This window comes from Pseudomonas kairouanensis, assembly GCF_004682055.1.
Classification (GTDB): domain Bacteria; phylum Pseudomonadota; class Gammaproteobacteria; order Pseudomonadales; family Pseudomonadaceae; genus Aquipseudomonas; species Aquipseudomonas kairouanensis.
The window spans coordinates 1-53115 of sequence record NZ_QUZU01000040.1 but is presented as its reverse complement, the minus strand read 5'-3'; the positions used below and the strand labels follow the sequence as shown (position 1 = coordinate 53115).

The following is a 53115-nucleotide window of genomic DNA, read 5'->3' as shown; positions in this document are numbered from 1 at the left end:
TAGGGTTGTGGTCGGAGTGTTTGAACGCACGCCATCAATTCAAGTGCATGAACTCAAGTGATTGAAAGGATATCGCCATGCTGGACTGGAAAAACCGTGCAGGCAGTGCCAAAGGCCCCGCCCCTGAGCCCAAGTCGGCCAACCGCAGCTACGTTCGCAACCTGCTGATGAGCAAGGCCTTGCTCAGTCTGGTGGGCCTGTACCTGGTGGTCACCGGCGCCCTGGGTTGGTATTGGAGCGAAGAACCGGCGCTGTTCCCGGTCCAGCAAAACGCGCAGATCGCCGCTGAAAAAGACGGCAAGCAGATGGTGGTGGGCTTCACCACCGTCGAAACCCTCAAGACCGTAGTGGGCACCCTGCTGAACAAGCCGGGTGGCTACATTTCCAACGACCGCTTCCCACCGGGCCTGTGGATGGACAACATGCCAAGCTGGGAATACGGCGTGCTGGTTCAGGTGCGTGACCTGACCCGTGCCCTGCGCAAAGACTTCGCCCGTTCCCAGTCGCAGTCGGCTGAAGACGCTGACTTGGCCAAGGCCGAGCCGCGCTTCAACTTCGACAACAAGAGCTGGGTGCTGCCGTCCAGTGAGTCGGAATACCAGGAGGGCATCAACTCCCTGAGCCGCTACGAAGCACGCCTGTCCGACCCGAACCAGCGCGGCGCGCTGTTCTATGCCCGCGCCGACAACCTGAATAACTGGCTGGGCGATGTCGCGACCCGCCTGGGTTCGTTGTCGCAGCGCCTGTCGGCCAGCGTAGGCCGGGTCAAGCTCAACACCGCACTGAAAACCGAAGCCCTGGCGCCGGGTGAAGTGCCGCAGGTCGATGAAGAAGTGGTGGAAACCCCATGGATGCAGATCGACAACGTGTTCTACGAAGCCCGTGGCCAGGCGTGGGCGTTGTCCCACCTGCTGCGCGCCATTGAAGTCGACTTTGCCGACGTACTGGCCAAAAAGAACGCCACGGTCAGCGTGCGCCAGATCATTCGTGAACTGGAAGCGTCGCAAGAGCCGGTGTGGAGCCCGATGATTCTTAACGGCAGTGGCTTCGGTGTACTGGCGAACCATTCGCTGGTAATGGCCAACTATATTTCCCGGGCCAACGCTGCAGTGATCGACTTGCGTCAGCTCCTCAACCAGGGTTGATGATGGATGCCACTCAAAAAGAGGCCGCCCACCGTGCGGCCTCTGATGCCGAGCTGATCTGCTGGGTTGACGAGCAGGACAACCTGCTTGGCGCCCTGGTGAGGTCTGACCTGCGCCAGCGCGGCCTGATTGGCCGTTGCACCTTTATCTTCCTGTTCAATTCCAAGGGCGAGTTGTGTGTACACCGACGCACCCTGAGCAAAGCCATGTACCCCGGTTTCTGGGACACGGCAGCTGGGGGCATGGTGGCGGCGGGGGAAAGTTATGCCGTTTCGGCAGCCCGCGAACTGGAAGAAGAACTCGGCGTGGGCGGCGTGGAATTGGTCGAACATGACCACTTCTACTTCGAGGACGGCGACAGCCGGCTCTGGTGCACGTCCTACTCCGCCGTGTGGGACGGGCCGCTGCGTTTGCAGCCCGAAGAGGTCATGGAAGCTCGCTTTCTGTCTGTCGAAAATGTCCTACAGGAAGCTGAACAAAAGCCCTACTGCCCGGATGCCCAGGAGGGCTTGCGCCGCTATCTGGCCTCACGTCGCTAAAGCTGCACAAATTGGCGCCATTTGGCCCTTAGCAAGTCGGCTTTTTGCCGTTACACTGCGCGACTTTTCACCCGAGCCGTCCTGTCTTTACTGTAGAGCGAGCTTGCTCGCGAAAAGCTCACGAGCGCCGCGGTCATCCTGAATGCCCGCGTCATCGTTGACGATCTTCGCGGGCAAGCTCGCTCCTACAAAGAGGGGCAGGGCGGTTCGGTAGCGCTGCCCCTGCCTGAGTGGGGCTTCGCGGTCGGTGTTCCCCTTGGCGGGCGCCGATCAGTCTTTGTCCTCCCAAGAGGATTGCCGGTGGCCAAAAAAGCCGCATCCTTCGCCGCCCTTGGTGGTCTGGTATTTTCCACCGACGCAGGTCGACACTGCCCGGACTGTCGTCAGCCCGTGGATTCGTGTACCTGCAAACAAACCCTGATCCCCGAAGGCGACGGTATTGCCCGCGTGCGACGCGAGAGCAAAGGCCGTGGCGGCAAGACGGTGACCACCATCACCGGCGTGCCGTTGGCCGAGGATGCCCTGAAGGAACTGGCCACCACGCTGAAAAAGCGCTGTGGCACCGGTGGCGCGTTGAAAGACGGCGTCATCGAGATCCAGGGCGATCATGTCGAGTTGCTGTTGGCCGAGCTGATCAAGCTTGGGTACAAGGCCAAGAAGTCCGGCGGCTGAAAAGCCTCTTCCCGACCTGTGTCTAAACTCTGTCCTGCGCGTGGGGTCCTACCTTGCACGCAGGCAAATCGTCATTTTCATTCTTTAGACTGCGCCAGCCTCTGACAGGGGCGGTGTTTTCGACTTCATTTATAGGGGACTTCGATGTCCGTACGACGCACACGCAAAGACGATGGCAGCCAATGGACAGTTGCGGACAGCCGCAGTGTTTACGGGATTCGCCATTGGGGGGCCGGGTATTTCGCGATCAATGAAGCCGGTCGCGTTGAAGTCCGTCCGAACGGTCCGAACAGCACGCCCGTCGACCTGTACGAGCAAGTTGACGAGTTGCGCAAAAGCGGCCTGTCCTTGCCGTTGCTGGTGCGCTTCCCCGACATTCTGCAAGACCGTGTACGCCAGCTGACCGGCGCCTTCGATGCGAACATCGAGCGCCTGGAATACCAGAGCAAGTACACCGCGCTGTACCCGATCAAGGTGAACCAGCAGGAAGCGGTGATCGAGAACATCATCGCCACCCAGAACGTCTCCATCGGCCTGGAAGCCGGCTCCAAGCCTGAGCTGCTGGCCGTGCTGGCCCTGGCGCCGAAGGGCGGCACCATCGTGTGCAACGGTTACAAGGACCGTGAGTTCATCCGCCTGGCGCTGATGGGTCAAAAGCTTGGTCACAACGTGTTCATCGTGATCGAGAAAGAATCCGAAGTGGAACTGGTGATCGAAGAGGCCGCCAGCCTCAAGGTCAAGCCACAGGTCGGCCTGCGCGTGCGCCTGTCGTCCCTGGCATCGAGCAAGTGGGCAGACACCGGCGGCGAAAAATCCAAATTCGGTTTGTCGGCGGCGCAGCTGCTGTCGGTGGTCGAGCGCTTCCGCGCCGCTGGCCTGGACCAGGGCATCCGCCTGCTGCACTTTCATATGGGCTCGCAGATCGCCAACCTGGCCGACTACCAGCACGGGTTCAAGGAGGCCATTCGTTACTACGGCGAACTGCGCAACCTGGGCCTGCCGGTGGACCACATCGACGTGGGCGGCGGCCTGGGTGTTGACTACGATGGTACCCACTCGCGCAACGCCAGCTCCATCAACTACGACATGGACGACTACGCCGGTGTGGTGGTGGGCATGCTCAAGGAATTCTGCGACGCCCAGAGCCTGCCGCACCCGAACATCTTCTCCGAAAGCGGCCGTTCCCTCACCGCGCACCACGCCATGCTGGTGGTGCAGGTCACTGACGTCGAGAAACACAACGACGAAATCCCAGTGATCGAAAACAAGGAAAGCCTGCCCGAAACCGTGCAATGGCTGGTGGACCTGCTGGGCCCGACCGACATCGAGATGGTCACCGAAACCTACTGGCGCGCCACCCACTACATGAGCGACGTGGCCACCCAGTACGCCGACGGCAAGCTGACCCTGGCCGAAAAAGCCCTGGCCGAGCAATGCTACTTCGCCGTGTGCCGCCGCCTGCACAACTCGTTGAAAGCCCGCCAGCGCTCGCACCGCCAGGTGCTGGACGAACTCAACGACAAGCTGGCCGACAAGTACATCTGCAACTTCTCGGTGTTCCAGAGCCTGCCCGACACCTGGGCCATCGGCCAGGTATTGCCGATTTTGCCGCTGCATCGCCTCGACGAAGAACCGCTGCGCCGTGCCGTGCTGCAAGACCTGACCTGCGATTCCGACGGCAAGATCAAGCAATACGTCGACGAGCAGTCTATCGAGACCAGCCTGCCGGTACATGCCTTGAACGAAGGTGAGGACTACTTGCTGGGTATTTTCCTGGTGGGTGCCTACCAAGAGATCCTGGGCGACATGCACAACCTGTTTGGTGACACCGACTCGGTGAACATCTACCAGCGTGATGACGGTTCGGTGTACAGCGCCGGGATCGAGACCCACGACACCATCGAAGACATGCTGCGCTACGTGCACTTGTCGCCGGAGGAGTTGATGACGCACTACCGTGACAAGTGCGCGAGCGCGAAGATCAGTGCTGCGGAGCGTACGCAGTTCCTGGATGCGTTGCGATTGGGGCTGACGCGGTCTTCGTACCTGTCTTCATAATCTGAGTTGACATAAATCTAATGTGGGAGGGGGCTTGCCCCCGATAGCGATGTATCAGTAACAGATTAGTTGCCTGACACACCGCCATCGGGGGCAAGCCCCCTCCCACATTTGGATCACCTTTACACATGAGGGCTTAGCGATGTCGAGCAGGTTCTTACAAGCCTTCACCCTGGCACTCACTGCATTCCTCGCGGCCTGCTCACCCATCAACGTGATCAACGCCCTAACACCCTCCAGCACCTTCAGCAAAACTTCAGGCCTCGCCTACGGCACTGACCCCCGCCAGACACTCGATATCTACCGCCCCGCGCCCGCTATCCCCAACGCCCCCGTGGTGGTGTTTTTCTACGGCGGCAGCTGGAACTCAGGCTCCAAGGACGACTACGGCTTTGTCGGCGAAGCCCTGGCCTCACGGGGCATCGTCGTGGTAATCGCGGACTACCGGCTCTACCCGCAAGTGCGGTACCCCGCTTTTCTCCAGGACGGCGCCCAAGCGGTGGCCTGGACGCATCAGCATATTGCCCAATACGGCGCCGACCCCAGGCAGCTTTATGTGATGGGCCACAGCTCCGGCGCCTATAACGCCTCGATGTTGGCGCTGGATGCGCGTTGGTTGAATGCAGTGGGTTTATCGCCGTCGATCTTCAAAGGCTGGATCGGCCTGGCCGGGCCCTATGACTTCCTGCCGATTGAAAACCCGGATGTAAAACCGGTGTTCTTCTTCCCCGACTCGCCGCCCGACTCCCAGCCGATCAACCATGTCAGCCGTGATGCACCGCCAACCCTGTTGATCGCCTCGACAGGCGACAAGCTGGTCAACCCCACGCGCAATACTGGTGGGCTGGCCGAGCAATTACGGGCAGCAGATGTACCCGTTGAAACGTTCTACTTCAGCAAGACCAACCACCAGACCTTGGTGGCGGCGATCTCAAAACCATTGCGCTGGCTGGCGCCGGTCCTGGACCGCGTCACCGCATTTATCCAAGCCACTGGTCCTGCCGATTCAAACGCCACGCAATCGCCCACAAAGTAAGGCTGCGCAAGGCCATGAACAGCAGGAAGGTGATCCACAGGCCGTGGTTGCCCAAGCCCTGCAACGCCCAGGCGATCGGCAGCGTCAGCAGCACGGTGAGCAGCATGCCGTTGCGCATTTCCCGCGCGCGGGTGGCGCCGATGAACAGGCCGTCCAGCAAGTAGCTCCACACCGCAATCAATGGCAGCACAGCCAGGTAAGGCAGGTAGATGTCAGCGGTTTCGCGCACGCTGGGGATGTCGGTTTGCATGGCGATAAACAGGTGCCCGCCGAGGGTGAACAACAGGGCGAAGCCGACGCTGGCAATCAACGACCAGCCGCCGGCCACCACCAGTGAGCGGCGCAGGGCATGGCGGTCATGGGCGCCGATTGCATGGCCGCACAGGGCTTCGACCGCGTGGGCCAGGCCGTCCAGCGCGTGGGCCGTGAGCAGCAGGCCGTTGAGCAACAACGCATTGGCCGCCACGGTGGCGTCGCCCAGGCGTGCGCCTTGCACGGTGATCATGAAGAACACCGATTGCAGCGCCAGGCTGCGGATAAAGATGTCGCGGTTCACGGCCAGCAGCGGACGCCAGTTGTGCCACAGCTTCAGCGCCGCCCAGGCGATATGGCCGGGGTAGGCGCGCAGGGCTTTTTGCGTCATGGCCAGGCCGAGCAGGGCGCCGGTCCATTCGGCGATCACCGAGGCGCGCGCCGAACCCACCACCCCCCAATCCAGCCCAAGTACAAACCATAGGTTCAGGGCGATGTTCACCAGGTTGGTGGTCAGCAGGATCGCCAGCGGCGCACGGGCGTTTTGCGTGCCGAGGAACCAACCCACCAGCGCATAGCTGGCGAGGGCGGCGGGCAGGCCGAACAGGCGGGTGTGGAAAAAGTTCTGGGTCAGCTGATTGAGTTCGGGTGAAGGTTGCATCCATTCCAGCGCCAGGTGGCTGAACGGAATGCCGACCGTGCCCAGCAGCAGGGCCAGCCCTAGCGCCAGCAGCAAGCCTTGTAGCAGGATTTGCCGCAGTGCCGCCCCGTCATTGCGCCCGGCCGCCTGGGCGGCGAACCCGGTGGTGCCCATGCGCAGGAAACCCATGGCCCAGGCCAGGAAGGTATAGAGACTGGCGCCGACGGCCACGGCGCCCAACTGGTGGGCGTGGGGCAGGTGGCCAATGACCATGCTGTCGACCAGGGCTACCAGCGGCACCGAGATGTTCGACAGGATCATCGGCGCAGCTAACGCCCAGACGTTGCGATGCGTGGGGCGGTGGCGCCAGTCGGTGAGCAGGGATTTCATGAAGGCTCCTTGGAGGAGCAGCATTGTAACCGGCCCTCAGCAACACTAAAGGACCAATGTGGGAGGGGGCTTGCTCCCGATGGCGGTGGGTCAGTCAAATGAGTATTGGCTGACCCACCGCCATCGGGAGCAAGCCCCCTCCCACATTTACCTGTGTTTTCACATGTTGATCTTCAGTGGTTGTGGGATTTTGCTTGGCTTGCAGTCCTATCCAGAACCAAACCACCCTCCGTCGGTCAATGTGACCAGCACCACATCGGCCCCACTCAGGCTGATATATAGTTCATCCCTCGGCCCCTCCCATTACGAGTGCCCCATGCTTAACAAAGGACTGTTCCTGGCCTGTGCGCTGGCCCTGCTGAGCGCCTGCGATTCCTCCGATAAACCCACAGCACCGCCTGCGCCCACCGTGGCGCCAGCGGCAAAACCGGCCAAAGCGGTAGTGGACGTGGCGGCATTGAAGCAACGCTACGCCGGGCGTGAGTTAAGCGTGGTGGACGTGTCCGAAGTGCAGCTCGACGGGGCCAGCACGCTCTCTGTGAGCTTTTCCATCCCGTTGGACCCCGATCAGAAGTTCGCCGACAAGCTCCACCTGGTGGACAGCAAATCCGGCAAGGTCGATGGCGCCTGGGAACTCTCCGATAACTTGATGGAATTGCGCCTGCGCCACCTGGAGCCACAGCGCAAACTCGTACTCACCGTCGATGCCGGGGTGAAGGCGGTCAACGACAACACCCTCGCCGCCGAGTACAGCGCCCGCCTGGAAACCCGCGACCTGCAAGCCACCGTCGGCTTCGCCAGCCGTGGCACCCTGCTGCCGACCCGACTCGCTGAAGGCTTGCCGGTGATCGCGCTGAATGTGGACAAGATCGACGTCGAGTTCTTCCGCATCAAACCCGAGTCCCTGCCTACCTTCCTGGCGCAGTGGGGGCGCAACACCAGCCTGCAAAGTTACGAATCCCGCGAACTGCTGCCCCTGGCTGACCTGGTCTACGGCGGCCGTTTCGACCTGAACCCGGCGCGCAATACCCGCGAAACCCTGTTGCTGCCCATCGCTGGTCTCAAGCAACTGCAGCAGCCGGGCGTGTACCTGGCGGTGATGCGGGCGTCGGGCACCTACAACTATTCCCAACCGGCCACGCTGTTCACCTTGAGCGATATTGGCCTGTCGGTGCACCGCTACGCCAATCGCCTGGATGTGTTTACCCAGGCGCTGGAAGGAGGCAAGGCCTTGGACGGTGTTGACCTCGAAGTGCTCGACGCCGAAGGCCGCGTAGTCGGCCAGGGCAAGACCGAAAAGGGCGGTCACGCCGAGTTGCCATTGCCGAAAAAGGCCCAGGTGTTGCTGGCCAAGCAGGGCGAGCAGACCAGCCTGTTGCGCCTGGACAGCGCCGCGCTGGACCTGGCCGAATTCGATATCGGCGGCCAACCGTCCCATCCCTTGCAGTTTTTTGTGTTCGGTCCGCGCGACCTGTACCGCCCTGGCGAAACCGTGCTGCTCAACGCCTTGCTGCGGGACAAGGATGGCAACGCCGTCAAACCCCAACCGGTGAGCGTCGAAGTGCGCCGCCCGGATGAACAGGTGAGCCGCAAATTCGTGTGGGATGCCGACGCTTCCGGCCTCTATCAATATCAACTGCAACTGGCCGGCGAAGCCCCGACCGGGCGTTGGCAACTGGTGTTCGACCTGGGCGACGGCAAGCCGCAGCTGTATGAATTTCTCGTCGAAGACTTCCTGCCCGAGCGTCTGGCGCTGGAACTCAAGGGCAGCGACACGGCCTTGAGCCCGGCGGACAATCCGGTGATCCACGTCAACGGTCGTTACCTCTACGGCGCGCCGGCATCCGGCAACCGCGTCAGTGGTCAGGTCTATGTGCGGCCATTGCGCGAAGCGGTCAAATCCTTGCCCGGCTACCAGTTCGGCTCCATCACCGAAGAAGAACTGAGCCAGGATTTCGAACTGGACGAAAGCGTCCTCGACGCCAAGGGCCAGGAAGAACTGACCCTGGAAAGCAAATGGGCCGACGCTAAGTCGCCGCTGCAACTGATTGTGCAAGCCAGCCTGCAAGAGTCGGGCGGGCGGCCGATCACCCGGCGCCTGGTACAACCGATCTGGCCAGCCGAGCAACTGCCGGGCCTGCGCGGGTTGTTTGACGGCAAGGAAACCAATGGCGATGGCCCGGCGGAATTCGAAGTGCTGCTGGCCAACCAGGAGGGCCAGAAGCTTGCCGCGCAAAACCTCAAGGTGCGCCTGGTGCGCGAGCGCCGTGACTACTACTGGAACTACTCCGAGAACGATGGCTGGAGTTACCACTTCAACGAGAAATTTCTCAATCTCGACGAGCAGACCCTCAACATCAAGGCCGGTGACACCGCCAAGGTCAGCTTCCAGGTGGAATGGGGCCCTTACCGCGTGGAGGTTGAAGACCCACAGACCGGGCTGGTGAGCAGTCTGCGTTTCTGGGCGGGCTACCAGGCCCAGGACAATACCGAGGGCGGCGCCGTACGCCCCGACCAGGTCAAGCTGGCGCTGGATAAACCGGCGTATGGCGATGGCGATACCGCCAACGTCACCGTCACCCCGCCTGCCGCCGGTAAAGGTTACTTGTTGGTGGAATCCGCCGAAGGCCCGTTGTGGTGGCAGGAAATCGACGTGCCCGCCGAAGGCAAAAGCTTCGCCGTGAAACTCGACCCGAAATGGTCGCGCCATGATTTGTACGTGAGCGCCCTGGTGATCCGTCCTGGTGAACGCAAAGCCAACATCACGCCTAAACGAGCGGTGGGCCTTCTGCACCTGCCGTTGGATCGCACACAGCGCAAACTCGGCCTGACCCTCACCGCACCGGAAAAAATGCGCCCCAAACAACCGCTCACAGTGAAAGTCGCCGCTAAAAATGCCGATGGCAGCGTGCCCAAGCAGGTGCATGTGTTGGTGGCGGCGGTGGACGTGGGCATCCTGAACATCACCGAATACCCTACGCCCGACCCGTACTCCAGTTTGTTTGGCCGCAAGGCCTACGGCGTGGACCAGTTCGACATCTACGGCCAGTTGATCGAAGCCGGGCAAGGCCGCCTGGCCAGCCTGGCGTTTGGTGGCGATGCGGCGCTGGCCAAGGGCGGTAAGCGCCCGGATACCAGCGTGACCATCGTCGCCCTGCAAAGCGCGCCGGTGACCTTGAATGAGCAGGGCGAAGGCGAAGTCAGCGTCGATATTCCCGACTTCAACGGCGAACTGCGCCTGATGGCCCAGGCCTGGAGCGATGACCGCTACGGCATGGCCGAAGCCAAGACGGTGATTGCCGCACCGCTGATCGCCGAGCTGTCGGCGCCGCGCTTTTTGGCCGGTGGCGACCAGACCACCTTGGCGCTGGACCTGTCCAACCTGTCGGGCAAGGCGCAGACACTCGACGTGCAGTTGAGTGCCGAAGGGCAGTTGGAGTTGGCCAGCAATGCCGCGCAAACCGTCGCGCTCACACAAGGCCAGCGCACCACCCTGCGTATCCCGGTCAAAGCCTGGGGCGGGCTGGGGCAGGGCAAGGTCAAGGTCACGGTGAACGGCCTCGACCTGCCGGGTGAGCACCTGCCGCCGTTCAGTCGCGAATGGACGTTGGGCGTGCGCCCGGCCTATCCGGCGCTGCTCAAGCATTACCGCGCCGTGCTCAAGGACCAACCGTGGAGCCTGCCAGCGGGTGCGCTGGATCAGTTCGATGCCTCGGGGCGCGAAGCGCTGCTGAGCCTGTCGAGCCGACCGCCGTTGAACCTCGGCGCGCAGATCAGCGCGCTCAAGGCGTACCCCTATGGCTGCCTGGAGCAGACCGCCAGTGGCCTGTACCCGTCGCTGTATGCCGATGATGCGTTGCTCAAGCGCCTGTCGATCAAGGGCGAGTCGGATGCCGAGCGCAAGCGCAAGATCGAAATCGGCATCGAGCGCCTGCTGGGCATGCAGCGCTACAACGGCAGCTTTGGCTTATGGGGCGCCGATGGCGAAGAGGAATATTGGCTGACGGCTTACGTCACCGACTTCTTGTTGCGCGCCCGCGACCAGGGTTTTGCGGTGCCGCCCGAGGCCCTGAAAAAGGCCAGCGAACGTTTGTTGCGCTATGTGCAGGAACGCAACCTGATCGAAGTCGACTACAGCGACAACGCCGACCACACCCGCTTTGCCGTACAGGCTTACGCCGGCATGGTGTTGGCGCGCAGCCAGCAGGCGCCGTTGGGCGCATTGCGCAGCATCTTCGAACGCCGCAGCGAAGCACGCTCCGGTTTGCCGCTGGTGCAACTGGCCATTGCCTTGCAGAAGATGGGCGATCAACCCCGTGCCGATCAGGCGTTGCTCGCAGGCCTTGCTGCACAGCGCAATGCCAATGAATGGCTGGCCGACTACGGCAGCCCGCTGCGCGACCAGGCGATGATCCTGGCGTTGCTCGAAGAGAACGACCTGGCCAAGGGCAAGCGTGAGGAACGCTTGTTTACCTTGTCGGATCAATTGGCGGCCAGCCCGTACCTGTCGACCCAGGAGCGTAATTCACTGTTCCTGGCAGGTCGCCTGGGGTTCGCCAAGCCGGATTCGAACTGGCAAGTGACGCTCACCGGCAGTGGCGGTGTGCAAGAACTGAATAACCAACAGTCAACGCTGGAACTGGAAGGCAAGTTGCTGTCCAGCGACCTCAACCTGAGCAATCAGGGCGAAGCGCCGGTGTACCAGCAACTGACGATATCGGGTTATCCACAAGTGCCGCCGACTGCGGGTGGGGATAACTTGAGTATCCGCCGCGAATACCTGGGCATGAACGGTCAGCCGTTGAACCTGCGCAACCTCAACAGCGGTGATCTGGTGCTGGTGCATCTGGCGGTGAGCGCCAAGCAGCGCGTGCCGGATGCCCTGGTGGTGGACCTGCTGCCTGCGGGCCTTGAACTGGAAAACCAGAACCTGGCACAAAGCGCGGCGAGTCTGGAAAACGCCAGCAGCCAGGTGAAGGAATGGCGCGAGTCGATGCAGAACGCCTCGCTCAAGCATCAGGAGTTCCGTGATGACCGCTATGTGGCGGCGCTGAACCTGGATGGCTATGGCACCACGCACCTGCTGTACTTGGCGCGTGCGGTGACACCGGGTACGTATCGGGTGCCGCCACCGCAGGTGGAGTCGATGTATCGGCCGAACTGGCAGGCGGTGGGCGAAACCCCGGCAGATCTGGTGATCAAAGGTCGCTGATCTCTTAACTTGAAATACAGGCCAAATGTGGGAGCGGGCTTGCTCGCGAAAGCGGTGTATCAGTATCAGATGTGCTGACTGACACTCCGCTTTCGCGAGCAAGCCCGCTCCCACAGGGGACTGAGGTTGTCTGGGGGCTTAGTGCACAACCCAACTCAGCAGCCACAGCCCCAGCATCAACCAGATCACCCCGATGATGATCGATGCCCGCATAAATGCTCGCACCGCCGAATACAGAAACAACAAGCCAACGATCAGGGTGACGATGCTGATGATCGAGGTGTCCATGCCCAGTGCACGGGACATGCCCTCGACAAAATCACCACCTGCACTGGACAGCAGATTGAACAGCCCGCTGAAGAACTCGACGATGTAATGGATGATGGAGCCGAGTGCATGACCCAGCCATCCGAAAAAATCTACTTGCATAGGTGCGTCCTGTTTGAAGGTGGGCGTATCTGTGAGTTTGGTTGTGATTGCTGGCGGCTAGTTCCCTACAAGCATAGAGGTTTGCCCGTTTGAGTTTGCGATTTATCAAGAGTGACGGATGTACTCGGTCCAATGTGGGAGCGGGCTTGCTCGCGAAAGCGGTGGGTCAGTGACATCTCTGTTGCCTGACCCACCGCCATCGGGAGCAAGTCGAATCGTCGCACCGCCCCTCCCACATTTACTGCGCTGGGCCTTGGGGCTCGCGGTGTTAGTGTTGGCACTGCTATGGCTCGCCGACCGCATCTGGCCTCTGCCGCTGCCTCAAGACGACCTGGCCCGCGTCGTACTCGCCGAAGATGGCACCCCCTTGTGGCGGTTCGCCGATGCCAACGGCGTGTGGCGCTACCCGGTACAAACCAATGAAGTCTCACCGTACTACCTCGACGCGCTGCTCACCTACGAAGACCGCTGGTTCTATCAGCACCCCGGCGTAAACCCGTTGGCGCTGGCGCGTGCGACGTGGCAGAACCTCACCGGCGCACGGGTGGTGTCCGGCGGCAGCACCTTGTCGATGCAGGTGGCGCGCCTGCTGGACCCCCATTCACGCACCTTCCACGGCAAGCTGCGACAACTGTGGCGCACCGCGCAGTTGGAATGGCACCTGTCCAAGGACGAAATCCTTAACCTTTACCTCAACCGCGCGCCGTTCGGTGGCACCTTGCAGGGTGTCGCCGCCGCGAGTTGGGCGTATCTGGGTAAGTCCCCGGCCCAACTGACCCACGCCGAGGCCGCGTTGCTCGCCGTACTGCCCCAGGCCCCCAGCCGCCTGCGCCCGGACCGTCACCCACAACGCGCCCAGCAAGCCCGCGACAAGGTGCTGCGCCGCCTCGCCGAATTCCAGGTATGGCCACAAAGCGCCGTGGATGAAGCCCTGGAAGAACCGCTGTTGCTCGCCCCGCGCCTGGAACCGAGCCTGGCACCGTTGCTGGCCCGTCGGCTGAACCGCCCCGACAGCCCGCCGCTGATCCGCACCACCCTGGACGCCACCTTGCAACGCCGCCTCGAAGACCTGCTGCTGGGCTGGCGCGCACGCCTGCCGGAGTACACCTCGGCCGCGATCCTGGTAGTGGAGGAAGACACCATGGCCGTGCGCGCCTACCTGGGCTCGGTGGACATCAACGATGCCAAGCGCTTTGGCCATGTGGACATGATCAGCGCGCTGCGCTCGCCCGGCTCCACCTTGAAGCCATTCCTGTACGGCATGGCCCTGGACGAGGGGCTGATCCACTCCGAGTCCCTGTTGCAGGATGTGCCACGGCGTTACGGCGATTACCGGCCGGGCAATTTCTCCATGGGCTTTACCGGCGCAGTGCCGGCCAGCACCGCGCTGTCCAGCTCACTGAACCTGCCGGCCGTGCAATTGCTGGAAGCCTACGGGCCCAAGCGCTTCGCGGCGCAGATGCGTATCGGCGGCGTGCCCCTGGCATTGCCTGCGTTGGCCGAACCCAATCTGGCGCTGATCCTCGGCGGCGCGGGCAGCCGCCTGGAAGACCTGGTGAGCGGCTACAGCGCCTTCGCCCGCGACGGCAAAAGCGCGACGATTCGCTTGCAGCCAGGCGATGTGCTCCGCGAGCGCCCAATGCTGTCACCCGGCGCCGCCTGGATTGTGCGGCGTATTCTCAGCGGCCAGGCACGCCCCGACCGCGACCCGCGCGCCGAACTGGTACAGCGCCCGGTATTGGCCTGGAAAACCGGCACCAGCTACGGTTTTCGCGATGCCTGGGCAATTGGCGTGGGGCCGCGTTATTTGATTGGCGTATGGATTGGCCGCCCGGATGGAACACCCGTGCCGGGGCAGTTCGGCCTGGCCTCGGCAGCGCCGCTGATGTTGCAGGTGCACGATGTGCTCACCAACCGTGACAGCCAGCGCGGCATCAGCGCACGGGTATTGCCGGTGCCCGCCAATGTCGGTGTGGCGGCGATCTGTTGGCCCCTGGGCCAGCCCATGAGCCGCACCGATCCCAATTGCCGTCGCCAACGCTTCGCCTGGACGCTGGACAACACCACGCCGCCGACCTTGCAGGCGCTGGACCAACCGTTGAGCGTGGGGTTGATGGAGAGCGTGTGGGTTAACGCCAAGGGGTTGCGGGTGGATGCGCGTTGCCCCGGCGCACAAGCGAAAAACGTCGTCCTGTGGCCCGCGCCGCTGGAGCCGTGGTTGCCCAGGGCCGAGCGGCGTGAAGCGCGCATCCCGGCGTCCGACCCGGATTGCCCGCCACCGGCGCTGGCGGCGGCGTCACCGCTGTCGATTGTGGGCGTGCGCGAGGGCGACCAACTGCGCTTGCCCGCCGCGAGCCAGCAGGCATTGCGCCTGAAGCTATCCGCGTTGGGCGGCAGTGGCAGGCGATGGTGGTTTCTCAATGGGGCGCCGCTGGGGGACAGTGCGAATCAGGACTTTATCAATGCCAGTTTTGAAAGGTTGGGGCGCTATCAGTTGAGTGTGCTCGATGAGGCTGGGCAGACGGCCAGGCTTGAGTTCAGTGTTGTGGACTAACCCCACTGTAGGAGCGAGCTTGCTCGCGAAAAACCAACAGGCACCGCGGACGACCTGAAACGCTGCGTTATCGTTGACGTTTTTTCGCGAGCAAGCTCGCTCCTACGCATCCGCACTACGGACGCTTGCCTTCAAGCCCAATCCCCCCGAAGCTACTCACCTTCAGGAGCCCCACGCATGAACCTCGAACACCTCACCGAACGCCTGCACCGCATCCGCGATAACAACGACTGGAAGCAGTTCCACAGCCCGAAAAACCTGGCCATGGCTGCCAGCGTGGAAATGGCCGAGCTGGTGGAAATCTTCCAATGGCTTACCGAAGACCAATCCCGCCAGTTGCCCGCCGACAAGCTCGCCCATGCCGGGCAGGAAGTCGGCGATATCGTGCTGTACCTGCTGTTGCTGTGCAGTGAGCTGGGCCTGGACATGAACGAGGTGGTGCGCGCCAAGTTGGCCGACAGCGAACGGCGGTTTGCCCATGAGTGACCGTCATTTCGACCAACTGGCCACGCGCTTTGCCGAAAAAATCTACGGCGGTGCCAAAGGCGCGATCCGCCTGGCGGTGCTGCAGGCCGATCTCACCGAGGCGCTGCCCCAACGCCCGTTGCGGGTGCTGGATATCGGTGCGGGCCTGGGCCATATGTCGTTGTGGCTGGCGCAGCAGGGCCATCAAGTGACCCTGGCTGAACCTGCCGAGCCGATGCTCGAAGGCGCGCGCCAGCGTTTCGCTGACGCCGGGCAAACCGCGACCTTTATCCATGCGCCCTGGCAAGACCTGCTCGGCCAACTCACCGAGCCCTACGACCTGGTGCTGTGCCACGCCGTGCTGGAATGGCTGGCCGAACCCCACGCGATCCTGCCGGTGCTGCACCAGCTCACGGTGCCCGGCGGCTGGTTGTCCCTGGCGTTCTACAACCGCGATGCGCTGATCTACCGTAATCTGCTCAAGGGCCACTTTCGCAAAATGCGCAAGAACGACATGGCCGGCGAAAAACAAAGCCTCACCCCGCAACAACCGCTGGACCCTCGGGAGCTGGCGGCGCAACTCGAAGGGCTTTGGCAGGTCGAAAGCCAAAGTGGCGTGCGCGTCTTCCACGACTATATGCCGGTGGAGTTCCAGGCCCGCGCCGATCTACAGGATTTGTTGGAGATGGAGCTCGCTCACCGTCGTCACCCAAGCTTTGCCGGACTTGGGCGTTATTTGCACTGGATCTGCCGTCCGGTTTAAGCGGCCCAGTCTGCGGAGGTCGAAATGCGTCGTCTCTGTTTGATCCTGTTGTCCCTCGGGCTGGCGGCTTGCTCCAGCCCCAATCCTTATGTAGCCGCTTCGGCGCCGATCCCGCCGGCGCCCGCCCAGGCGGCCAGCACCTTCGATGCCAGCGCTTACCCCGCGCCGGTGCGCGACTACGGTGCCTACCGCAATTGGGCCTGGCGCAACGGCCAACTGCCTGCGGGCTCGGCCTGGGCCGATTCGGCGCAGATCGCCGAAGCGGTCAGCGGCGCCCTCGACCAGCGCGGCTTGCGCCCCCTGCACGACAACCGCCCACCCGACTTGCTGGTGAGCGCCGATGTGCGCCTGGAGAAGCGTCTCAAGCAAGTCCAGGACGACTACGGCTACGGTTACGGCGGCTACAACCGTTATGGCAATGGTTATGGCATGTACAACTCGGTGCCGATCGCACGCACCTATGAAGTGACGGTGGCGGTGGTGCGGGTCGACCTGTTCGATGCCCGCAGCGGCCAGCCGGTGTGGAGCACCAGCGCCGAAACCGCCAGCCAGGGCAGCCTCAGCGAGCGCGCCGATGGGTTGCGCAAGGCGGTACAGAAGGCGATGAGCGCTTATCCGCCCAGTTAACCGCTATTCTCATCTCAGCGCTGTTCGCTTTATGGAGAAAAACCATGTTCCGTCGTATCGCAACCCTTGCTCTTGTAGTGCTGCTGGGCGGTTGCCAGACCAGCCAGGTCAACCACGATTTTGACGCCAGCCGCGATTTTGGCGCGTACCGCAACTGGGCCTGGAAAGACCCGGCCCTGCAATACCGCCCCGATGACCCGCGGATCAAGAGCGACCTCACCGAACAACGCATCCGCCAGGCGGTGGGCGAGCAACTCGACCAACGCGGCCTGCGCCCGGCTGCCGCCGGCACCAAGGCTGACCTGAACGTACAGGCCTACCTGATCGTCGAAGACCGCCAGCAGCAAGTCACCACCAACTACGGCGGCGCCTGGGGCGGCCCGTGGAACGGCTATTGGGGCGCGCCGATGTACAACGAGACGCGCAACATCACCTACAAAGTGGCGACCATCCAGATCGACCTGCTCGACGGCAAGGACGGCAAGCTGGTGTGGCGCGGCAGTGACGAGCAAATGATGAGCAGCACGCCGAACCCGCAGGATCGCAGCAATGCCATTCGCACCACGGTTACTCGCATCCTCTCCAGCTACCCCCCTCGCTAGGGACCAACGCAGGGCAAATGTGGGAGGGGGCAAGTCCCCTCCTACATTTGTCCTATGCAGGCACAAAATCCTGACCCCCCGCCAAGCCTTGTCTACACTCCAACTCACCCACGGAGAGTAAGCGCTAAGGAGTGCTCGATGTCTTTCCGACTTCGTTCCAGGCAACGCGGTGCGATTGGCTTGATGGCGGCAGGTACGCTGGCAATGGCCCTGGTGTTCATGTTGCTGGCGGTGGACAGCGGTCGCCTGTACCTGGAAAAGCGCAAATTGCAATCCATCGCCGACACCGCTGCGCTGGAAGCCGCCGGTCGCGGCGGCCTGTGCACCCCGACCACCACCGCCAACGACTACGCCAAGGAAAACGCCACGCGCAACGGCTTCACCGTGGTTGCTGGCGATACCAGCCGTGGCCTGGCCGTGACCTGCGGCGCCCTGGCAACCAATGCCAGTAATGTCCGCGTATTTACCGCTGACGCGACCAAAAGCGACGCCGTACGCGTGGTCGCCACCCGCAGCGTGATGTCCAGCATCGCCAGTGGTATCTGGAATATGTTCGGCGGCACGCCGCTTTCCTCGCAAACCACTCTGAGCGCCACTGCGGTGGCCGCCAACGCGCCGCCGGTGGCGCAACTGACGATTCGCAGCAACCTGGCCACTCTCGACTCCTCAAAGTCTGCGTTGCTCAACGCCACACTTGGCGGTTTGCTCGGTGGCAGCCTGTCGCTCACGGCCGCCGGGTGGAATGGATTGCTGAACACCAACGTGAACCTGCTCAGTTATCTGGACCAATTGGCGGTGCAACTGAACGTGAAGGCGGGGGATTACGACGCGCTGTTGAACACCGCCGTATCCGCCCGTGAGTTGATTGATGCCTCGGTGAAGGTGCTGCAAAAAAGCGGCGCGGCAGTCAGCGTCATCACTGATGCGATTTCGTTGAGCGCAATCGCGCCCAATACCCAATTGCTGAAAGTCGGCGACCTGCTGAATTTGGCCACGGGTACACCTGCCGCTGCATTGAATACCAATGTGCAGTTGTTTGGCTTGCTGCAAGGGGTGGCGCAACTGTCGAGTAACAAGAGCGCCGTGAGTGCCGCAGTGCAGGTCAACCTGCCGTTGCTGGGCAGCGTGGCGATCCAGACCAAAGTGATCGAGGCGCCCCAGTTGTCGGCCATTGGTAACCCGGAGAAGGCGAAGGCCGGGTTGAAGAACACCCCGGCGACCGACCAAATATTTGTGCGCACAGCCCAAGTTAGAACCTTGATATCGGTCGATATACCTGTGCTGAACACCGTGTCTGCGCTGGCGTCGGCAGTCACCAGCCTGGGGACGCCCGTCGCCGGTGTGGTCAATAACCTACTGCACCTTAACCTCGCCGGTGTGGTGAGTTCAGTGCTGTGCGCGGTGGTGTGTGATTCCACGGATATCCAGATCGCGACCAAGCTCGATATCCTGATCGAAGCCGGGGGGGCAGAAAGCCATGTCACTGATTTCAGTTGCGTGAGTACGGCCACCAAGTCGCTGACCGTGCAGGCCACCACCACCGTGGCGACGCTCACGGTGGGTAGTATCGATGGGACGTCGGCGTTCTCGTCGTCGGCGGCGGTTTCGGTGCAGCCCATCCGCCTGATCGATATTGGCTCCCGGCATTGCACGCTCATCATCCTTTGCGGTCAACGCACGCCCAATGTGGGCGGTGGTCTGATGTTGAAAGCCCAGTCCACCATTGGTGCGCAGACGGGCACCTTGCTCTACGCGGCCCCCAACTACCTGCCCAACGAAATGAACCTGGCGCCGACCTACCGAACCCTGCCGGGCAGCGCCGATATCATTGCCAGCCTGAGCGGTACGCTGAGTGGTCTTCAAGTGACTTATGCACCGCCCAGCGGGTCGGTTTCCAGTGGCTCGCTGGCGGGTGTCGCGGGCTTTTTGACCACGATCACCAACATCCTGGTGGGGGCCATCCAGGGGCTGCTATCGCCGATCCTGGACCCCATCGTCAATACGCTCTTGAAGGCACTGGGCATCAGCCTGGGCAATGCCGATGTGGGCGCCAACCTCAGTTGCCATATGGGCCGTGCGTATTTGGTGATCTAAAGCACTGGTAACTCAATACAGAACTTTGCGCCTTCCTCGCCATTGGCGACGCTCAAGCGCCCGCCCATGTTTTCCACGATGCCATAGCTGACCGATAACCCCAGCCCCGTGCCCACGCCAATGGGCTTGGTGGTGAAGAACGGCTCGAAAATCCGCTCCAGCAATCGAGGGTCGATGCCGCCGCCGTTGTCTTCGACCCAGATGCGCACATGACGGCTGTCGTGTTCGCAGTGCACGGCGATCCACGGGCGGAACTGTGGGTCTTTGCCGCGCTTGCCCAGCAAGGCATCCCGGGCATTGACCATCAGGTTGATCAGCACTTGCTCCAGTTGATCGACGTAGCCGTTGACCTGCACCCCACAATCCGCCGGGGTGATGCGCATCTCCACGCCCTTGCCCCGTAGCCCTTCGCCGAGCAATGACAACGTACCTTCCAGCGCCTGCGCCGGGTCGAAGGGTTGTTGCTCGATCTCCGAGCGGCGCCCGAATACGCGCATGTGGTCCACCACACGGGCGGCGCGTTGTACCTGGGCGTCGATGCGTTGGAGTTTTTCGGTGAGGTAGTCGATCTGCACATCACCGCTACTCAAGCGCTTGAGCACATTGACGACGGCCATGTGCATCACGTTCAGCGGCTGATTGATTTCGTGGGCCAGGCCGGTGGCCATCTCCCCCAAAGTGGCCATCTTGGCACTTTGGGTCAGTTGTTGCTGGGAACGGCGCACGTCGGTGTTGTCGCGGCCCACGGCCTGCACTTCCACCAGCGCGCCGTGTTCATCGAATACACCGCGATCCGACCACACCCACCAGGCATGCTCGCGCCCAGGCAGTTGCAGGCTGATTTCGGCCGTACTCACGGGGAATTCCGCCGTCAACTGGCTGATGCGTTGTACAAAGGCCTGGCGCTGTTCGTCCGACAGCCAATTGCCCAGGTTCAGGCCTGGGAGTTGGCTGGGCATGCATTCCAGGTAATTGGCCAGTGGCGTGTTGCCAAAGGTCAGGGTGAGGTCCGGTTGGTAGCGGCAGATCATCGCTGGCGAGTCTTCCACCAGGATGCGGTAGCGTTCTTCACTCTGCCTGATGTGCTCGGCCGCCAGAGTGGCGTCGGTGACATCCAGCCACAGGCCCACCGCTTCCACGGGCAGGCCCAGGTCGTCGCGCAACAGCTTGGCCTCGTCCAGCAGCCAATGGTAATGGCCCTGTTTGTCGCGCAGACGATAGCGGCTGCGCACGGTGCCTTCGCGCAGCAGTTGGCGGGTGCGTTCAAAGTAAAGATCGCGGTCTTCGGGGTGGATCAGTGAGACCAGGCTGGTGTGGTCGCAGTCGGCCAGGGTCCAGCCCAGGAGCGGCAGCAGGCTGTCGCTGAAAAACGCCGGATGCAGGGCGCCGTTGATGTAGCGTTGTACATAGATCACCGCCGGTGAGCTGGCGATCAGGTTGTCCAGGCGCGCATGGGCGGCGGCGGCTTGCAGTTGCTGGTTCTTGATGTCGCTGATGTCGAGCATGAAGCCGATCCAGCGGCGGTTGTCACCCGCGCCCAGCACTTGGCCCTGTACGCGGTACCAGATGGGCGTGTGGTCGGTATCGCTGCGTTGCAGGCGCACGCTGGCCAGCAGGGGCTTGCCCAGGGCTTGCAGGTCTTGCAGACGGCTGTTGAGTTCCTGGCGGTCGGCGGGGTGGATCAGTTCCAACCAGGCATCCAACCCCTGGCGGGTGGCGCCGTCTTCCTGGCCCAGGCTGTGCAGTAACTGCGGGGCCAACTGGATCTGCTGGGTGGCCGGCAGCAACTCCCACCAGCCGGTGCCGAGCAAGCCTTGCAAGGCTTCGACCCGTTCCAGTTGCTGGTGATGACGCTGTTCCCGCAGGCGACTGAGCAGCGGCGCGGCGAGGGCGGCGGTGAGGTTCAGCCAGTCGCGGTCACTGGTGTGTGGCTGGCTGTTGTAGAGGCCGCAGAGTAACCAGGCGGCGACGCCCTGGCTGTCACGGTACGGCACCAGGAAGCCATCGGTATTGCCGAAGATGCTGTGTAAGGGCGGGTTGTCACTGCGCCCTTGGGCCAAGCTCAGCGGTGCGTTGCCGTTGGCGCTGTCCAGGCTGATCCCCAGGTGCTGGTCGGTTTGCCACAAGGCTGGCGCGTCATGGGCGGCGTATTGGCTGTAGATCCGCCAGCCCTGGTCTTCTTCATCCAGCAAGGCCATGGCCACGCAGGGAATGTGCCACTGCTGGGCCAAGCTGCGCAGGTGCTCGCTGAACACTTCGGGCAAGCGGGCCAGGCTGCAGACCCGCAACTGTTCGCTCATCTGGCAGGCCATCACGTAATTGTGATCGCGTTGCTGGGCCAATTGGCGGCCCGCGAGCAAGTCGCCGACGTCAAGCAGGCGCAGGCTCCAGCCGTCACCGTCGGGCTCTATCCAGCCGCGTGTGTGCAAGACCATGTCAGCAGTGCCCTGAAAATCCAGGTCCAGGGTTTGACGCTGCCAGTCAGCAGGTGAGCCTTCGATGCTCAGGGCGCTGCTGGCGCACAGCAGTTCCCGTAGCAGTGGCCTGGCGTCGCCCAAGGCGTGTGCGGCCAACTGCGAGCGCAGGGTGCCATTGACCGTCAGCACATGGCCCTGATGATCCAGTTGCAGCTGCAGCCCGGTAGGGTGCGCGATCGGCGTATCGAGGGTCAGCGCGCTGGAGCGACCCAACAGGCGCCCGAAGAGGTTATCCCCCGAGGTCAAAACTGAAGGCTCGAACGGGCGGTGAGGTTGGTCGGCAGGTTCGGTACGGTGCCGACGCCGGGCACCACCAGCGCCGGAAACACCGAGTAAATTTTGCTGGTGGGGTAGGTGATCGTCACTGTCAGGGTGAGGGGAGTGCCTACGTAGGTGGCGCTGATGTAGTCGGAGGAAAACTGAAAGCTGGGCGGGATCCAGTTCAACTGAGTGATCACGGTGTTTTTGGCGCGATCAGTGACCTGGGTCGCGTAATTGTTGCCTGCGGCAATCGGGTCAACCGCCATGGCCTGGCGCACAGCCTCTGCGGCCGCTTGGTTGAACGACTGCATCAACAACAGCGGCAGGCTATAGCTGATCAACCCGTAGAACACGGCGAAAAAGATGCCGAACACCAAGGCGAACTCAATCGCCGCAGCACCTTTTTGCTTTCTAGGGAGGCCTGTTTTCATGACTACGTCTACCCTGACGGCTACTACTTGATATCAGCATAGAATCATTCAGCAAAAAGGGATGTTTTTTACGTGATCCATGGCGTGGTTTTGTTGCTCTGGCTGGGGCTCTGTGCGGTGCAGGATAGTCGTCAACGGCAAATCGCCAATGCCTTGACCCTGGGGGGGGCGTTGTTGGCGTTGATCTACCTGCTGTGGACGGGCACCACATGGCTGGGCGCGCCGGCCGGCGAGGGCGGCTGGGCCTTTGCCCTGGCGTTGCTGTTGACCCTGCCGGGTTATGCGCTGGGGCGCTTTGGTGCGGGGGATGTGAAACTGATGGCCGCGCTGGCGTTGGCCACCACCGCCGACTATTTGTTGTGGTCGCTGATCGGCGCTGCGGTGACACAAGGGGCCTGGTTACTTATTAGTCAATGGCTTAGCAAGCGTCGTAGGGCACCTCTGGCAAAAGCGTCAACGAAACAGCCTTTCGCACCGTTTGTATTGACAGGGTTTGCGCTCTACTGGCTTTGGATCCATTAGTCGCACAAGGCCTCTATCGCTATGTACATAGTCGGAAAGTAGGTCTACGTTTATTGGAGATATGTGTAGGATTCTTCGTCGAAAAGGATCGGTCAAACTTTTGGCTTGCCAGGCATGGAGTAGCGCGTGAACAAGCTTACATCAGCGGTGAAAGTACTCGTGGTCGACGATCAACCCTTGATCGTGGAAGAGCTTTGCGAATTTCTCGAAAGCAGCGGTTATCGCTGTGTCCCGTGCGAATCCAGCCGGTATGCCTTGCAGCGCTTCAGTGAAGACACTGAGATTGGCCTAGTGCTGTGCGACCTACATATGCCGGACATGGACGGCATCGAACTGGTGCAGGCCATGCAGAAAATCGCGGGCAAGCAGCGGGCGTTCGAGGCGATCATGTTGACGGGCCGTGCCGACAAGCAGGATGTGATCAAGGCCCTGCGTGCAGGGATCTCGGATTACTACCAGAAGCCCATCAACCTCGACGAATTGCTCGAAGGCCTGCAGCGTCAGGAAGCGGCACTTGAAGAGCGGCAAAAAGAGCTACAACTGGGGCACCTGAACCAGAAGCTGCAATACCTCTCCGAATCCATCAATGACCTGTATCAGGACCTCGACAAGGTGCGCCGCAGCCCGAACACCGGGCTGGCAGACGATGGCGAATTTTCGGCGCAAGAGGTGGGGCCGGTGGAAATACCGACCATTTTCAACCAACTGTCGCCCCGTCAGTTGGACGTGGCACGCCTAGTCGGCAAGGGCCAGACCAACTACCAGATCGCCTGTGAGTTGGGGATTACCGAGAACACGGTCAAACTGTATGTGTCCCAGGTGCTGCGCCTGACCCATATGCACAACCGCACCCAACTGGCGCTGGCGCTGTCGCCGAGCAATTCAGCGATGCGCCAGCGGGTGACTGCGCACTAGTTGCTGCGGCTGCTGCTGCCGCCTTTAGACCCGCCGCCTCCCGTCTGCTCGAAGTACTGCGGAATCGGATACTTATTGCTGTCCAGCCAGCGCTGCAAGGCCTGCTCCCGCTCTGCGGGGGTCGTGCGTTGTGGCGTTGCTGACGCTGCACGCCCATCAATCTGCATGGTCAGCCAGTTTTCCGTTTCGGCCTGCTGCGGGGACGAAGGCCCGGGCTCGATGGCCGATGCCGCCAGCGGCAGCAGCGCCAGGCAAACAAAGTAATGGGCTTTCATAGGCGACTCCTTATTTGAGGGTCAGTGGCAGGGCATCGCTGACCGCCGCAACTTTGTGCGTTGCTGTTCTCGTGTTCTTGAGTTGCGCCGCACGTGACTGGGCATCGGTCACTTGCGCGGGGCTCAGGCCCAATTGGCTGACCACTTTGGCCGCCTGACTCCAATCGTCCTGATAGATCAGCAAGGTCACCAGGTTGATGGCGGCCAATGGGTCGCTCTGCTTAAGCTCGATGGCGGTCATGAACTCGAAGCGGGCTTCTTCCAGGCGCCGTTGATTGAGGTACACCACACCCAGGTCATTACGGATTTTTTCATCGGTGGGTGCCAACTGCGCCGCACGTTGCATATGAGCAATGGCCTGGCCGTTGTCACCCTTGGCCGCTGCCAGTTGGCCCAGGCCGTGTTCGCCTTCGGCAGTCATGCAGGTGCCCAATAGGCTGCGGTACAACGGCTCGGCCTCGCTGCGTCCCAGCAACCGATAGGCGCGGGCCTTGCGCTGGCGCACTTGGGGCAGGGAATCCGGCAGGTTTTGCAGGTTGGCCAGGCTGGCGTGCAGCTTGCCTTCGTTGGCCATGTCGTCGGCCAGGCTTAGCGCCAGTTCCTGGTCTGAGCTGGGCTTGGAACAACTGCCTGGCGTGCCGAACGATGCCCAGGGCGATTGGCCGTTGGTGGCGCACCCGCCGAGCATCAGCAGGGCCAGGCCGGCAATCAGTGCTTTCATCAATCTCTCCTTAAAAATGGCTCAAGGCACGGGCGATGCCAATAAAGGCCGGGCCACCCAGTACGATCAGCAACGCTGGAAACAGAAAAACCATCATCACCACCGACATTTTTGCCGACATCTTTGAGATGTATTCCTGCAAGCGGGTCAAGCGCCGGTCGTCGAGCAATTGCTTGAGGGCCAGTAAGGATTTCATCGCGCCTCCCCCCTGCAGGATCAGCTGCTGGAGAATGATGCAGGTGTCGGTGAACTCATCCACTTCCAGCAACCGGGCCGTCTTGCCCAGCTCTTCGCCCAGTTCCAGCCCGGAGTCGACCCGCACCAGGATCAGGCGCAGCTCGTGGGTCAGGTGGGGAAGCAAGCGCTGGGCTTCGTTGCCCAGCACGCGCAGTGACTGTTCAACCGCCATGCCCGACTCAAACAGGATGCGCAGCAGCGGAATGAAGGTTGAAATTTCCTTGGCGATGCTTTGCTGGCGGTGTTTGGCGGCAGCAGCAAGCACGCGTTTGGGGAGCAGGTAGCCGATGCCGAGCGCCATCATCGGGGCGATCCAGGCAGGTTCCACATGGGGGAACAATATGCGTTGCCCCAGGATGGTCACCCCCAGCAGCACAATGGGCAAACCCAACTGAATGGCGGCAAACAGCGAGCGCTGGCTGGCTTTGCGCCAGCCGACCCGGTTAAGCAGGATCTGGGTTTCGTTGTCCAGGCTGACCGAGCGCTGGGCCAGGCTGCTACCACCCAGTTGACGCATGAACGTGCCGAACTTGTCATCGCTGGCCATATGCCCTTGCAACCGCTCGGAGATCCGCCGCTTGCGACGGCGATGCTCAAGTAGCTGGCCGCCCACCAATATCGCAGCGGCGAGCAATAACAGGGCACTGACTAGAACAGCCATCTCAGACACTCCTCAGCATGCGCCACATGATGAACGTGCCGCCCAGGTCCATTGCCAGTGCCGCGAATAGCATGTAGCGCCCGGTGTCATCGTTCCACATGGTCATCAGGTAACCGGGGTTGACCAGCATGAAGTAACCCACGATCAAGATGGGCAGCCCGCCCAGCACATAGGCGGTCATGCGCGTTTCGCCGGTCATGGCCTTTAGTTGGCGTGCGCCTTGTTCCCGCTCGCGAATCATTTTGATCAGGTTTTCCAGCAGCTCGCTGGCGTTGCCGCCGTAGCGATGGTTCACCTTCAGGCCAAGGGCAAACAGGCGAAATTCGTCCTGTTCGTAGAATTCGGCGAAGTCGCTGGCCGAATCCGGCAGGCTGACCCCCATGCGCACGTTGCGTTGCACGCGGCCCATGGCTTCCTTGAGGGGGTCTTCAACACTTTCGATACCGCCCAATACGGCGTCAGCCAAGGTTCTGCCGGACTTGAGGCTGCGCACGCTGTGGTCCAACAACTGTGGCAGTTGTTCGACCATGCGCTGTACCCGGAGCTGATAACGCCACGCGATAAACAGGCGTAAAACCAGGGGTGGCCCCACCAGCATCATCAGTAGGCCCACGCCGTCGGCGACCAGGTAGCCCAGCAGTACGCTGACAGCCCAGCCACTGAACCACAGGCCCAGGCGCTCTGTGGGTTTACCCAGGCCCGCACGCAAAAACATGCGTTCCAGACCCGCCCAGGTGGTGCTGGCTTCCTGAACCTCGGGTTGACCGTCGCCGAGGCGCTCCAGCACGCGGTCGGTCTGGGCCTTGCGCAGGCCGTTGTGAAACAGCCAGAGCGACAGGCCGATCAGCAGCAGGCAGACAAGCATCAACACAGGTCCAGTCATGCGACGCTCCCTATGACTGCAAGGCCGATTCACGGCGCAGCTTATCGCCGGCAGGGTTGATGGCCTCGCGCAGGAACCCGAAGCCGGTGCGTCGGTCGAGCCGGAACAGGGTATTGGTGACATACACGTCGTCGCGTATGCCCACCACCTCCACCACTTCACTCACACAGCGGCGGCCATCGGGCATGCGCGTCAGTTGAATGATCACGTCCAGCGCGGCGCAGATCATCTGGCGCAGGGTTTTCTCCGCGATCACACGGCCGGTCAGGCCCACCAGGGTTTCCAGGCGCAGCAACGCATCTTGGGCGTTGTTGGCGTGCACGGTACTCATGGAGCCATCGTGGCCGGTGTTCATGGCTGTCATCACATCGAGCACTTCCACGCCACGGATTTCCCCGAGGATGATGCGGTCGGGGCGCATCCGCAGGGCGTTGCGAATCAGGTCGCTGGACTTGACCTCACCATGGCCCTCGGCATTGGGCGGGCGGGTTTCCAAGCGCACCACGTGGGGGTGGCCCAGTTGCAGTTCGGCCACGTCTTCGATGGTCACCAGCCGTTCATGGGGGTTGATCAACTGGCTGAGAATATTGAGCAAGGTGGTTTTGCCCGTGCCCGTACCGCCGCTGATCAGGATGTTGCAGCGCTTGCCCACCGCCTCCTGGAAAAACTCGAAAATGCTTTGGTCGATGGTCTGCATGGCCACCAGGTCGCTGCTCTTAAGCATGTCCTTGCGAAATTTCCGGATCGACAGGCACGGCCCGTCCAGGGCAATGGGCGGGATGATCGCGTTGACTCGGCTGCCGTCGGGCAGGCGCGCATCCACCATGGGCGACGACTCATCCAAGCGCCGCCCCAGGGGCGCAAGGATGCGTTGCATCACGCGCTCCACGTGGTGATCGTCGATAAACCGCAGGTCACTTTGGTGCAGCAGGCCATCGCGCTCGATAAACACCCGGTGCGGGCCGTTGACCAGAATTTCCGTCACCGAGGGGTCGCGCAGCAGCACTTCCAGCGGGCCGAAACCGGTGAGCTCATCGACGATCTCTTCAGCCAGGCGTTCCATTTCATAACGCGAGATCGCCAGGCGCATGCGGGTGATGTATTCGGAGACTTTGTCGATGACAAATTGCGCCAGGGACTGGCGCGTGCCTTCCAGCAGGTTTTTGCCCGATTCCTCGATGGCATCGATGATGTAGCGGTGCAGCACCAGTTTCAGGCCATCGTGGTCGCTGTTGCCATTGACGGTACGGGCCGGGCCGCCAAACAGCTTTTCGCCGTTCATCGTCCCGACCCCAGGAGCCGCTCGAACCAGCGCATCGAGGGTTTTTCCAGGCCTTCGGAACGTTTTGCCAGGCGCTCGCCCAAGGTCCGCACGGCTTGGGTCAGGGGCTCACGGGGGGCCAGTGCAAACAGGGTCTGGCCCTGATTTTTCACGTTCAGGCGCAGTTCGGCGCTCAGGGGCAGGACCGCGACGCACTCCAGGCCAAAGCTTTTTTCTAGGGCTTCGGTGTCGGGTGCACAGGATTTGATATAGCGATCCACCACCAGTTTGGCGTGGTCGAGTTTCATGCCTTTGTCGCGCCAACGATTGAGCACCGCCAAGTTGCGACGGCAGTCCAGGACGTTCTGGTCGGCGCACCACAACAGCTTGTCGCAGTGGCTGACAAAGGTGCGCAATGCTTCGCTATCCGGTTGCCCGGTGATGTTCACGACGATGTGTTGGAAGTGTTGGCGCAGGGCGCTGAGCAACATGAACAGTTCGGCGGCGCTGGTGAGTTTTAGCGGTTCGTCACCGGTGGCGTACGCCAGGATGCGCAGGCCATCGGCGGTTGTGGTGAAGGCGCTGTTGATCAAGGTGGCATCGAGGCGGCGTAAGTGGCGCAGTGCGTCACCGAAATTGAAGGTGCTTTCCAGGCCCAGCAGGGCAAGGCTGTCACTGCGCGGCAAGCCGAGGTCGAGCAACAGGGTTTGCTGGCCGCTCTTTTGCACCACCAGCGCCAGGTGAGTCGCGAGCATCGCGCCATCGGCGTTGCTCTGGGTGCCAAACAGCACGGTCAGGCCGCCCAACTGCGCATTGCTGGTCACCGGCGGCAGGCGCTTGCTCAAGCGTCGTACTAGGCCGGCCACTTCGCTGGAGCGCGAACCGTAGGCGACAAAATCCCGTGCACCGGCGCGCATGGCATTGAGTACCAACTGGTTGTCCATGCCATCGCCCAGGGCGACCACGGCGAGCATCGGCTTGGCTTCCAGGGCGCCTTCGATCAGCGCGCTCTGGGCCACCACGTTTTCACGGTCCAGGCCTACAAACACCAGGTTGGCGAAGGTCACGTCCACCAATGCCAACAATTCATCAAGGCTGCCGGTGCCGGCACTCACCACCTGACCAAGGGGTGCAAGGGCACCTTGGAGCCACTCCAGATCGGTGGTGTTGCGGGTGATTGCCAGAAAGGTCTGGCTCAGGCTATCGCTCATTGGGACAGTCCCGTGCGGCGGTCGAAATTACCGTTCTCCAGGAAGAACAGGCGGTACCAGTTCGGGTCGTAGCTGCGCAGTTTCTCGCCGGGCAGCGAGGGCAGTGGGGCATTGGCGGCCAGGGGCTGAACCAGGTGCGGCGTGACGATCATCAGCAGTTCTTTTTCTTCACGGCTGATGGTGGAGTCACGAAAAAATGCGCCCAGGACCGGAATGTCACCCAGCCCCGGAAACTTGCCGATGGTGGAGCGGTTATTGGTGCTGATCAGGCCGCTGATCACAAAGCTCTCGCCGTCTGCCAGGGACACGCTGGTGTCGGTGCGGCGCACGGTCAGAGCAGGCACCTGGATGCCTTCGATCTGCACCGCGTTGCTGTAGTCCAACTCGCTGACCTCTGGCGCCACCTTGAGGGTGATGCGGTTGCGGTCGATCACGGTAGGCGTGAGGGTCAGGCGGATGCCGAATTCTTTGTATTCGATGGAGATGCTGTCGCTGCCTGAACTGGGCACCGGGATCGGTACTTCGCCGCCCGCGAGAAAGGTCGCGCTCTGGCCGCTCATGGCCACGAGGCTGGGCCGCGACAGGGTGTAGGCGAAACCACTTTGCTCAAGGGCGTTGATCATGGCCGAGATGCGTCCGCTACCAAAGCCGATATTGAACGACCCATTGGTGACCGCCTGGCCGCGAAAGCTGTTGGTCGGCGCCACCGGTGAAATGGCGTTGCCGGGGCTGCCGAACAGAAAGTTGCCGCCCTGGCCGAACAACGACGTGCTGGCCTCCTTGAGTTTGGTTCGGCTGACTTCGACGAAGCGCACGTCGGTCTGCACTTGGCTGGGCAGCAACGGATCTTCCGAGGGCGATAGCGCCAGGCTGGTCAGCGCCGAGGTGGCCTTGCCCTTGACGAATACCATGCTCTGGCGCGGTACGTTGGCGCAGGCAGTCCATACCATCAGGCTGGTGGCGCCGGTGGAGACGCCGGTCAGCAGGAAATTGCGGTCACCGTTGACCCGCACATCGGCAATCCTCGGGTCGCCGATGGCCAGGCGCGTGATCGGTACTGGCGATTGCAGCTCTTGTTGCAGGCCTTCTCCCACCTCGACCACGGCGGGCAGTTGGCCCAGGGCGCTGCAGTTGCCCGGCGCGGCCAGGGCCATGCCCACAGGCAGGCTCGACAGCATCAGGGCCCAGGCCAATTGCGTGAACACGGGTGCGTAGCGATGGCTCATTCAAGGCATCCTTGCTCAATCACGGGGTTTGTGGCGCCGCTTGGGCACCGCGAATCACTTCAATGACTCGGCGCACGCTTGGCTCGCCACCGGCAGACGCAACTCTTTTCGGCGGGCCGGTCAGGGCCAGTTGAGTAAATTGGTAGAGGTCGCGGTTGGCGCTGGCGAGTTTTTCCGGCGCGTCGGTTTCTCCAGCCCAATAGCGACTGAGCAATTGTTCATCGGCACTGCGTACGGCCAAGCGCAAGGTGCCTGCTTGCGTGGCGAGCATCAGGCGACTTAACAAAGGCTCCGGCACGGCCAGCACCACGGTGCGTGCGCCGGCGCGACGTTGAACGGCGGCTGCGCGTTCTTCGGGTGTGGCCGGCGGTGGGACGGCGGGTTGGCCATTGCTGTCCAGGCCCAGTTGGTCGCCGACGCTGAGCAGGCGCATAGCGGGGAGGACGATTTGGGCCGATTGTTCTGCGTTGAGGGCGTCCTGGCGCAGGAACAGCAATACATCCACGTAGTCGCCGGGGCTCAGTTGGCCGCCGGCGCCAATCACTTCGTCTACAGCGACGGCCAGCGCGCGCTCGTCGGGGCGGATCATGCGGGCAAGGGGGCCTCCACCGCTGAAGCTCTCTTCGGTGAGCCAAGTGCCGGCGCCAAGGGTACGCAGCGGCATGCGACCGATGGCCTGGTCGAGGTGGCTAAGGCTTCCGGCAGGCACGGTGCGCAGTTTTTCCACGGCCAGGTCGGCGGCGGTCAGCGGGACAAAAGGCGGGACATCGTGCACCAGCACCACCACCGGTTGGCGGGTTTGGTCTTCGACGGCGGCGACGGTATTTTCAACAGAAACGACAGGTGCGACGGGAGCGGCCACGGGCTCCGGTTGACGACTCAATACCAGCCCCCAGTACCCGGCAATCAGCGCTCCGACCAACAGTAAGCCGGCCAGGACCATGCTGAGACGACTGTTCATGACGGCTCTCCCTTTCCCGTTGCACTACATGCTCGTTAATCCAAACGAGTTAATTCGCAACTTGGCTGTGATGAACATCTAACGATTTGGCTATTTGAAGGTAGCTCAGCTAGGACGAAATGCCATTACCGCGGGAAAAATTTATCTGAACTATAAATGGCAACCTTTAGATGGCGGGTTTGTGGCGTCAACTTTACGACTAATACTTTGTGATTAATCCGTTATTACAGTTGTGAGGCCGGGGTTTGTTGACAATGCTCTAGTTGCACGCCGCAATCATCTGGTACTAGAGCCCTCCGGCTTTCAGTTGCGTTCTTAGGGAGAAGTCTTATGTTCCTTGATCTGATGTTGAAGCTGTATGTCCAAACGCAAATATTCTTCCAACGCAAAGACGGTGCGTCGGGTATTGAATACGCAATTATCGTGGCGATGGTTGCATTGGTCATTGTCGGTGCCGGTTCTGGGCTTGGAACTAAGATCAAGTCGATCTTCGACAGTGTCGCCACTAAAATGACGACGTAAGAGCCTGTTATTTAATGTGGAAAACCCTCTCAGAAGTTCTCTCCGTCCAGGTATTGTCATGAGCGCCTCTTCGCCTTCCCGCCAACAAATTCTATTGGTGGACGATGAAGAGGACGCGCTTATTGAGCTCGCCGAATCCCTCGAAAACGAGGGATTTGTATGTTTTACCGCTTCATCTGTAACCGATGCGTTACAAGAATTGACACTCAACCCGGATATCGCCCTGATCATCACCGACCTGCGCATGCCCGAGGAAAGCGGCATCTCGTTGATCAAGCGCCTGCGCGAACACACCTCGCGTGCGCACCTGCCGGTGATCGTGATGTCGGGCCACGCCGAAATGGATGATGTGAGCGATATGCTGCGCTTGCAGGTGCTCGATCTGTTTCGCAAGCCGATCTATCTGGTGCGACTGATCGATACCCTCAACAGCCTGTTCCCCCTCGCCAAACCCCGCTACTGACGTTGGACGCGCCACTTCCATCCTATTGAAATGCAATCAGCTGTGGGTGCAGGCAAGCCAGCACCCACATTGGGCCGGTGTTGCCCGCACTACAGCTGGTAGCTGAAGCTCAATGAATAGCGTGGCCGCCGATCGAAGTTGTCCAGCGCCACGTCCGACATCGGCTTGGCCGCTTCCAGCGCAATGTTGTAGTACTTCGCGTCGCCGAAGCGCAGGCCCACCGCGGCTGAGGACATGTCGTTGCCTTTGACGGGCAGGTCGTTGTACCAGGTCTTGGCGCGGTCGAAGACCACGTAGGGTTGCAGGATCCTCACCCACTCGCCGGCGCGGTTGTAGCTGTAGTTGACCTCGTAGGCCACGCCCCAGCCTTTGTCGCCGGTGCCTTGGTCATCAGGGTAGCCACGGCCGAAGTTCTGCCCGCCGAAGGTGGCGTGTTCGCTGTCGGGCAGGTTGTCGTTGCTCCAGTACAACGCCCCGGAGAGCACGCCCTGCCAGTTGTCGAACAGCTTGTTGCTCTGCACCCCGGAGAGGCGCACGCGCAAGAAGTCCAGGTCGGGCTTGAGGCCGCCAAAATCGGTGCGGGTCTTGGCGCCCATGCCGTCGATGCCTTGGTACACCCCGGCACTGATGATGCGCAGTTGAGTGGTGTCGGCTTTGCGCCAGTCGCCCTCGAACGCCAGGGCACGCAGGTTGGTTTCCAGTTCGAAGCGTTGTGGGAAACCTTCGAGTTTGTAGCGGTTGGTCTGGTCGACGGCGTAGACGCGCGTGCCCAGGCTCAATGACTCGTTGGGCGAGGCGATAAAGGGGTGAGTGACACCAATGGAGTAGCGGTCGATTTTCTGGTGTGGCGTGAGCTCAAGGCCGTTGCCCAACTGCAGGCGTGTGCTGGGATCGGCGCGGTAGCGTTCACCGGAGAGTACAAGTTGCGTGCCTTCGGCATTGATGAATTGGCTGTAGGCCGCGCGGTAGTAATGTTCCTTGTCATCCCCCGGCGGAAACAGGCCGCTGATGCTCAGCTGCTCGCCCATGGACGTCTGCGAATTGCTGGTGGCGGTGAGTAGCGCCTGGGTGCTGCCCCGGCTGGATTCGGTGAGGCTCATGCTGGTGGTGAACGGTTTGCGGCTGGCGGTGATCTGCATGTGCGTGCCGCCATCGGTGGTACCCGGCGGCGGTACCTGGGCCTGCAAGGTCACGCCGGGGATCGCGCTCATCAAGGTGGTGTAGCGCTCGAAGGTCTTGCGGGTCAGCGGGCGTTCAGCCTTGAGTTTTTCTGCCAGTTTGTCGACGTAGGATGAGACCGAGCCGATCTCGCCTTGCACTTGGTAATCGCGGATATAGCCCTCTACCAGCACCACTTGCACCAGGCCGCCTTCGAACTGTTGTTGTGGCAGGAAGGCGTAGGACAGCAGGTAGCCGTCCTCCTGGTAGCGTCGGGTGATGCTGCGAGTGGCTTCGATCAATTGCGCCAGGTTGGTCTCGTGGCCGATCAAGGGTTCGAAGGCCTTGGCCAATTCCTTGAGCGGGTACACCGTGCCGCCGTCGATCTGCAGTTTGCGGATGGTGACTTTGGTGTCCATCAGCAACGGTTGGGCTTCGGTGGCGGCGGGCGTGGGCAGCTGGGTTTGCGGCGCGACCGGGCGGTAGGCGTCGGCGGGCAGGTTGGGGACCGGCAAGGTGCGGATGGTGTCGTTGCTATTGAGGAAGCTGGGTAGGGTATCGGCGTAGGTGTAGGTACTGAGGGTGAGCAACAACAACGGCGTCAAAGCGCGCATAGGACACTCCATGGTCAAAACTGCAGCAGCGTTTCGCAGATGCCCGCCGGGCTCTGGGGGCGCGGTTCGGGGGTTTTGCTGGGCGTTTCATACGCCCATAAAAAAGACGAGAGGCTTATGAGGTCTCTCGTCTCAACCAAGCGTAGGCGCTGTAGGTGAGGCCGTCTAATCGGCCAGGTGCAATTCTATTTTTTCAGGCCGCCGAGCAGACCGCCCAACAGACCCCCGTTGGTGGTAGCGCCTGCACCGCCGGAGGCAGATGCGCTACCCCCCAGGTTCAGGCCGCCACCGAGCAAGCCACCTCCGGTGCTGGTACCGCCGGTGACCAGGCCCCCGATGGAGGCAACGGTGCCGCCGACTGCGGTGACGGTGCCACCCAGGGCGCTGGTGACCGGGTTGGCATTGGTGCCGCTGATGGCGCCGCCGAGGTTGCTGACGGCACCGCCGACCTGGGTCACCAGGCCGTTGACCGGAGCGCCAAGGCCCGTGGTATTGCCGACGTTTTGGGTCAGGCTGGCGACACCGCTGGTCACAGGGTTGAGGGCGTTGCCAAGGGTGCTGGTCACTTGGCCCACCGGAGCGCCCGCTGCGGTGTTGGGTACGCCGCTGCCGCCCAGAAGAGTGCCCAGGGACGCCACGGTGCTGCCGGCTTTACCGCCAGTGGCGCCAGTGGCACTGACCACACCGTTGGTGCTGCCGGCATCCAGGCCGTTGCCGGCACCGGCGATGACGCCGCCGATCAGTTCAGCCAGGCCCAGTTGACTGGTGCTGCCACCCGAATCGCCGCCACTGCCGCCACTGCCGTCTGCCGATGGGTCGACATAACCGCTGGCCTTGCCGACCACGGTGCCTACGCCGTTGAGCACATCACCGACTGCGCCGGTTACAGGGTTGTTGGCGCCACCGGCGCTGGCCACTTTATCGCCCAGGCCGTCGACAGTTTCGCCGACTTTTTGCAGCAGGCCGCCCACAGGGCTGTCCAGGCCGGTTGCCGTGCCGACTTTGCCGGTGGTGTTTTCCACCAGGGAGACAACCGGTACCAACACTTTGGCGCCGACGGTATTGGTAACCGAACCCAGCGGGCCGGTGGTGCTGGCGGTGCTGAGGGTGTCGCCGAGCATGGTGACGACATTGCCGACTTTGCCGACCACTTGGCCCACGGCCGGTGCAGCGGTGCCTACCACCGGTACTTGGCCGAGCAGGGTGGCCACGTTCGAACCGGTGACGGTCACGCCATCGCCCAGGTCAGAAACACCGTTGGCCACGCCAGCGACGGTTTTGCCCAGCGCATTGCTGTCGGTGCCCAGGGAGCCCAGGCCGTCCGACAGGCCACTGCCGATGCTGGTCACGGCGTTGCCGGTAGCATTCACCAGGCCGCCTGCGGTTGCGCCAACGATGGGCAGGCTGCCCAGGGTGGTGCCCAGGCTGCTGACGGTGCCGCCCAGGCCGGTCACGGTGTCGCCGACGGTGTCGACCACTGTGGCGGTGACCAGGGGAGTAGTGGTGGTGCCTGGGTCGGTGCCAGGGTCTGTGCCGCCACCGGTGCCGCCGCCGGCGGAAGAGGAAGAGCCACCGCTGTGATGACCGCCACCGCCGCTGCTGCAGCCGCCGCTGAGGGCCAGGGCTACTGCGAGGGCTAATGCGCTACTTGCTTTCCAAAACACGAATTGAGTTTTCATGATGTGAATTCCTTGCACCTGTACAACCTGGGTTGTCTTCAAGCACTCACTGTTTCTAGGGGCAGTGATGTGTTTGTCCGTGAGGTCATAAGAATCCCGGGCGCTGTTTCTCACCATTCTCAACTTGGTATTAACGATTTATATACTGGCGGCTTACTGGGGCTTAAGGACTAATGCCAACGGTATAAGGCGTGGATGTATCAAGATATATATGTGTTTTAAATCAGTAGGTTAAATAAAATAGCGGCCCTTAAACTGGCCGCTATTACTTAGGGTGTATATATACAATTAATCAGTTTACTTCAGGCGATCGGCTGCCACTTGCCTACCATATGCTCAATATCGCCGCTGCCGGTGAGTCGTAACTCGCCACTGGAGCCGGCGGCGCTGGCCAATAACCGGACTTCACTGGGCAGGCGCACCGGCTTACGAAACTCAACGGCGATTTCGATATTGGCAGCCGGCAGGTGTTCGCCCAGGGCAGCGAGGGTATGGGCCTTGTTCCACAGCCCGTGGGCGATGGCCTGGGGGAACCCGAACAGCTTGGCGGTGAGGGCGCTGAGGTGGATCGGGTTGTAGTCGCCGGACACCCTGGCGTAACGCCGGCCGATGTCGGCGGGCGCTTGCCAGCGGGTCAGTTCGCTGACCTGGGAGGGGGTGGGTTGCACGTCATCCGTGGCTTCACCTTCCAGCTTGACCCCACGGCAAAGCATGCGGCTCTCGGCTTCCCACAGCAGGCCCAGGGAGTCTTCGGCTGTGGTTATCAGGTCGAACGTGGCGCCCTTGGGGTGAGGCTTGAGGTTCTGTGCGTGCACCGCCAAGGTCAGGTCGCTCACTCCACCGAGCGGTCGATGGATGCGGATGCGATTGCTCAGGTGGATCAACCCCAGCAGCGGAAAGGGGAAGGCGCTGTCGGTGAGCAACTGCATTTGCAACCCGAACGCCAGGATATGCGGGTAGGTTGCCGGCAGGATCGGGCTGTCGGCAAACCCGCAGACCTTGCGATATGCCGCCACCTCCTTGAGGTTGATCTGCACTCGGCAGCGCAAACCCTGCTCAGGCAAGGCCTTGCCACTGATCTTGCGCTTGAGCGCCGCCCGCCAGTACAGCGCCAGCAACGATGGAGGTGCACCTAAGGTTTGCCATTGCATGGTTACGCTCCCAGAAGACTTTGCCCACACACCCGCAGCGCTTGCCCGCTGACTGCACCGCTGCCCGGTTGGCCGAGCCACGCCACCGCTTCGGCGACGTCCTGGGGCAAGCCGCCCTGGCCGAGGGAACTCATGCGGCGCCCGGCCTCACGCAGGGCGAACGGAATATGCGCGGTCATCTGGGTTTCGATAAACCCGGGGGCCACGGCGTTGATAGTGATGCCTCGCTCTTTGAGCACGGGCGCCCAGGCTTGGGCAAGGCCAATCAACCCGGCCTTGCTTGCGGCGTAGTTGGTTTGCCCACGGTTGCCGGCGATACCGCTGATGGAGGCCAGCAGCACCACGCGGGCGTTGTCGTGCAGGGTGCCGCTGTCGAGCAGTGCCTGGGTCAACACCTGCGGTGCATTCAGGTTGACGGCCAATACAGCGTCCCAGTATTCCGGGGTCATATTGGCCAGGGTTTTGTCGCGGGTGATCCCGGCGTTGTGCACCAGGATGTCCAGCCCTTCGGGCAAGTGCTCCACCAATTGGCGGGCGGCGTCTTCGGCGCAGATATCCAGCACCACGGTGCGCGCGCCCAGGCGGGCGGCGAGGGCTTCAAGGTCGGCCTTGGCCTGGGGCACGTCCAGCAGGATCACCTCGGCGCCGTCACGGGCCAGGGTTTCGGCGATGGAAGCACCGATGCCACGGGCGGCCCCCGTGACCAGCGCCTTGCGCCCGGCCAGGGGGCGCGTCCAGTCTTCCACCGGCGTGGCACAGGCCTGGAGGCGAATGACCTGGCCTGAGATATAGGCACTTTTGGGCGAGAGGAAGAAACGCAACGCACCTTCCAGCTGGTCTTCAGCGCCGTCGCCTACATACAACAGTTGCAGCACGCCACCGTTGCGCAACTCCTTGGCCAGGGAGCGGCTGAAACCTTCAAGAGTGCGCTGGGCGCTGGCAGCGAACGGGTCGCCGAGGCTTTCCGGCGCGCGGCCGAGGATCACCAGGTGCGCACTGTTATCCAGGTTTTTCAGCAGCGGCTGGAAGAACTCGCGCAATTGCTTGAGCTGGTCGGTGTGCTGCAGGTGGCTGGCGTCGAACACCACGGCCTTGAGTTTGGGGCCGTGGCCGGGAATCCAGGTCGAGGTGTCATTGCCGTAGGTGTAGGTGGCGTCGGTCAATTTGTGGGCAAATACCTGGACCTTGGCCGCCAATTCACCGCCGCCCAATAGCAACGCACCCTCTACCGGGCGCAGGCGCCCCGCTTGCCAGCGTTCCAGGCGTACCGGTGACGGCAGGCCAATGGCGGCGACCAGGCGATGGCCCAGGCTTGAGTTGGCGAAGTCGATATAACGGTCAGACATGGAACGCTCTCCGAAGGCTGGGGTTCAAAGGGTTGACCACCCCGGGGCGGTAGTCGTTCGATCAGCCTAGGCTAGGCTCAGCTATCTAGCCCACAACCGACAGGGAGCTTTCCATGACTCAATTGCGCCGCGTAGCGATCATTGGCGGTAACCGCATTCCTTTTGCCCGCTCCAATGGCCCCTATGCCACGGCCAGCAACCAGGCAATGCTGACGGCGGCGCTCGAAGGCCTGATCGAACGCTACAACCTGCACGGCCTGCGCCTGGGCGAGGTGGCCGCCGGTGCGGTGCTCAAGCATTCGCGCGACTTCAACCTGACCCGCGAGTGCGTGCTCGGTTCGCGCCTGTCCCCGCAAACCCCGGCCTATGACATCCAACAAGCCTGCGGTACCGGGCTGGAAGCGGCGTTGCTGGTGGCCAACAAGATTGCCCTGGGCCAGATCGAATGCGGGGTTGCTGGCGGGGTGGACACCACGTCCGATGCGCCCATCGGCGTCAATGAAGGGTTGCGCAAGATCCTGCTGCAAGCCAACCGCAGCAAATCCCTGGGGGATAAATTAAAACTGCTGTTACAACTTCGCCCCCATCACCTCAAGCCGGAACTGCCCCGCAATGGCGAGCCACGCACGGGCTTGTCCATGGGCCAGCATTGCGAACTCATGGCGCAAACCTGGCAGATTCCTCGCGCCGAGCAGGACCAGTTGGCCCTGGAAAGCCACCAGAAAATGGCGGCCGCCTACGCCGAAGGCTGGCACAACGATTTGCTCACGCCGTTCCTGGGGCTGACCCGCGACAACAACCTGCGCCCAGACCTGACCCTGGAAAAACTCGCCGCACTCAAGCCCGCGTTCGAGCGCAGCGAAAAGGGCACGCTGACGGCCGGTAACTCCACGCCGCTCACCGATGGTGCGTCGCTGGTGTTGTTGGGCAGTGAGGCGTGGGCCAAAGAGCGTGGCTTGCCGATCCTGGCCTACCTGCGCGATGGCGAAGCGGCGGCGGTGGATTTCGTCAACGGCGCCGAAGGCCTGCTGATGGCACCGGTGTATGCGGTGCCGCGCCTGTTGGCAAGGAATGGTCTGACGCTGCAAGACTTCGATTACTACGAGATCCACGAAGCGTTCGCAGCCCAAGTGTTGTGCACGCTCAAGGCCTGGGAGGATGCGGACTACTGCAAGACACGCCTGGGCCTGGAGGCACCGCTGGGGAGCATTGACCGCAGCCGCTTGAATGTGAAGGGCAGTTCCCTGGCTGCCGGGCATCCGTTTGCCGCCACGGGCGGGCGTATCGTCGCCAACCTGGCCAAGTTGCTGGATGCAGCGGGCAAGGGACGCGGGCTGATTTCCATCTGCGCGGCGGGCGGGCAGGGTGTAACGGCGATCATTGAGCGGTGAAACTGGCATATTGGATGCATTCTTAAGCGATCAACGGTCGGTAGCCTCTCCCACCGGCGAGCCGATTGCCGTATAACGAGTGCCATACGCGTATTTGGTAATAAAGGACCCACAATAAAAGCTGATGAAGACTCCTAAACGCATTGAACCCCTGATCGAAGACGGTCTGGTCGACGAAGTGCTGCGCCCACTCATGAGTGGTAAAGAAGCAGCTGTTTATGTGGTGCGCTGCGGCAACGAATTGCGTTGCGCCAAGGTTTACAAGGAGGCGAACAAACGAAGTTTTCGTCAGGCGTCCGAATACCAGGAAGGCCGTAAGGTCCGTAACAGTCGCCAAGCCCGGGCCATGGCCAAGGGCTCCAAGTTCGGCAAGAAAGAAACCGAAGATGCCTGGCAGAACGCTGAAGTGGCGGCGTTGTTCCGCCTGGCCGGCGCGGGCGTTCGCGTGCCCCAGCCGTTCGACTTCCTCGAAGGCGTGCTGCTGATGGAACTGGTGGCCGACGAATACGGCGATGCGGCGCCACGTTTGAACGACGTGGTACTGGAGCCGGACCAGGCGCGTGAATACCACGCCTTCCTGATCTCCCAGATCGTGCTGATGCTGTGTACCGGCCTGGTACACGGTGACTTGTCCGAGTTCAACGTACTGCTCACACCGACGGGCCCGGTGATCATCGACCTGCCCCAGGCGGTTGACGCGGCGGGCAACAACCACGCGTTCAGCATGCTGGAGCGGGATGTGGGCAACATGGCTTCCTACTTCGGGCGTTTTGCCCCGGAGTTGAAGAAGACCAAGTACGCCAAGGAAATGTGGGCGCTGTACGAAGCCGGCACCTTGCACCCGGCCAGTGTGTTGACCGGTGAGTTCGATGAGCCGCAAGAGTTGGCGGACGTAGGCGGCGTGATCCGCGAGATCGAAGCGGCGCGGCTGGACGAAGAGCGTCGCCAGGCGATTCGGGCGGCGGATGATGCGCCGCAGAGCAAAGTACCGGATGAGCCACCGCCGCCGCCGTGGATGCAGTGATCTTCAGGCCAGCTCAGATCTAAAGTTGGTGGAGATCAAAATGTGGGAGGGAGCAAGCCCCCTCCCACATTTGGTTTTGCATGTATTCAGATAGATTGCATCAGGCGCAGCAACTCCCGGACGCCAGCTCCTTGAGAATCGGACAATCGGGCCGATGATCACCCTGGCAGTGCTCCACCAGGTCCTGCAACGTATCGCGCAATTGCCCCAGTTCCAGGATCTTCTGATTCAACTCATCGATATGCTGGCGCGCCAAGGCTTTTACATCGGCGCTGGCCCGTTGTCGGTCCTGCCACAGGGTCAGCAGTTTGCCGACCTCTTCCAATGAAAACCCCAAATCCCGCGAACGCTTGATAAACGCCAGGGTGTGCAAATCCTCCGCGCCGTACACGCGATAGCCGCTATCGGTGCGGTGGGCGGCTTTGAGCAGTCCGATGGACTCGTAGTAGCGAATCATCTTGGCGCTCAGCCCGCTTTGACGGGCGGCTTGGCCGATGTTCATGGGCGTTGATCCTCCAGATCCTTGGGTTTCCAGGTTTTGAGCAGCAAGGCATTACTCACCACACTGACGCTGGACAGCGCCATCGCCGCGCCCGCCAGCACCGGGTTGAGCAGGCCGAAGGCCGCCAGGGGAATGCCGATCAAGTTATACACAAAGGCCCAGAACAGGTTCTGGCGGATTTTTGCGTAGGTCTTGCGGCTGATCTCCAGGGCGGCCGGCACCAGGCGCGGGTCGCCGCGCATCAGGGTGATACCGGCAGCGTGCATGGCCACGTCGGTGCCGCCGCCCATGGCGATGCCAATGTCTGCCGCCGCCAGGGCCGGGGCGTCGTTGATGCCGTCGCCGACCATGGCGACCACGCCGGTTTTTTTCAACTCGGCGACGGTGGCGGCTTTGTCGGCGGGCAGGACTTCGGCGTGAACATCCTCGATGCCCAGGGCTTGGGCAACCACGCGGGCACTGCCGCGATTGTCGCCGGTGAGGAAGTGGCTGCTGATGTGCTGGGCCTTGAGCTGTTCAACGGCTTCCTGCGCGCCGGGCTTGAGGGTGTCGCCAAACGCGAACAACCCCAGTACCCGCGGCTGTGCGCCTTGTTCGATCAACCAGGATAAGGTGCGGCCTTCGGCTTCCCATGCCTTGGCGGATGCTCCCAGATCGCCTGCGCTTAAGCCGTTGTCTTCCAGAAGGCGACGGTTGCCCAAGGCCAGTGGTCGCCCGTCGAGGCTGCCGGCAATGCCGCGCCCGGTCAGGGACTGGCTTTCGCTCACATCCGCTACCGTCAGCCCTTGTTCGCGACACGCATCCAGCACCGCCTTGGCCAACGGGTGTTCGCTGCCCCGTTGCAGCGCGCCGGCGTGTTGCAGCAGCAGGGCGTCATTGCCATCCACTGCCACCTGATGGGCAATCTTCGGCGTGCCGGAGGTGAGGGTGCCGGTCTTGTCAAAGACCACGGCGCTCACTTCATGGGCGCGCTCCAGGGCTTCGGCGTCCTTGATCAGGATGCCGTAGCGTGCGGCCACGCCGGTGCCGGCCATGATCGCGGTGGGCGTGGCCAGGCCCAGGGCGCAGGGGCAGGCAATAACCAGGACGGCGACGGCGTTGATGATGGCGGTTTCCAGGGCTGCGCCGTACAGCCACCAACCCACCAGGGTGAGCAGCGCCAATACCAACACCGCCGGGACGAATACCTGGCTGACCTTATCCACCAGTTTTTGGATGGGCGCCTTGGCCGCCTGCGCGTCTTCCACCAAACGAATAATCCGCGCCAGTACGCTTTCGGCGCCGAGCGCCGTGGTGCGCACCAGCAGGCGACCCTCGCCGTTGATGGCGCCGCCGGTCACCTTGTCCCCCGGCTGTTTGGGCACCGGCAGGCTTTCACCGCTGATCAGGGCTTCGTCGGCATGGCTTTGGCCTTCGATCACTTCACCGTCCACCGGGAAACGTTCGCCGGGCTTGACCAAGACCCGATCACCGAGCTTCAAGGCATTGATGGCGACGTTTTCTTCACGGCCTTCAACAACCCGAATCGCCCGTTCCGGACGCAAGGCTTCCAATGCGCGAATGGCGCTGGCGGTCTGGCGTTTGGCGCGGCTTTCCAGGTACTTGCCCAGCAGCACCAGGGCGATCACCACCGCCGAGGCTTCGAAATACAGGTGCGGGGCCATGCCGGGGTGTGCGGTGAGCCATTCATACAGGCTCAGGCCGTAACCGGCGCTGGTACCGATGGCCACCAGCAGGTCCATATTGCCGGCACCGGCACGTACGGCTTTCCAGGCGGCTAGGTAGAAGCGCGCACCGAAGATGAACTGCACCGGTGTGGCCAGGGCGAACTGCACCCAGGCCGGCAGCATCCAGTGCAGGCCAAAGGGTTGCACCAGCATCGGCAGCACTAACGGCAGTGCCAGCCCGATGGCCAGCAGCAGCGACCAGCGCTCGCGGTGCAGGCGCTGGGCTTGGCTGGCGTCGGTGGCGGTTTCGCTTTGGGGCAGGGTGGCGGTGTAGCCGGCTTTGTCGACGGCGGCGATCAGTACGCTGGGGTCGATTTGGCCTAACACTTCGACATGGGCGCGTTCGTTGGCCAGGTTGACGCTGACGCTGTGCACCCCCGGCACCTTGCCCAGCGCACGCTCCACGCGGCCGGCACAGCTGGCGCAGGTCATGCCGCTGATGGGCAGGTCAAAGGTGGTCGATCCATTCATGGGGCAGTCCTCCTTAAGAAGTTGCCCCTAGGATCAACCTTGACCTGTGGGGAAGGTCAAGCCTGTTCAGTATTCCAATTTGGCAGCCTTGAGGTACATGCCGTCCGGCCCCTGGGCAATGCGCAATTTGCGCACGTCACCGGCCTTGAGGGTGATGTTCTGCGCCGGCGGCGCCAGCATGCCCGGCAGGCAGCCTGGGGATTGGCCCGGCAGCAGTTTCAAGCGTAATGACAGGTTGCCCGCCGGCAGGTTGAACGAGGTGGCTTGTTCCTGAAACAGCCGCCCGGCCAACTGGTCATTGAGGTACAGGCCGATCTCGCAGTTGGTGGGGACTTCCAGGCGTTCGCGGGAGATGATCAGCACCGCGTAGTCTTCTGCGGCAAAGACCTGTGGCGCAGCGGCAGACAAGCTCATCAGGCCCGCAAGGGCAAAAAACGACCAGCGCATGGCGAATGCTCCATGGTTCATATCCAAGATGGGTCAAGCTTGGCCGACGACGCCCTCGAATACCAGCCCGGCCGAACAATACAGAACTTGACCTTGCCATCGTGGCAAGGTCGACATTACCCCCACCTCATCAAAGGAGTCATCTCATGCAAGTATTCAGCGTTGAAGGAATGACCTGTGGCCATTGCGTTCGGGCCGTGACCCAGGCGGTGCACAACCAGGATCCGGCGGCCGAAGTGAAGGTTGACTTGGCCGCCAAGCAAGTCAGCGTGCAGAGCCAACTGAGCCCCGAGGTGATCGCCGACCTGATCCGTGAAGAAGGCTACACCGTCGTCTGATTTTTAATAGTTAGCGAGCTAACTTAATGTTCAAGGCGCCCAAGCACGGCTAGACTGTCGGGCTGCTGTCCTACTTGGGTGCCTGATGAACCTTCGCATTATTCTGATTCTGGGTGCCTTGAGCGCCTTTGCGCCGTTGGCGATCGATTTTTACCTGCCGGGCTTCCCCGCCATGGCTGTCGCGTTTGCGACGGATGAAAAACATATCCAACGGACCCTGGCGGTGTACTTCGCCGGCCTTGCCATCGGCCAACTGATCTACGGCCCGCTGGCGGACCGCTTTGGCCGGCGCGTGCCGCTGCTCAGCGGTGTCACCTTGTTTACCCTGGCTTCGTTTGCCTGCGCCTATGCACCGTCCCTGGAGTGGCTGACCGGTGCGCGCTTCGTACAGGCCCTGGGCGGTTGCGCGGGCATGGTGATTTCCCGTGCCGTCGTCAGCGACAAATGTGATGCCGTCGGCTCCGCCAAAGTGTTTTCCCAACTGATGCTGGTGACTGGCCTGGCGCCGATCCTGGCACCGTTGGCCGGTGGGGTCATGGTCGGGCTGTGGGGGTGGCAATCGATCTTCCTCGCGCTGACGGTGTTCAGCGTGATGGCGGCCATCGCTGTAGCGGTCGGCCTGCCGGAAACCTTCCCGGCCCATCAGCCGCGCCAGCCGTTGTCTGGCTCGTTGCGTCGCTACGGTGCGCTGTTGTCGGACCGGGTCTACCTCGGTTATGCCCTCACCGGTGGCATTTCGATTGCGGGGATGTTTGCCTACATCGCCGGTTCACCGTTCGTGTTTATCCAGCTGTATGGCGTGCCCGCCGAGCATTACGGTTGGTTGTTCGGCTCCAATGCGGCGGGCTTCATCCTGGTGGCGCAGGTCAATGCGCGGTTGCTGTCCAAGCGCGGTCCGGCGTTTTTGTTGTCGCGCAGTGTGTGGGTCTATCTGCTGGCGGCCGTGACGTTGCTCGGCATAGCGGCGTTGCACACCAAGGCATTGTGGCCATTGCTGGTGCCGCTGTTTATCTGCATCGCCAGCCTGGGCTGCATCCTGCCCAATACCTCGGCGTGCGCCATGAGCGGGCAGGGTGCGCGGGCCGGTAGCGCTTCAGCGTTGCTGGGTTGCATTCAATTCGGCGTGGCCGCGGGCGCGGCTTCGTTGGTGGGGGTGTTGCACGATGGCACCGCGCTGCCGATGGCCATGGTCATCAGCCTGTGCGGTGTACTGGCGGTGACGATTGCGATGTCGACCCAGCGCCTGCAACGGGCACGGGCCGCGCAGGCGCAGGCCTAGGCAGCCGATCAGCCAGCGGCGGAGTGCGGCTGGCTGACAGGAAAGCGGTGAGGGGCTTGAATACGGGCTTGCAGGGTGTCGACAAAGGCGCGTGCCTCGGCCTCGGTGTGAAAAGTGATGGCCTTTTTATCGAGCCGAACTTCCCACTGGGATTTTGCTAACGCTTTTATCAGGATCTTCATTGCTGACCTCCTTACGTAAAAGAAACGCGGCAAAGGCGGCCAATATAAACCCGTATACGCCCACAAATATGACAAAGATCAACCTTCGGACTAATGGTGACGTCCATCACCCAGGTGAATAACGGACGTCACACATTCGCGTTTTTCAGAACCCTTCCAGCACGATCTTGCCCTTGGCCTTACCGCTTTCCAGCAGCGCATGGGCACGGCGCAGGTTGGCCGCATTGATCACACCGAAGTGCTCGCCCACCGTGGTTTTAAGGATGCCGGCATCGATCAGTTCGGCCACGCGATTGAGCAGGTTGTGCTGCTCGATCATGTCCGGCGTCTCGAACATCGAACGGGTGTACATGAACTCCCAATGCAGCGACAGGCTCTTGCGCTTGAGCTTGCTCACGTCCAGCGCCTTGGGGTCGTCGATCAGCGCCAGTTTGCCTTGGGGTTGCAGGGCTTCCACCAATTGGTCCAGGTGATGATCGGTCTGGGTCAGGCTGGCGACGTGGGTGACCTGTGGGTGACCCGCCGTTTTCAGCGCTTCACTCAGTGGCTGACTGTGGTCGATCACCAGATCGGCGCCCAAGGCCTTGGCCCATTCCTGAGTTTCCGGACGCGACGCAGTGCCGATCACTTTCAATGCGGTGAGCTGGCGGGCCAGTTGGGTCAGGATCGAACCCACGCCACCAGCGGCGCCGACGATCAGCAGGCTTTGGCCTTCATCCTGTTTACCTTCACGCACTTGCAGGCGTTCGAACAGCAACTCCCACGCCGTGATGGCGGTCAGCGGCAGTGCAGCGGCTTCGGCAAAGCCCAGGCTTTTGGGCATATGGCCGACGATGCGCTCATCCACGGTGTGCAGTTCGCTGTTGCCACCTGGGCGTACCAGGGAGCCGGCGTAGAACACTTTGTCACCGGCCTTGAACAGGCTCACTTCACTGCCGACCGCCTTGACCACACCAGCAACGTCCCAGCCCAGCACCTTGGCGGCGCCGTTTTCCGGGGCGACGTTCTGGCGCACCTTGGTGTCTACAGGGTTGACCGAAATGGCTTTGACTTCCACCAGCAGGTCGCGTGGGCCGGCGACCGGCGCGGGCAGTTCGATGTCTTGCAGGGCCTCTGGGTCAGAGATCGGCAGGGAGGTGTAGTAGGCAATGGCTTTCATGGTGGCTCCGGAAAAAGGGCGGTGATCAGGCAAGAAATTTCAGGCGCTTGAGTTCGAAGTGTTCGATCACATCGGCGGCCTTGGCGCGAAAGCTCTGGATATGCGCGCTCTGGTCGTGGTCGGCCAGGGCGTCGTCGTCGCTCCAGCGTTCGAGCATGTAGAAGGTCTCGGGGTGTTGCAGGTCCTGGTGCAGGTCGTACTGCTCGCAACCCGGTTCGAGGCGGGTGGGTTCCAGCAGGCCGCGCAGCAGGGTTTCCAGGGTGGCCTGTTGGCCGGGTTTGGCGATCAGCGTGGCGATGACGTTAAAAGCTGTGGACATATTCAACTCCAGACACGTGATGAACGGGATGGGCAGATGATTGGCTATTTCCCGTGAAGATAAAAGCGGCTAAAACAGAGGGCTGTTTCAACCAAATATTGATAATGAGCCCCTATGCATGCTGCGTTTTGATGATTTGCAGTTGTTTGTACGCGCCGCCGACCTGGGCAGCCTGTCGGCGGCGGCGCGGGTGATGGACTTGTCGCCCGCCGTGGCCAGCGCGGCGTTGAAGCGCATCGAGCAGCAACTGGGTACGCGCTTGCTGGCGCGGTCCACCCGCAGCCTGCGCCTGACCGCCGAAGGGGAGGGGTTTCTGGAATACGCCCGCGCCGCGTTGAGTTCGTTGGATGAAGGCCGTCGCCTATTGGCCAGTGGCCAGGATCACGTCAGCGGCGTGCTGCAACTGTCGGCCCCATCGGACTTTGGCCGCAACCAACTGCTGCCCTGGTTGGACGAGTTTCAGCGTGAATACCCGCAGCTCTCGGTGCGCCTGCTGCTGGGTGACCGTATTGCCGACCTGTTTCGCCAGCCGGTGGACATCGCCCTGCGCTACGGCGAACCCGAGGACTCCAGCCTGATTGCGCTGCCGGTCGCGCCGCAAAACGTGCGCGTGCTGTGCGCCGCGCCCAGCTACCTTGCGCGCCACGGCGAGCCGCGCCACTTGGAACAACTGGCTCAGCACAATTGCCTGCTGTACATGCTCGGCAGCCGCGTCCACGACCACTGGGGTTTTCACGACGGCAAGCGCGACGTCAGCCTCACGGTCAGCGGCGACCGTTTCAGCGATGACGCCGATGTGGTGCGCCGTTGGGCGGTGGCGGGCGTGGGCATTGCCTACAAGTCCTGGCTGGATGTGAGCACCGACGTGCTGGCCGGCCGCTTGCAACTGATCCTGCCGGAGCTGCGCGGCGAGCGTACGCCGCTCAACCTGCTGTGTGCCCATCGCGCCCAACTGAGTAAACCCATCAATCTGCTGCGGGAAATGCTCGTGTCCCGCTGTGCGATGTTGACCGCACAGTTGCCGGAGCGCGTGAACGCTGGCTAATCGCCGCCCTTACAACCAGACGTTTCACTCAATGGCTGTCCCTCTCTGCGCTGTAGGACCGCGCGGAACCCGCGCTTGGCGCTCCTATACTTTGTCGCCAACCACAGCAGACAAGTGATCTAACAGGGAGTGAATAGATGGAAGAAGCACCGTGCATCAGTCAGATCGCCAGCTTGTTGGCCGATCCCAAGCGCACCGCTATGCTCTGGGCCTTGATGGATGGCTCGGCCAAGTCGTCGCAGGACCTGGCCAGGCTCGCCGGGCTCTCGTCGGCATCGGCCAATGCCCATCTGGCCCGGTTGACCTGCAGTGGCTTGTTGCGCACCGAAGGCCGACGCGGCCAACGGTTGTTTCGCGTCGCGGCGCCCGACGTCAGCGCCGCCATCGATGCCTTGGCCAGCACCACAGTGGCCAGCGCCGTGCGCCGTGCGCCCAATGTTGTACTGTCGCCCCTGGCCGCACCGCCGTCATTGCGCCGCGCGCGTTTGTGCCATGGGCATCTTGGCGGCGAATTGGCTGCGCGATTGTACGAGCGGATGCTGGCAAGCGGGTGGATTGAACGCCACGAACACCGCACTGAGGTTACGGCCAAGGGCGCGCAGCAGTTGGCCGGCGTGGGAATTTTTACCCAGGCATTGGCGACACCGCTGGTGTGTGATTGTTTCGATTGGAGCCAGCAGTACCCGCACCTGGGCGGCGCTTTGGGCGCGGGGTTGCTGCAACTTTTTTTGCAGTCGAACTGGATCAGTATGGTCAGCGACTCCCGGGCGTTGGTGGTCCACGACATCGGCCAGGTGGAAATCTCGCGATTGGCCGCGTCCGAACCGTCCTGACGGCGCTGGCGTCGTTCAGAGTTTCAATCAGGTCGCATCCAGCAATAGCCCAGCAAAACGATGCCGCACACTCGCCCAGGGGATTCTTCACACGGGGGGTGCGGCATGGGTATGCAAGGCTTTAGCGCAGCGGAACGCTTGGAACGGTTACCCATCAGTGGGTATCACCGTGTGATTTTTATCATCATTGCCTTGGCGTTTTTCTTCGACTCCATGGACCTGGCGATGATGACCTTCCTGCTGGGCTCGATCAAAACCGAGTTCGGTTTGAGTACGGCCCAGGCCGGGTTACTGGCCAGTTCGAGTTTTTTTGGCATGGTGGTGGGCGCGTCCCTGTCCGGGATGCTCGCCGATCGCTTCGGCCGCAAGCCGGTGTTCCAGTGGAGCATTGTGCTGTGGGGTATCGCCAGTTACCTGTGTTCCACCGCGCAAACGGTGGAGACCTTGACGCTGTTTCGCATCCTGCTGGGGATCGGCATGGGCATGGAGTTTCCGATTGCACAGTCGATGCTTTCGGAATTGATCCCGGCCAAGGGGCGCGGGCGTTACATCGCCTTGATGGATGGTTTCTGGCCGTTGGGCTTTGTGGCGGCGGGCGTGCTGTCGTACTTCCTGTTGCCGGTGATTGGCTGGCGCGACATCTTCCTGGTCTTGGCTGTGCCGGCGGTGTTCGTACTGGCGATCCGGTTTTTCATCCCGGAGTCACCGCGCTGGCTGGAGCAGGCCGGGCGGCATGCGGCGGCAGACAAAGTGCTGCAGGGCATCGAGCAGAAAGTCCGCGATTCGCTGGGCCGTGCCGACCTGCCGGAACCGATCCGCCTCCCTCGGGTAGAGAGCTCGCCGGGGACATTCTTCTCGGCATTCCAGCAACTGTGGTCGCCGCAGTATCGCCAGCGCACGATGATGATCTGGAGTGTGTGGTTTTTTGCCTTGCTCGGCTTTTACGGGCTGACCTCGTGGTTGAGCGCGCTGTTGCAGCAGTCGGGGTTCGCCGTGACGCAATCGGTGTACTACACGGTGATCATTTCGCTGGGCGGTATTCCCGGTTTCCTGATGGCCGCCTGGTTGGTGGAGCGTTGGGGGCGTAAACCGGTGTGCGTGGTAACGCTGCTGGGCGGCGGGGTGATGGCATTTCTGTATGGGCAAAGCGCGGTGTTTGGCGGCAACGTGGGGTTGCTGATCACGTCGGGGTTGTTGATGCAGTTCTTTTTGTTTGGCATGTGGGCGGTGCTTTATACCTACACGCCTGAGTTGTACCCCACGTCGGCGCGGGCGACGGGGTCCGGTTTTGCTTCCGCGATCGGCCGGGTCGGCTCATTGCTTGGGCCGTTGGTGACGGGGCTTGTGTTTCCGATGACCGGGCAGGGTGGGGTGTTTGCCCTCGGCGCGCTGTGTTTTGCAGTGGCGGCCTTGGTGGTGTGGGTGTTTGGGGTGGAGACGAAGGGCAAGACCCTGGAAGAGTTGGTCGAAATTTAATCGGCAATGTAGATCCAATGTGGGAGGGGGCTTGCTCCCGACGGCACTGGGCCAGCTACCGATAAGCTGACTGACCCGCCGCCATCGGGAGCAAGCCCCCTCCCACATTTAGCCTGCACTCATCCAGTGACAGCGGCTTATGGTTTTACCAACCGCGCATCCAGGCTGTTCTGCGCCAGGCGTTTGGCCTGGTCCTGGGTCATGCCCAGTGCGGTGTGCAGCGCGTGGAAGTTTTCGGTCACATAACCGCCGAAGTACGCCGGGTCGTCCGAGTTCACCGTGACCTTCACGCCACGCTCCAGCATGTCGAGGATGTTGTGCTGGGCCATATCATCGAACACGCAGAGCTTGGTGTTGGACAGTGGGCACACAGTCAACGGGATCTGCTCGTCGATGATGCGTTGCATCAAACGCTCGTCTTCGATGGCGCGCACGCCATGGTCGATACGTTGGATTTTCAGCAGGTCGATGGCTTCCCAGATGTACTCCGGCGGGCCTTCTTCGCCGGCGTGGGCCACGGTAAGGAAGCCTTCGTGGCGGGCACGGTCGAACACGCGCTGGAACTTGCTCGGCGGGTGACCCATTTCCGAACTGTCCAGGCCCACGGCCACGAACGCGTCGCGAAACGGCAGCGCCTGGTCCAGGGTCTTCTCGGCTTCGGCTTCGCTCAAGTGGCGCAGGAAGCTGAGGATCAAGCCGCTGGTGATGCCCAACTGCTGCTCACCATCTTTAAGTGCCGCCGCAATGCCGTTGAGCACCACTTCGAACGGGATGCCACGGTCGGTGTGGGTCTGCGGGTCGAAGAACGGTTCGGTGTGGATCACGTTCTGTTCTTTGCAGCGCAGCAGGTAGGCCCAGGTCAGGTCGTAGAAATCCTGGGAGGTGCGCAGCACATCGGCGCCCTTGTAGTACAGGTCGAGAAACTCTTGCAGGTTGTTGAAGGCGTAGGCCTTGCGCAGGGTTTCGACGTCGTTCCACGGCAGCGCGATCTTGTTGCGCTCGGCCAGGGCGAACAGCAGCTCAGGCTCCAGCGAACCCTCCAGGTGCAGGTGCAGTTCAGCCTTGGGCAGGGCGTTGAGCCAATCGTACATATCTAAATTCTCATCAGGTGCAATGGCGGCATTCTACAGGCCATGGCTGAAATAATCGGCAAAACCTGACCAGCAGGATCGTTTTTGTTGCATTCGCGCAAGGGCGGCGTGAACTAAGGTGTAACGAAACGTTAGCAGCGTGCCGTAGTCTGTACCCCATCAATGACTGATTTGTTGTACGAAAAGGCCCGGAATGCTCACATCCCTCAAGCAAGAAAAGTTCATGCTGCTGGCGCTGCTTGCCGCCATCGCCGCGTACCCGTTGGAACACTGGATGCTCAACAGCGGGCAAGGCGTGGCGCTGCTCGGTGGCGTGGCGCTGATTGTATTTATCGTGATCGCCTCGATGCGCGTGGCTCACCACGCCGAGCAGTTGGCGGAAAAAGTCGGTGACCCCTACGGCACCATGATCCTCACCCTGGCCGCCGTGTTGGTGGAGGTGGTGATTCTGGCGATCATGATGAGCAACGAGCCATCACCTACTTTGGTGCGTGACACGATTTATTCGGCGGTGATGCTCGATATCAACGGCATCCTCGGCCTGGCTGCGTTGATGGGTGGCATCAAGCATGGTGAACAGTCCTACAACGATGATTCGGCCCGTAGTTACAGCGTGATGATCCTCACCGCCATGGGGGTGTCGATGGTGGTGCCGGAATTTATCCCTGAGGCTGACTGGAAGATTTACTCGGCCTTCACCATTGGCGCGATGGTGGTGCTCTACACCTTGTTTCTGCGTATGCAGGTGGGGCCTCACAGTTATTTCTTCAGCTATAGCTACCCGGAGAAACGCGGCAAGAAGCCGTCGGAAGACGCGCCCTCTATCAACTTGGCGTTTTCCATCGGCACCCTGGTGTTTGGCGTGATTGTGATTGGCGCGTTGGCCGAGGTGATGTCCAAGACCTTGGACCTGGGCCTGGAAGGCACGGGCGCACCGCCGGTGATCACGGCGATTGTGGTGGCGGCCATTTCGGCGGCGCCAGAGATTTTGACCGCGTTGCGTGCGGCGCTGGCCAATCGCATGCAGTCGGTGGTGAACATTGCGTTGGGTGCGTCGTTATCGACGGTGATCCTGACCGTGCCGGTGATGGAGGCCATGGCGCTCTACACGGGCCAGCCGTTTCAGATGGCGATGACGCCGGTGCAGACGGTGATGGTGTTTATCACGTTGATTGTGAGTGCGATCAACTTGAATGATGGCGAGACGAACGCGATCGAAGGGATGACGCATTTTGTGTTGTTTGCGACCTTCATCATGTTGTCGCTGCTGGGCCTCTAACCCGATTTACTGAACTCAGCAGGGCCCAATGTGGGAGCGGGCTTGCTCGCGAATGCGGTGTGTCAGTCAGCACATGAGTTGACTGACACACCGCATTCG

47 protein-coding genes are annotated in these 53115 nt (G+C 61.9%); 24 read left to right on the top strand and 23 right to left on the bottom strand.

What is annotated here, in order from left to right; translation table 11 throughout:
- Positions 1 to 77: 77 nt before the first annotated feature.
- The 5 genes from DYL59_RS24820 to DYL59_RS24800 all read left to right on the top strand — a co-directional run bounded on the left by DYL59_RS24820 (position 78) and on the right by DYL59_RS24800 (position 5450).
- Complete coding sequence (locus DYL59_RS24820) at positions 78 to 1145, top strand: DUF2333 family protein (RefSeq protein ID WP_135291553.1); 1068 nt, start codon at positions 78 to 80, stop codon at positions 1143 to 1145.
- 2 nt (positions 1146 to 1147) lie between these two features.
- Positions 1148 to 1684 carry an NUDIX hydrolase gene (locus DYL59_RS24815; RefSeq protein WP_135291552.1) on the top strand — a complete coding sequence of 179 codons (537 nt, stop codon included), beginning with the start codon at positions 1148 to 1150 and terminating at the stop codon, positions 1682 to 1684.
- Between the two features lie 300 nt (positions 1685 to 1984).
- Positions 1985 to 2356 carry a translation initiation factor Sui1 gene (locus DYL59_RS24810; protein ID WP_005784408.1) on the top strand — a complete coding sequence of 124 codons (372 nt, stop codon included), beginning with the start codon at positions 1985 to 1987 and terminating at the stop codon, positions 2354 to 2356.
- Between the two features lie 144 nt (positions 2357 to 2500).
- Positions 2501 to 4414, top strand: a complete 1914-nt coding sequence (gene speA, locus DYL59_RS24805) for an arginine decarboxylase (protein ID WP_135291551.1) — start codon at positions 2501 to 2503, stop codon at positions 4412 to 4414.
- A 142-nt stretch (positions 4415 to 4556) separates the two neighbouring features.
- Entirely contained in the window at positions 4557 to 5450 is an 894-nt protein-coding gene (locus tag DYL59_RS24800; RefSeq protein WP_135291550.1) for an alpha/beta hydrolase, read from the top strand.
- Here the strand turns inward: DYL59_RS24800 and DYL59_RS24795 are convergent.
- A complete protein-coding gene (locus tag DYL59_RS24795) occupies positions 5395 to 6732 on the bottom strand; it encodes an MATE family efflux transporter (protein WP_135291549.1) in 1338 nt (445 codons plus the stop codon). The two genes, DYL59_RS24800 and DYL59_RS24795, sit on opposite strands and share 56 nt — an antisense overlap.
- A gap of 316 nt (positions 6733 to 7048) precedes the next feature.
- Between DYL59_RS24795 and DYL59_RS24790 the strand changes: the two genes are divergently transcribed.
- Positions 7049 to 11944: an alpha-2-macroglobulin family protein gene (locus DYL59_RS24790; protein ID WP_135291548.1), complete on the top strand. Its 4896-nt coding sequence runs from the start codon at positions 7049 to 7051 to the stop codon at positions 11942 to 11944.
- Positions 11945 to 12082: 138 nt separating this feature from the next.
- Here DYL59_RS24790 and DYL59_RS24785 read toward each other — a convergent pair whose 3' ends face one another.
- A complete protein-coding gene (locus DYL59_RS24785) occupies positions 12083 to 12373 on the bottom strand; it encodes a hypothetical protein (protein ID WP_135291547.1) in 291 nt (96 codons plus the stop codon).
- Positions 12374 to 12614: 241 nt separating this feature from the next.
- Here DYL59_RS24785 and pbpC point away from each other — a divergent pair, with 241 nt between their 5' ends.
- The 6 genes from pbpC (at position 12615) to DYL59_RS24755 (ending at position 19478) form a co-directional block, all read left to right on the top strand.
- On the top strand, positions 12615 to 14927 hold the full coding sequence (gene pbpC / locus DYL59_RS24780; RefSeq protein ID WP_135291554.1) for a peptidoglycan glycosyltransferase PbpC: 2313 nt from the start codon (positions 12615 to 12617) through the stop codon (positions 14925 to 14927).
- 177 nt (positions 14928 to 15104) lie between these two features.
- A complete protein-coding gene (locus DYL59_RS24775) occupies positions 15105 to 15413 on the top strand; it encodes a MazG-like family protein (protein ID WP_135291546.1) in 309 nt (102 codons plus the stop codon).
- A complete protein-coding gene (locus DYL59_RS24770; RefSeq protein ID WP_135291545.1) occupies positions 15406 to 16155 on the top strand; it encodes a methyltransferase in 750 nt (249 codons plus the stop codon). The genes DYL59_RS24775 and DYL59_RS24770 overlap by 8 nt, the downstream gene beginning before the upstream one ends.
- A 24-nt stretch (positions 16156 to 16179) precedes the next feature.
- Complete coding sequence (locus DYL59_RS24765; RefSeq protein ID WP_135291544.1) at positions 16180 to 16782, top strand: DUF4136 domain-containing protein; 603 nt, start codon at positions 16180 to 16182, stop codon at positions 16780 to 16782.
- A gap of 44 nt (positions 16783 to 16826) precedes the next feature.
- Entirely contained in the window at positions 16827 to 17384 is a 558-nt protein-coding gene (locus DYL59_RS24760; protein WP_135291543.1) for a DUF4136 domain-containing protein, read from the top strand.
- Positions 17385 to 17522: 138 nt separating this feature from the next.
- Positions 17523 to 19478: a pilus assembly protein TadG-related protein gene (locus tag DYL59_RS24755; protein WP_135291542.1), complete on the top strand. Its 1956-nt coding sequence runs from the start codon at positions 17523 to 17525 to the stop codon at positions 19476 to 19478.
- Here the strand turns inward: DYL59_RS24755 and DYL59_RS24750 are convergent.
- Positions 19475 to 22201 (bottom strand): PAS domain-containing sensor histidine kinase, encoded by a 2727-nt coding sequence (locus DYL59_RS24750; protein WP_135291541.1) that lies wholly within the window; start codon positions 22199 to 22201, stop codon positions 19475 to 19477. The two genes, DYL59_RS24755 and DYL59_RS24750, sit on opposite strands and share 4 nt — an antisense overlap.
- On the bottom strand, positions 22198 to 22647 hold the full coding sequence (locus tag DYL59_RS24745) for a TadE/TadG family type IV pilus assembly protein (protein WP_135291540.1): 450 nt from the start codon (positions 22645 to 22647) through the stop codon (positions 22198 to 22200). The genes DYL59_RS24750 and DYL59_RS24745 overlap by 4 nt, the downstream gene beginning before the upstream one ends.
- Positions 22648 to 22719: 72 nt before the next feature.
- Here DYL59_RS24745 and DYL59_RS24740 point away from each other — a divergent pair, with 72 nt between their 5' ends.
- Positions 22720 to 23169, top strand: coding sequence for a prepilin peptidase (locus tag DYL59_RS24740; protein ID WP_135291539.1), 450 nt, complete (start codon positions 22720 to 22722; stop codon positions 23167 to 23169).
- Positions 23170 to 23295: 126 nt separating this feature from the next.
- Entirely contained in the window at positions 23296 to 24084 is a 789-nt protein-coding gene (locus DYL59_RS24735; protein WP_135291538.1) for a response regulator transcription factor, read from the top strand.
- Here the strand turns inward: DYL59_RS24735 and DYL59_RS24730 are convergent.
- The 8 genes from DYL59_RS24730 to cpaB are packed head-to-tail and all read right to left on the bottom strand — an operon-like array spanning position 24081 to position 31520.
- Entirely contained in the window at positions 24081 to 24359 is a 279-nt protein-coding gene (locus DYL59_RS24730; protein WP_135291537.1) for a DUF3613 domain-containing protein, read from the bottom strand. The genes DYL59_RS24735 and DYL59_RS24730 overlap by 4 nt on opposite strands.
- Positions 24360 to 24369: 10 nt before the next feature.
- Positions 24370 to 25080: a tetratricopeptide repeat protein gene (locus DYL59_RS24725; RefSeq protein WP_135291536.1), complete on the bottom strand. Its 711-nt coding sequence runs from the start codon at positions 25078 to 25080 to the stop codon at positions 24370 to 24372.
- 10 nt (positions 25081 to 25090) lie between these two features.
- Positions 25091 to 25978, bottom strand: coding sequence for a type II secretion system F family protein (locus DYL59_RS24720; RefSeq protein ID WP_135291535.1), 888 nt, complete (start codon positions 25976 to 25978; stop codon positions 25091 to 25093).
- Position 25979: 1 nt separating this feature from the next.
- Complete coding sequence (locus DYL59_RS24715; RefSeq protein WP_135291534.1) at positions 25980 to 26861, bottom strand: type II secretion system F family protein; 882 nt, start codon at positions 26859 to 26861, stop codon at positions 25980 to 25982.
- 10 nt (positions 26862 to 26871) lie between these two features.
- Positions 26872 to 28143, bottom strand: coding sequence for a TadA family conjugal transfer-associated ATPase (locus tag DYL59_RS24710; protein ID WP_135291533.1), 1272 nt, complete (start codon positions 28141 to 28143; stop codon positions 26872 to 26874).
- Positions 28140 to 29333 (bottom strand): CpaE/TadZ family protein, encoded by a 1194-nt coding sequence (locus tag DYL59_RS24705; RefSeq protein ID WP_135291532.1) that lies wholly within the window; start codon positions 29331 to 29333, stop codon positions 28140 to 28142. Before DYL59_RS24705 ends, DYL59_RS24710 begins: the two co-directional genes overlap by 4 nt.
- Positions 29330 to 30559 carry a type II and III secretion system protein family protein gene (locus tag DYL59_RS24700; protein ID WP_135291531.1) on the bottom strand — a complete coding sequence of 410 codons (1230 nt, stop codon included), beginning with the start codon at positions 30557 to 30559 and terminating at the stop codon, positions 29330 to 29332. The genes DYL59_RS24705 and DYL59_RS24700 overlap by 4 nt, the downstream gene beginning before the upstream one ends.
- Before the next feature lie 19 nt (positions 30560 to 30578).
- Positions 30579 to 31520 (bottom strand): Flp pilus assembly protein CpaB, encoded by a 942-nt coding sequence (gene cpaB, locus DYL59_RS24695; protein WP_135291530.1) that lies wholly within the window; start codon positions 31518 to 31520, stop codon positions 30579 to 30581.
- A gap of 330 nt (positions 31521 to 31850) precedes the next feature.
- On the opposite strand from cpaB, the gene DYL59_RS24690 reads away from it, so the two are divergent.
- On the top strand, positions 31851 to 32042 hold the full coding sequence (locus DYL59_RS24690) for a Flp family type IVb pilin (protein WP_135291529.1): 192 nt from the start codon (positions 31851 to 31853) through the stop codon (positions 32040 to 32042).
- A 58-nt stretch (positions 32043 to 32100) separates the two neighbouring features.
- Positions 32101 to 32505, top strand: coding sequence for a response regulator (locus tag DYL59_RS24685; RefSeq protein ID WP_135291528.1), 405 nt, complete (start codon positions 32101 to 32103; stop codon positions 32503 to 32505).
- An 89-nt stretch (positions 32506 to 32594) separates the two neighbouring features.
- Here the strand turns inward: DYL59_RS24685 and DYL59_RS24680 are convergent, their stop codons facing one another.
- The 4 genes from DYL59_RS24680 to DYL59_RS24665 form a co-directional block, all read right to left on the bottom strand.
- The gene (locus tag DYL59_RS24680; RefSeq protein ID WP_135291527.1) at positions 32595 to 34277 is read right to left on the bottom strand and encodes a ShlB/FhaC/HecB family hemolysin secretion/activation protein; all 1683 of its coding nucleotides are present in this window, start codon (positions 34275 to 34277) and stop codon (positions 32595 to 32597) included.
- Between the two features lie 185 nt (positions 34278 to 34462).
- Positions 34463 to 35956 carry a collagen-like triple helix repeat-containing protein gene (locus tag DYL59_RS24675; RefSeq protein WP_135291526.1) on the bottom strand — a complete coding sequence of 498 codons (1494 nt, stop codon included), beginning with the start codon at positions 35954 to 35956 and terminating at the stop codon, positions 34463 to 34465.
- 302 nt (positions 35957 to 36258) lie between these two features.
- Entirely contained in the window at positions 36259 to 37107 is an 849-nt protein-coding gene (locus DYL59_RS24670; RefSeq protein WP_135291525.1) for a MaoC/PaaZ C-terminal domain-containing protein, read from the bottom strand.
- 2 nt (positions 37108 to 37109) lie between these two features.
- A complete protein-coding gene (locus tag DYL59_RS24665) occupies positions 37110 to 38453 on the bottom strand; it encodes a 3-oxoacyl-ACP reductase (RefSeq protein ID WP_135291524.1) in 1344 nt (447 codons plus the stop codon).
- A gap of 113 nt (positions 38454 to 38566) precedes the next feature.
- Between DYL59_RS24665 and DYL59_RS24660 the strand changes: the two genes are divergently transcribed.
- On the top strand, positions 38567 to 39844 hold the full coding sequence (locus tag DYL59_RS24660; RefSeq protein ID WP_135291523.1) for an acetyl-CoA C-acetyltransferase: 1278 nt from the start codon (positions 38567 to 38569) through the stop codon (positions 39842 to 39844).
- A gap of 124 nt (positions 39845 to 39968) precedes the next feature.
- Positions 39969 to 40868 carry a PA4780 family RIO1-like protein kinase gene (locus DYL59_RS24655; RefSeq protein ID WP_135291522.1) on the top strand — a complete coding sequence of 300 codons (900 nt, stop codon included), beginning with the start codon at positions 39969 to 39971 and terminating at the stop codon, positions 40866 to 40868.
- Positions 40869 to 40968: 100 nt separating this feature from the next.
- Here DYL59_RS24655 and cueR read toward each other — a convergent pair whose 3' ends face one another.
- The 3 genes from cueR to DYL59_RS24640 form a co-directional block, all read right to left on the bottom strand.
- A complete protein-coding gene (gene cueR, locus DYL59_RS24650; RefSeq protein ID WP_135291521.1) occupies positions 40969 to 41370 on the bottom strand; it encodes a Cu(I)-responsive transcriptional regulator in 402 nt (133 codons plus the stop codon).
- On the bottom strand, positions 41367 to 43568 hold the full coding sequence (locus DYL59_RS24645; RefSeq protein WP_135291520.1) for a heavy metal translocating P-type ATPase: 2202 nt from the start codon (positions 43566 to 43568) through the stop codon (positions 41367 to 41369). Before DYL59_RS24645 ends, cueR begins: the two co-directional genes overlap by 4 nt.
- Before the next feature lie 66 nt (positions 43569 to 43634).
- Positions 43635 to 44015, bottom strand: a complete 381-nt coding sequence (locus DYL59_RS24640; RefSeq protein ID WP_135291519.1) for a hypothetical protein — start codon at positions 44013 to 44015, stop codon at positions 43635 to 43637.
- Positions 44016 to 44161: 146 nt separating this feature from the next.
- On the opposite strand from DYL59_RS24640, the gene DYL59_RS24635 reads away from it, so the two are divergent.
- Together DYL59_RS24635 and DYL59_RS24630 are read left to right on the top strand one after the other, a co-directional pair.
- Positions 44162 to 44353, top strand: coding sequence for a heavy-metal-associated domain-containing protein (locus DYL59_RS24635; protein WP_135291518.1), 192 nt, complete (start codon positions 44162 to 44164; stop codon positions 44351 to 44353).
- Between the two features lie 85 nt (positions 44354 to 44438).
- Positions 44439 to 45632, top strand: a complete 1194-nt coding sequence (locus DYL59_RS24630; RefSeq protein ID WP_135291517.1) for a multidrug effflux MFS transporter — start codon at positions 44439 to 44441, stop codon at positions 45630 to 45632.
- 8 nt (positions 45633 to 45640) lie between these two features.
- On the opposite strand, the gene DYL59_RS31445 is transcribed toward DYL59_RS24630, so the two are convergent.
- The 3 genes from DYL59_RS31445 to DYL59_RS24620 form a co-directional block, all read right to left on the bottom strand.
- Complete coding sequence (locus DYL59_RS31445; RefSeq protein ID WP_167496714.1) at positions 45641 to 45814, bottom strand: hypothetical protein; 174 nt, start codon at positions 45812 to 45814, stop codon at positions 45641 to 45643.
- Positions 45815 to 45959: 145 nt separating this feature from the next.
- Complete coding sequence (locus tag DYL59_RS24625; RefSeq protein ID WP_135291516.1) at positions 45960 to 46973, bottom strand: zinc-binding alcohol dehydrogenase family protein; 1014 nt, start codon at positions 46971 to 46973, stop codon at positions 45960 to 45962.
- A 25-nt stretch (positions 46974 to 46998) separates the two neighbouring features.
- Positions 46999 to 47292 carry a putative quinol monooxygenase gene (locus DYL59_RS24620; RefSeq protein WP_135291515.1) on the bottom strand — a complete coding sequence of 98 codons (294 nt, stop codon included), beginning with the start codon at positions 47290 to 47292 and terminating at the stop codon, positions 46999 to 47001.
- A gap of 118 nt (positions 47293 to 47410) precedes the next feature.
- Between DYL59_RS24620 and DYL59_RS24615 the strand changes: the two genes are divergently transcribed.
- The 3 genes from DYL59_RS24615 to DYL59_RS24605 all read left to right on the top strand — a co-directional run bounded on the left by DYL59_RS24615 (position 47411) and on the right by DYL59_RS24605 (position 50646).
- On the top strand, positions 47411 to 48337 hold the full coding sequence (locus DYL59_RS24615; RefSeq protein ID WP_135291514.1) for a LysR family transcriptional regulator: 927 nt from the start codon (positions 47411 to 47413) through the stop codon (positions 48335 to 48337).
- 137 nt (positions 48338 to 48474) lie between these two features.
- Positions 48475 to 49170, top strand: a complete 696-nt coding sequence (locus DYL59_RS24610; protein WP_135291513.1) for an ArsR/SmtB family transcription factor — start codon at positions 48475 to 48477, stop codon at positions 49168 to 49170.
- Positions 49171 to 49275: 105 nt separating this feature from the next.
- Entirely contained in the window at positions 49276 to 50646 is a 1371-nt protein-coding gene (locus tag DYL59_RS24605) for an MFS transporter (RefSeq protein WP_135291512.1), read from the top strand.
- A gap of 137 nt (positions 50647 to 50783) precedes the next feature.
- Here DYL59_RS24605 and DYL59_RS24600 read toward each other — a convergent pair whose 3' ends face one another.
- Positions 50784 to 51737 carry an adenosine deaminase gene (locus DYL59_RS24600; protein ID WP_021493192.1) on the bottom strand — a complete coding sequence of 318 codons (954 nt, stop codon included), beginning with the start codon at positions 51735 to 51737 and terminating at the stop codon, positions 50784 to 50786.
- Positions 51738 to 51930: 193 nt separating this feature from the next.
- Between DYL59_RS24600 and DYL59_RS24595 the strand changes: the two genes are divergently transcribed.
- Positions 51931 to 53016, top strand: a complete 1086-nt coding sequence (locus DYL59_RS24595; RefSeq protein WP_135291511.1) for a calcium:cation antiporter — start codon at positions 51931 to 51933, stop codon at positions 53014 to 53016.
- Positions 53017 to 53115 lie beyond the last annotated feature (99 nt).

Bases quoted from the DNA above. Each gene is read 5' to 3' on its own strand.
- DYL59_RS24690 (WP_135291529.1), top strand. From the start codon at position 31,851: ATGTTCCTTGATCTGATGTTGAAGCTGTATGTCCAAACGCAAATATTC.
- DYL59_RS24710 (WP_135291533.1), bottom strand. From the start codon at position 28,143: ATGAACGGCGAAAAGCTGTTTGGCGGCCCGGCCCGTACCGTCAATGGC.
- DYL59_RS24625 (WP_135291516.1), bottom strand. From the start codon at position 46,973: ATGAAAGCCATTGCCTACTACACCTCCCTGCCGATCTCTGACCCAGAG.
- DYL59_RS24730 (WP_135291537.1), bottom strand. From the start codon at position 24,359: ATGAAAGCCCATTACTTTGTTTGCCTGGCGCTGCTGCCGCTGGCGGCA.
- DYL59_RS31445 (WP_167496714.1), bottom strand. From the start codon at position 45,814: ATGAAGATCCTGATAAAAGCGTTAGCAAAATCCCAGTGGGAAGTTCGG.
- DYL59_RS24600 (WP_021493192.1), bottom strand. From the start codon at position 51,737: ATGTACGATTGGCTCAACGCCCTGCCCAAGGCTGAACTGCACCTGCAC.
- DYL59_RS24800 (WP_135291550.1), top strand. From the start codon at position 4,557: ATGTCGAGCAGGTTCTTACAAGCCTTCACCCTGGCACTCACTGCATTC.
- DYL59_RS24820 (WP_135291553.1), top strand. From the start codon at position 78: ATGCTGGACTGGAAAAACCGTGCAGGCAGTGCCAAAGGCCCCGCCCCT.
- DYL59_RS24790 (WP_135291548.1), top strand. From the start codon at position 7,049: ATGCTTAACAAAGGACTGTTCCTGGCCTGTGCGCTGGCCCTGCTGAGC.
- DYL59_RS24635 (WP_135291518.1), top strand. From the start codon at position 44,162: ATGCAAGTATTCAGCGTTGAAGGAATGACCTGTGGCCATTGCGTTCGG.
- DYL59_RS24760 (WP_135291543.1), top strand. From the start codon at position 16,827: ATGTTCCGTCGTATCGCAACCCTTGCTCTTGTAGTGCTGCTGGGCGGT.
- cueR (WP_135291521.1), bottom strand. From the start codon at position 41,370: ATGAACATCGGCCAAGCCGCCCGTCAAAGCGGGCTGAGCGCCAAGATG.
- DYL59_RS24725 (WP_135291536.1), bottom strand. From the start codon at position 25,080: ATGAAAGCACTGATTGCCGGCCTGGCCCTGCTGATGCTCGGCGGGTGC.
- DYL59_RS24785 (WP_135291547.1), bottom strand. From the start codon at position 12,373: ATGCAAGTAGATTTTTTCGGATGGCTGGGTCATGCACTCGGCTCCATC.
- DYL59_RS24775 (WP_135291546.1), top strand. From the start codon at position 15,105: ATGAACCTCGAACACCTCACCGAACGCCTGCACCGCATCCGCGATAAC.
- DYL59_RS24670 (WP_135291525.1), bottom strand. From the start codon at position 37,107: ATGCAATGGCAAACCTTAGGTGCACCTCCATCGTTGCTGGCGCTGTAC.
- DYL59_RS24715 (WP_135291534.1), bottom strand. From the start codon at position 26,861: ATGACTGGACCTGTGTTGATGCTTGTCTGCCTGCTGCTGATCGGCCTG.
- DYL59_RS24815 (WP_135291552.1), top strand. From the start codon at position 1,148: ATGGATGCCACTCAAAAAGAGGCCGCCCACCGTGCGGCCTCTGATGCC.
- DYL59_RS24765 (WP_135291544.1), top strand. From the start codon at position 16,180: ATGCGTCGTCTCTGTTTGATCCTGTTGTCCCTCGGGCTGGCGGCTTGC.
- DYL59_RS24705 (WP_135291532.1), bottom strand. From the start codon at position 29,333: ATGAGCGATAGCCTGAGCCAGACCTTTCTGGCAATCACCCGCAACACC.
- DYL59_RS24660 (WP_135291523.1), top strand. From the start codon at position 38,567: ATGACTCAATTGCGCCGCGTAGCGATCATTGGCGGTAACCGCATTCCT.
- speA (WP_135291551.1), top strand. From the start codon at position 2,501: ATGTCCGTACGACGCACACGCAAAGACGATGGCAGCCAATGGACAGTT.
- DYL59_RS24665 (WP_135291524.1), bottom strand. From the start codon at position 38,453: ATGTCTGACCGTTATATCGACTTCGCCAACTCAAGCCTGGGCCATCGC.
- DYL59_RS24685 (WP_135291528.1), top strand. From the start codon at position 32,101: ATGAGCGCCTCTTCGCCTTCCCGCCAACAAATTCTATTGGTGGACGAT.
- DYL59_RS24620 (WP_135291515.1), bottom strand. From the start codon at position 47,292: ATGTCCACAGCTTTTAACGTCATCGCCACGCTGATCGCCAAACCCGGC.
- DYL59_RS24640 (WP_135291519.1), bottom strand. From the start codon at position 44,015: ATGCGCTGGTCGTTTTTTGCCCTTGCGGGCCTGATGAGCTTGTCTGCC.
- DYL59_RS24655 (WP_135291522.1), top strand. From the start codon at position 39,969: ATGAAGACTCCTAAACGCATTGAACCCCTGATCGAAGACGGTCTGGTC.
- DYL59_RS24610 (WP_135291513.1), top strand. From the start codon at position 48,475: ATGGAAGAAGCACCGTGCATCAGTCAGATCGCCAGCTTGTTGGCCGAT.
- DYL59_RS24675 (WP_135291526.1), bottom strand. From the start codon at position 35,956: ATGAAAACTCAATTCGTGTTTTGGAAAGCAAGTAGCGCATTAGCCCTC.
- DYL59_RS24755 (WP_135291542.1), top strand. From the start codon at position 17,523: ATGTCTTTCCGACTTCGTTCCAGGCAACGCGGTGCGATTGGCTTGATG.
- DYL59_RS24595 (WP_135291511.1), top strand. From the start codon at position 51,931: ATGCTCACATCCCTCAAGCAAGAAAAGTTCATGCTGCTGGCGCTGCTT.
- DYL59_RS24630 (WP_135291517.1), top strand. From the start codon at position 44,439: ATGAACCTTCGCATTATTCTGATTCTGGGTGCCTTGAGCGCCTTTGCG.
- DYL59_RS24700 (WP_135291531.1), bottom strand. From the start codon at position 30,559: ATGAGCCATCGCTACGCACCCGTGTTCACGCAATTGGCCTGGGCCCTG.
- DYL59_RS24615 (WP_135291514.1), top strand. From the start codon at position 47,411: ATGCTGCGTTTTGATGATTTGCAGTTGTTTGTACGCGCCGCCGACCTG.
- DYL59_RS24745 (WP_135291540.1), bottom strand. From the start codon at position 22,647: ATGAAAACAGGCCTCCCTAGAAAGCAAAAAGGTGCTGCGGCGATTGAG.
- DYL59_RS24605 (WP_135291512.1), top strand. From the start codon at position 49,276: ATGGGTATGCAAGGCTTTAGCGCAGCGGAACGCTTGGAACGGTTACCC.
- cpaB (WP_135291530.1), bottom strand. From the start codon at position 31,520: ATGAACAGTCGTCTCAGCATGGTCCTGGCCGGCTTACTGTTGGTCGGA.
- DYL59_RS24770 (WP_135291545.1), top strand. From the start codon at position 15,406: ATGAGTGACCGTCATTTCGACCAACTGGCCACGCGCTTTGCCGAAAAA.
- DYL59_RS24795 (WP_135291549.1), bottom strand. From the start codon at position 6,732: ATGAAATCCCTGCTCACCGACTGGCGCCACCGCCCCACGCATCGCAAC.
- DYL59_RS24720 (WP_135291535.1), bottom strand. From the start codon at position 25,978: ATGGCTGTTCTAGTCAGTGCCCTGTTATTGCTCGCCGCTGCGATATTG.
- DYL59_RS24680 (WP_135291527.1), bottom strand. From the start codon at position 34,277: ATGCGCGCTTTGACGCCGTTGTTGTTGCTCACCCTCAGTACCTACACC.
- DYL59_RS24645 (WP_135291520.1), bottom strand. From the start codon at position 43,568: ATGAATGGATCGACCACCTTTGACCTGCCCATCAGCGGCATGACCTGC.